We start from the raw sequence: 55,954 nt of genomic DNA, 5'->3' as shown, positions 1-55,954 counted from the left end.
GTTGCCCGGCTGCCCGGGGTCGGCCGAGTCGCCGCCGGCCACGTCCTCGTCGGTGTAGCGGCCGGGGCTGTACCGGATGTCCTCCGGCTGCACGCCGTTGACCACCACCCACTGCAGGTCGAGCCCGGGGATGTACATCCGGCTGTCGGCCGAGCCGGGCAGCGGCTCGGAGTCCGGGCCGGCCTCCCAGGTCTCCTCCAGGCCCTGGGAGAGCTGCTCCTGCTCGCGGTCGGTCTCGATCTGCTTGCCGTAGACCTGGTAGGCGGCGAAGAAGAGCATCACCACACCGGCGGTGAACAGCAGCTCGCCGACGGTGCGCAGGACGCCGCGCGCGATGTCCCCGCCGGTGAGCCTGCGGCGCGCGCGTCGATCCGATCCTCTGGTGCGCCGGTGCGCCCCGCGCTCACTGGTGGAAACCATATGGACCTACCCGTCGTCGCCGTCGCCTGCGAGCGTATCCTGCCGCACGGGGCGCCGTGCGCACAAAGCCCGTACAGCAGGGCATTGCCGACGTTCGGGGGCCGCTCCGCGCCCTCCCCTCGCCCGCCCCGTGTCGATCTTGGACTTATCGACCGGTCGAGGAGCGCTCGCCGGCGCGGCTCCGCGGAGCGGGACCGGTCGATAAGTCCAAGATCAACGCAGAGGTAGGAGCGGCGGAGGAGGGCTACGAGCGGGTCAGGAGGTCATCTCCTCGTAGATCTTCTTGCACTCGGGGCAGACCGGGAACTTCTTCGGGTCCCGGTTGGGCACCCAGACCTTCCCGCAGAGCGCGATCACCGGGGCACCGGTGACGGCGCTCTCGGTGATCTTGTCCTTCTGCACGTAGTGCGCGAACCGCTCGCGGTCCCCGTCGTCGTGCGAGATGTCCGGACGGGTCTCGCTCTCCGGCACGACCTTGTTCAGCACGTCCATGGCCATCGCTCGCTCACACCTCCTCGGATCCGGCCTCCTACGGTACCGGTCAGTTCAGCGAGGGGTCGTCGGGAAGCGTGGAGACCAGCGCGAGATCGCCGCCCTGCCTGCGCAGCACCCGCGCCCACAGGGTCTCCGGGGAGTCCGAGAAGACGTCCTCCACGCTGGCCGGGAGGACGTACCAGGCGCCCTCCTCGATCTCCGCGCCGAGCTGGCCCCGGCCCCAGCCGGAGTAGCCGGCGAACACCCGCAGCCGGCCCAGCCCGCCGCCGATCACCTCGGGCGGGGCGTCCAGGTCGATGACGCCCACCCGGACGGCCTCGGTGTCGGCCTCGCCCTCCAGCGGCCGCCAGCCCAGCGGCTCCTCCTCGTCCCCGGGGACCCCCAGGGCCAGCCCGGAGCCCTCGCCGACCGGCCCGCCGGCGAACATCACCGCCGGGGAGCTGGCGAAGGCGCTCCACCCCTCCAGGACCTCCTCGACCAGGTGGTCGGAGGGGCGGTTGACGACCACGCCCAGCGTCCCCTCGGCGTCGTCGTCGATGACCAGGACGACGGTCCGCCGGAAGTTCGGGTCCTCCAGCGCGGGGGTGGCCACCAGCAGGCTCCCGGTCAGGTTCGGCGTGCTCATGTCCTGCTGTCTACCCCGCCCGGGCGGCCGCGACCACCGGCTCCGGCGCACGATCGCGCACCGGAGCCGGACGGTCGCGGCGCGGTCACTCGGCGGCGCCGCCGGCGCGGACCGCGACCTCGCGCACCGCCGAGGCGACGGCCTTGGACAGGCCGGTGTGGAACACGCTCGGGATGATGTAGTGCGGGCCGAGCTCGTCGTCGGTGACGGCCCCGGCGATGGCCTCCGCGGCGGCGACCATCATGTCGGAGTCGACGTGGTGGCTCTGCGCGTCCAGCAGGCCGCGGAAGAACCCGGGGAAGACCAGCACGTTGTTGATCTGGTTCGGGTAGTCGCTGCGGCCGGTGGCCACCACCGAGGCGTGCAGGTGCGCCACGTCCGGGTCGACCTCGGGGTCCGGGTTGGCCAGCGCGAAGATGATCGAGTCGTCGTTCATCTCGGCGATGTCCTCGCCGCCCAGCACGTTCGGCGCGGAGACGCCGATGAACACGTCCGCCCCGGCGACGGCGCCGCGCAGGTCCCCGGTGTAGCCGTCCGGGTTGGTGTTGGCGGCGATCCAGGCCAGGTTGGGGTCGAGGCCGTCGCGGCCCTCGTGCACCGCGCCCTCGACGTCGCAGACCACCACGTGCTTGGCGCCGGCGTGCATCAGCAGCTTGAGGATGGCGGTGCCGGCCGCGCCCGCGCCGGACATCGCGATCCGCACCTCGCTGAGGTTCTTGCCGACCACGCGCAGCGCGTTCTTCAGCGCGGCGAGCACGACGATGGCGGTGCCGTGCTGGTCGTCGTGGAAGACCGGGATGTCCAGCAGCTCGCGCAGCCGGGCCTCCACCTCGAAGCAGCGCGGGGCGGAGATGTCCTCCAGGTTGATGCCGCCGAAGCCGGGGGCGATCACCTGGACGGTGCGGACGATCTCGTCGACGTCCTGGGTGTCCAGGGCGATCGGCCAGGCGTCGATGTCGGCGAACCGTTTGAACAGCGCGGCCTTGCCCTCCATGACCGGCATGGAGGCCTCCGGGCCGATGTTGCCCAGGCCCAGCACGGCCGAGCCGTCGGTGACCACCGCGACGCTGTTCCGCTTGATGGTGAGTCGGCGGGCGTCGTCCTTGTTGGCCGCGATGGCCTGGGAGACCCGGGCGACGCCGGGGGTGTAGGCCATGGACAGCTCGTCCCGGTTGCGGAGCGGGACCTTGGACTGCATTTCGATCTTGCCGCCGAGGTGCATCAGGAAGGTGCGGTCGCTGACCTTGTGCACCACGACGCCTTCGATGGCCCCCAGGGCGTCGACGATGGCCTGGGCATGGTCGGTGTCGCGGGCGGCGCACGTCACGTCGATGCGGATCCGCTCATGCCCGGCCTGCGCCACGTCCAGGGCCGTGATGACGCCCCCCACGTGCTCGACCGCGTTGGTGAGGCTGCCGACGGCACTGCCGTGCCCGTCGAGTTCCAGGCGGACGGTTATCGAGTAGGAGACGCTGGGAAGGGTGGCCACGTAAAGCTCCTCTATGTCACATGTCCGACGCGAACCGGCGCGCTCTGGCTCAGGTCGCGCGCCGCCGGCACCGCGGGCGGCCTGGCTGGGGCCGCGTTTCCCGGGCGTCGTGTCCCGCCCGGGGCGCCGTCGAGAGGTCCGGCGCGCCGGTGCCGTGCGCACCCTTCATGGTGCCACCGCCGCTGGTCGAGGTGGGCACCGGGCCGGTGAGGCGCTTCACACTCCGGTGCGGCCCGCGGCCAGTTCGCGGGCGAGCCGCTCCGCGATGTCCGCGCAGCTGCCCAGCCGGACGGCGGTGGAGTCGAGGACCAGGTGGTAGAGCGAGGGGTCGGCCGGGTCGGTGCGGTAGTAGCGGCGGACGTAGGCGCTCCGGGCCCGGTCGTTCTGCTCCAGGTCGCGCATGGTCGGCGGGTGCCAGGGGTCCTCCCGGTCCCCGGCGTCCGGGTCGGGCAGGGCCTCGCCGCCGTCGCCGGGGGGCTCCGGCAGCCCCTGGGCGCGGGCCAGCTCGGGCAGGGCCGCGGCCTGCTCCAGCCGGCGCGCCTTGGGCCCGTCCAGCCGGACGTGCAGCACCCCGGGGGCGCCGGCCAGCACCACGGCGCCGGCCCGGCCCAGCACCACGCCGCCCTCTTCGGCGATCCTGGCCAGCACCTGCTCGGTGCGGTCGACGAAGTCCCGGTCGTAGTAGATGCGGCCCTCGGCGTCGGCGGCGCCGAGGTAGCTCATGTCCACGCTGCCCAGGGTGACGGTGGGCAGCCGGGCCGCACTGGCCAGCATCCGCTCCAGGCCGCTGGGGGCGCGGTCGTCGCGGCGCAGCGCCTCCTCCAGGGAGCAGCCGATCCGCTCGGCGACCGCGCCGGGCACCGCCCGGTCCAGGAAGGGGACGCCGAGGCGGGCGGCGAGCGCGCGCCCCACCACGCCGCCGCCCGCACCGTAGGTCGCCGAGACCGTCACCGCACAGCCCATAGCGCCACCATCCGGTCCGATTCCCGCGGGCCGCCCCGCTCAACCGGTTCCTACCCGGGCGCGGGCCGGCCGGAACGGCGGCTCAGAACAGCGCGGAGGTGAGCGAGCGGCGGGCCTTGGAGACCACCGGGTCGCCCGCGGGCAGCACCTCGAAGAGCGAGACCAGGTGCTTGCGGACCCGCTCGCGCTCGTCGTCCCGGGTGACCCGGACCAGGTTGATCAGCCGGCTGAAGGCGTCCTCGAACTTGCCGCCGTAGGTGTCGATGTCGGCGACGGCGATGTGCGCGTCGACGTCGGCCGGGTCGTCGGCGGCGGCCTTGCGCACCGCGGCGGCGTCGACGTCGCGGAGCCGGCCGACCAGGCGCACCCAGGCCAGCTTCTGCCGGGCGTTCTCGTTCTTCGGGTCCTTCTCCAGGGCCTTGGCGTAGACGGCCTCGGCGGCCTCGAAGTCGTCCCGGTCCAGGGCCTCCTGGGCCTCGGCGTCGACCGGGTCCTCCGGGCCCTGCTCCTGCTCCGGGGCGCCGGCGCCCTCCGGGCCCAGCCCGGTGAACTCCGGCGGGAGGACCTGCTGCTTGCGCAGTTCCTCGAAGATCTGGGAGAGCCAGTCGCGCAGCTGGTCCTCGGTGGCCGGGCCGACCGGGCCGGGGACGACCTGGCCGCCGATCACCAGGGCCAGCGTGGGCACCGCCTGGACCCGCAGCGCCTGGGCGATCTGCGGGTTGGCCTGCACGTCCACCTTGGCGACGCGCCACTGACCGCCGGCGCCCACGGCGAGGCGGTCGATGGCCGCCTCCACCTGGGCGGACTGCTCAGAACTGGTCTGCAGGACGGCGAGCACCACAGGCGCGCTGAGCGACGCCTCCAGTACCTCCTGCTGGAAATTGCTCTCGTCGACGTCGATCGCGTAGGGGTTGGCGGTGCCGGAGTTCCGCTCGGCCTCGCGCTTGGCCTCGCGTTCCATCGCGGCTTTCCGGGCTCCCAGGTCGATCGCGCCCTGCATGGAGTAGTCCGATGGCTGCATGCCTCCATCCTGCCGCATGCAGGGCGCGGGCCGGTCAGAACCGCGGGTCCTCCACGTAGGTGCCGAACTCCTCGCCCATGGCGGAGCAGATCTCGCCGAGGGTGGCCTCGGCCCGGGCGGCGTCCAGCAGCACCGGGACCAGGTTGGGGCGGGCCGGGTCGCGGACCGCCTCCAGCAGCCGGGCCAGCGCGGCGTCCACCGCGCCCTGGTCGCGGGCGGCGCGGCGGCGCTTGAGCGCGGCGGTCTGCTCCCGCTCGATCTCGTGCCCGATGCGGAGGATGTCCAGGTCGCCGGAGACGGTGTTGGTGGCGGTGTTCACACCGACGATCCGCTTGCCACCCCGCTCCAGCGCCTGCTGGTAGCGGAAGGCGGACTCGGCGATCCGCGCGCTGAACCAGCCGCTGCGGATCCCGGCGAGGACGCCGGAGGCCATCGGGCCGATCTCGTGCCCGGCGTCCTCGCCGCCGCCCATCCGCAGGATCCGCTCGAAGATCCGCTCGGCCTCGGCCTCCATCCGGTCGGTGAGCGCCTCGACGTAGTAGGAGCCGCCGAGCGGGTCGGCGACGGAGGCGACCCCGGTCTCCTCCATCAGCACCTGCTGGGTGCGCAGGGCGATCTCGGCGGCCTGCTCGGTGGGGAGGGCGTGCGTCTCGTCCAGGGCGTTGGTGTGCAGCGAGTTGGTGCCGCCGAGCACCGCGGAGAGCGCCTCGACCGCGGTGCGGACCACGTTGTTGTAGGGCTGCTGGGCGGTGAGCGAGACGCCGGCGGTCTGGGTGTGGAAGCGCAGCCACTGCGCCTTGGCGGTGGCGGCGCCGTACCGGTCGCGCATCCAGCGGGCCCAGATCCGGCGGGCGGCGCGGAACTTGGCGATCTCCTCGAAGAAGTCGATGTGGGCGTCGAAGAAGAAGGACAGGCCGGGGGCGAAGGCGTCGACGTCCAGGCCGCGGGAGAGGCCGAGCTCGACGTAGCCGAACCCGTCGGCCAGGGTGAAGGCGAGTTCCTCGGCGGCGGTGGCCCCGGCCTCGCGGATGTGGTAGCCGGAGACCGAGAGGGGTTTGAACGCCGGGACGTTCTCCGCGCAGTACTCCATCAGGTCGCCGATGAGGCGCAGGTGCGGCTCGGGCGGGTAGAGCCACTCCTTCTGCGCGATGTACTCCTTGAAGATGTCGGTCTGCAGGGTGCCGTTGAGCGCGGCGGTGTCCGCGCCCTGCCGCTCGGCGGCGGCCAGGTACATGCAGAACACCGGGACGGCGGGGCCGCTGATCGTCATCGAGGTGGTGACCTCGCCCAGCGGGATGCCGTCGAAGAGCACGTCCATGTCGGCGGCGGAGTCGACGGCGACGCCGCAGTGGCCCACCTCGCCCAGGGCGAAGGGCGCGTCGGAGTCGTGCCCCATCAGGGTGGGCATGTCGAAGGCGACCGAGAGGCCGCCGCCCCCGGAGGCCAGGATCATCTTGTACCGCTCGTTGGTCTGGCGGGCGCTGCCGAACCCGGCGAACTGGCGGATGGTCCAGGTGCGGCCGCGGTAGCCGGTGGGGTGCAGCCCGCGGGTGTAGGGGTACTCCCCCGGCCAGCCGATCCGCTCGAACCCGGGGACCTCTGCGCCCGGGGGCGGCCCGTAGACCGGGTCGACGTCCTGGCCGGAGAGGGTGGTGAAGTCGGCGTCGCGGGTGCGCGCCGCGTCGTAGCGCCGCTGCCAGCGGGCGCGGCCCGCCTCGATCTCATCGCCGGTGGCCATGGATCCGACAGTAGGCGGCCGCGCCGGTTTCCGACAGGGGGCGCCCCGGGCGGGCTCAGTCCCCGCCGGGGCCGGGGTCGGGGAAGTCGCCGAACCCCACCCGGAGCTTGATGAAGGAGCGGTGCATCCGCTCCAGCTCCTCGGCGGTGTAGCCGTCCATGGCGAAGTCCATGGCGAGCAGGTCGCGGGTGGCGTGCTCGACCACCTCCCGGCCGGCCTCGGTGATCTCGGCGAGGGTGCCGCGGCCGTCGCTGGGGTTGGGCATCCGCCGGACCAGCCCCTGGCGCTCCAGCCGGTCGATGGTGTTGGTGACGCTGGTGGGGTGGACCATCAGCCGCTCGCCGATCTTGCCCAGCGGCAGCGCCCCGGAGGCGCTGAAGGTGAGCAGGACCAGCGCCTCGTACCGGGCGAAGGTGAGCTCGTAGGGCTTGAGCGCGCCGTCCAGCCGGCCGATGAGGATCTGCTGCGCCCGCATGATCGAGGTGACCGCGGCCATGGCGGGCGAGGCGCCCCAGCGCCGCTCCCAGTTCTCGTGCGCCCGCTCGATCGGGTCGAACGGCAGGTTCAGCGGATTTCCCACGTCGCCACTTTAGCGATCCGAGGAGCGGCGGTGGTCCGACCTGATTTTTCCGGGGAACGGGTCTTGCCCTTCCGCGAAATTAATAGTTAAGTTTCCTAAAAGATGCTCACCCAACGTGAGGACATCCCCCATGTCCGTGACGCGAAGACGCCCCCGCCTCCGCCTCCGTGACCGGATCGCCGCGCTCGCCGCGGCCCTGATCGCCGCCCCGCTCGTGCTCACCGCCTCCCCCGCGGCCGCCGCCCCCGGCGACGTCACCGTCGTCTACACCGAGGGGTCGGGCTGGGAGACCGGCTACAGCGGCCAGTTCACCATCGACAACGCCGGCTCCGCCGAACTGTCCGACTGGACCATCGAGGTGACCCTGCCCAAGGGCGCCGAGATCGCCAGCCTCTGGAACGCCACCATGAAGCGCTCCGGGGACACCTACACCCTGACCCCGCCGTCCTGGGGCGCCCCCGTCCCGGCCGGCGGCACCTACCAGATCGGCTTCAACGGCACCCGCGCCTCCGCCGGCACCAAGACCGAACCGGTCTCCTGCACCGTCAACGGCGCCCCCTGCGCCGGCGGCCAGGCCGACACCGAGGCCCCCACCGCCCCCACCGGGCTGGCCTCGACCGGCACCACCTCCAGCACCGTCGCGCTCTCCTGGAAGGCCTCCACCGACGACACCGGGGTGGCCGGCTACGAGGTGGTCAGCGGCGGGCAGCCGGTGCGCACCGTGATCGGCACCGGGACCGAGACCACCGTCTCCGGGCTGAAGGCCGACACCGAGTACACCTTCACCGTCCGCGCCTTCGACGCCGCGGGCAACCGCTCGGCGGAGTCCGGCTCCGTCACCGCCCGCACCGCCAAGTCCGAGGACCCCGGTCCCGGGCAGCCCGGCGGGCACCGGGTCGGCTACTTCACCCAGTGGGGCATCTACGACCGCGGCTACCTGGTGAAGAACATGGACACCAGCGGCACCGCGGCGCGGCTCACCCACATCAACTACGCCTTCGCCAACATCAACTCCAACGGCCAGTGCTTCCAGGCCAACCAGGCCGGCCAGGGCGACGCCTGGGCCGACTACGGCCGCTCGTTCCGCGCCGACGAGAGCGTGGACGGCGTCGGCGACACCTGGGACCAGGGGCTGCGCGGCAACTTCAACCAGCTGCTCGAACTCAAGGAGAAGCACCCGCAGCTGAAGGTGCACCTGTCCATCGGCGGCTGGACCTGGTCCAAGCACATCTCGGACGCGGCCGCCACCCCGGAGTCGCGCGCCCGGATGGCCTCCTCCTGCATCGACATGTTCCTCCGCGGCAACCTGCCGCCGTTCGACGGCGCGGGCGGCCCCGGCTCCGCCTACGGCGTCTTCGACGGCATCGACCTGGACTGGGAGTGGCCGGCCTCCGAGGGGCACCCGGACAACGTCTACCGCCCCGAGGACAAGCAGAACTTCACCGCGCTGGTGAAGGAGTTCCGCACCCAGCTGGACGCACTGGAGCAGGAGACCGGCCGGACCTACGGGCTGACCTCGTTCATGCCCGCCGACCCGGCCAAGGTGGAGGCCGGCTTCGAGGTCGCGAAGATCATGCCGGACTTCGACTTCGTCACCGTGCAGGGCTACGACTACCACGGGGCCTGGGAGAACACCACCGGGCACCAGTCCAACCTGGTGGTCTCGGCCGCCGACCCCAACCCGCCGGAGCGGCTGTTCAGCGGCGAGGTCGCGATCGACGCCTGGACCTCGCGCGGGGCGAAGCCCGGCGACCTGGTGCTGGGCGTGCCGTTCTACGGCCGCGGCTGGACCGGGGTGCAGCCCGGCCCCGGCGGCGACGGGATGTTCCAGAGCGCGACCGGGGCCGCCCCCGGCCGCTACGAGGCCGGCATCCAGGACTGGAAGCTGCTCAAGGCCCTGCCCGCCCAGGGCTACACGCTCCACCGCGACGAGGCGACCGGGGCGGCCTGGCTCTACGACGGGACCACCCTGTGGACCTACGACGACGCGACCGAGATGCAGCGCAAGGCGCGCTGGATCAACTCGCAGAACCTCGGCGGCGCGATGGTGTGGTCGCTGGACGGCGATGACGCCGACGGCACCCTGATGCGCGCGCTGGACGGCACGCTCGGCTCCTGATCCCCCCGGGGAGCCGAGCGGCGAGGGCGGCGGTTGTGCACCGCGGAATCCCGGTGCACGGCCGTTGCCCTCCACCCTTTCTATTAGTTAAGTTTCCTGAAAATTTCGGGCAGGCCAACCTACCCCCTGGAGAGATGCCCCCCATGTCGATCCCCCGAACAGCGGCCCGGGCCGCGGCGGTGGCGGCCGCGCTGCTCCTGCCTGCGGCCCTCCTCGCCCCGCCGGCCGCGGCCGAGGACGCCCCGGACGGCGGCCCGGTCACCGCCGCGCACACCGAGACCTCCCGCTGGCCCACCGGCTACCAGGCGGAGATCACCGTCACCAACCCGACCGGCGCCCCGCTCGACGACTGGTCCGTCTCCTTCGAACTGCCCGAGGGCGCGAAGGTGCACCAGATGTGGGACGCCTCCCTGGAGCGGGACGGCTCCGGCTACACCGCCGCCCCGCCGGAGTGGGGCGCGGAGATCCCCGCCGGGGGCAGCTACACCTTCGGCTACAACGGGGCGTTCTCCGGCGGCGACACCGACCCGGTCTCCTGCACGGTCAACGGCGAGCCCTGCGACGGCGGCGACGGGGGCGGCGAGCGCCCCTACCGCCAGGTCGGCTACTTCACCCAGTGGGGCGCCGACGACAAGGACTACCTGGTCAAGTCGTTGGACACCACCGGCCAGGCCGAGCGGCTCACCCACATCAACTACGCCTTCGCCAACCTGGACGAGGACGGCCGCTGCTTCGCCAGCGATACCGAGGGCGAGGGCGAGGCGCTCTCCGACTACGGCAGGGCCTACACCGCCGAGGAGAGCGTCAGCGGCACCGCCGACGACGCGGACCAGCCGCTCCGCGGCAGCTTCAACCAGCTCCGCCAGCTCAAGGAGAAGTACCCCGACCTCAAGGTCTCCATCGCCATCGGCGGCTGGGCCTGGTCGGACCACTTCTCCAACGCCGCGCTGCCGGAGAACCGCGAGGCCGCCGTCGCCTCCTGCATCGACATGTTCATCGAGGGGAACCTGCCCGAGCTGAACGGCGCCGGCGGCGAGGGCGCCGCCGAGGGCGTCTTCGACGGCATCGACCTGGACTGGGAGTGGCCCGGCAGCGAGGGCGAGCCCGGCAACGTGGTCCGCCCCGAGGACAAGGAGAACTTCACCGCGCTGGCCGCGGAGTTCCGCACCCAGCTCGACGAGCTCGGCGAGGAGACCGGCGAGGACTACCTCCTCACCTCGTTCATGCCCGCCTCCATCGCCGCGCTGGACACCGGCTACGAGGTGCCCGAGCTGATGGAGTCGTTCGACTTCATCAACGTGCAGGGCTACGACTTCACCGGCTCCTGGTCGAGCAGCACCGGGCACCAGTCCAACGTCCGGGTGCCCGAGGGCGACCCGTCCTCCACTCCGCGCAGCTACGAGACGATCGTCCAGGCCTACCTGGACCGCGGGGCCGAGCCCGAGGACATCGTGATGGGCGTGCCGTTCTACGGCCGCGGCTGGCAGGGCGTCGAGCCCGGCCCGGACGGCGACGGCCTGTGGCAGGAGTCCGCCGGCGCCGCCCCCGGCCCGCGCGACCCCGGCTACAACGACTACAACGTGCTCGCCGGATTCGCCGAGGACGGCGGGTTCGAGCTGTACCGCGACGACCACGCCGGCACCGCCTGGCTCTACGACGGCGACCAGTGGTGGACCTTCGACGACGCCACCGCCATCGCGCAGAAGACCGCCTGGGCCCGCGAGACCGGGCTGAGCGGCGCCATGGTCTGGTCGCTGGACGGCGACGACGCCGACGGCACCCTGTTCCGCGCGCTGCACGGCGAGCTCAACGGGTCCTGACCGGAGAACCACCCTGAAAAGGGGCGCCGCCGACGGGAGACGGCGGCGCCCCGCCTCCGCCGGGGCGGGCCCCCGGCGCTGCGGCCCCGGTGTTGCTCGCCGCCGGGGCCGCAGGGGCGTCCGGCACCGCGGATATGCTGGCCCCCATGCCCGCGACCAGCACGATCCCCGTCCGCATCGCCTCCTTCGCCGAGCTCGGCACCGCCGAGCTGTACGCGCTGCTCCGGCTCCGCACCGACGTGTTCGTGGTCGAGCAGGAGTGCGCCTACCCCGAGCTGGACGGCCGGGACACCGAACCCGGCACGCTGCACGCCTGGGCGGCCGACCCCGGCGACCCCGGCACCCCGCTGGCCTGCCTGCGGGTGCTGGCCGAACCGGACGGCTCGGCCCGGATCGGCAGGGTGGCCACCGCCTCTTCGGCGCGCGGGCGGGGCCTGGCCCGGCTGCTGCTGGCCGCCGCGCTGGAGCGGCTCGCCGGCCGCGAGGTCCGGCTGGACGCCCAGGCCTACGCCACCGGCCTCTACCGCTCGTTCGGCTTCGAGCCGTGCGGCCCGGAGTTCACCGAGGACGGCATCGCCCACGTGCCCATGCGCAGGAGGGCGTCGGCCGCGGAGTAGGGGTCGCCGCCGGCCGCGACCTCGGCGGCCGCCCGGTCCAGCCCGGCGTGGCCGTGCACGTCGACCACGTGCTCGCGGAGCGCGGCCAGCACGATCGCCTCGACCTCGCCGCGGGCCCGGGCCCGGCGGCGCCGCTCCAGCTCGCCGGAGCCGCGCAGGTGCTCGGCGTGCCGGTCGATCCGCTCCAGCAGCTCGGCGGTCCCCTCGCCGGCCGAGGCCACGGTGCGCACGATCGGCGGCCGCCACTCCCCCGGCCCGCGCCCCGCCTGGGCGACCATCTGGCGCAGGTCGCGCACGACCGCCTGGGCGCCCTCCCGGTCCGCCTTGTTCACCGCGAACACGTCGGCGATCTCCAGCACGCCGGCCTTGGCCGCCTGGATCCCGTCGCCCATGCCCGGGGCGCACAGCACCACGGTGGTGTCGGCGTGCGCGGCGATCTCCACCTCCGCCTGGCCGACGCCGACCGTCTCCACCAGCACGGTGTCGAAGCCCGCGGCGTCCAGCACCCGCAGCGCGTGCGGGGCGGCCCAGGAGAGCCCGCCCAGGTGGCCCCGGCTGGCCATGGAGCGGATGAACACCCCCGGGTCGGTGGCGTGCTCCTGCATCCGCACCCGGTCGCCCAGCAGCGCGCCGCCGGTGAACGGGGACGAGGGGTCGACCGCGAGCACCGCGACGCTCTCCCCGCGCCCGCGCACCGCGGCGACGAGCGCCGCGGTGGTGGTCGACTTGCCGACCCCGGGCGGGCCGGTGAGGCCGACGATCCGGGCCCGGCCGGCGGCCGGGGCGAGCCCGGCGGTGATCGCGCGCAGCACCCGCGCGCCCTCGTCCCCCCGGGCGCCCTCCTCCACCAGGGAGACGGCGCGCGCGACCGCGCGCCGCTCGCCCCGCAGCACCCGCTCGACGATCCCGGCCGGATCCTGTGCGCCCCTCACCCGCGGCCCCTCAACCGAACGTCCCGGCCCGGCCGTCGATCTGCTCCCGGAGGATGTCGGCGTGGCCGGCGTGCCGGGCCGTCTCCTCCACCATGTGCAGCAGGATCCAGCGCAGCGTCACCCGGCCCAGCTCGGGGTGGGGCACCGCGTCGTCCAGCGCGAAGCGGTCCGCCGCCCGCCGGGACTCGGCGCAGACCTCCCGGTACTCGGCGGTGAGCGAGGCGACGGTGTCGTGCCCGCCCAGCCGGAAGGTGGAGTCCGGGTCGGACGGGTCCAGGCCGAGGTCCTCGGGCGGGCGGCCGCAGAGGATGTGCTGGAACCAGTTGAGCTCGACCCGGGCCGCGTGCCGCAGCAGCCCGGCCGGCGTGGTCGCGGAGGGCACCAGGGCGCGCCGGGCGTCGGCCTCGGACAGCCCTTCCACCTTCCGCGCCAGCACCTGGCGCTGCAGGTCCAGGAAGGCCTCCAGGGTCTCCCGCTCGCCGCCCGAGGGCGCCAGCGCGATCAGCCGCCGGGCCGGCTCGGGGAGCCGCTCCTCGTCCACCGCCATGCCCGGACCCTAACCCGGGCCCGGGCCGCTCGGCTAGGAAGCGGGGACCTCCAGCAGCAGGGCGTCGCCCTGCCCGCCGCCGCCGCACAGCGCGGCCGCACCGAGGCCGCCGCCGCGCCGGCGGAGCTCGTGCACCAGGTGCACGGCGAGCCGGGCGCCGGAGGCGCCGATCGGGTGGCCGAGCGCGATCGCGCCGCCGTCGGCGTTGACGATCTCCTCGGAGACGCCGAGGTCGCGCACGGACTGCACGGCGACCGCGGCGAACGCCTCGTTGATCTCGATCAGGTCCAGGTCGGAGACGTCCCGGCCGGCCTTGCCCAGGGCGTGCCTGATGGCGTTGGAGGGCTGGGAGTGCAGCGAGTTGTCCGGGCCGGCGACGTTGCCGTGCGCGCCGATCTCGGCGAGCACCTCGCAGCCGAGCTCCTCGGCCTTGGCCCTGCTCATCACCACCACGGCGGCGGCGCCGTCGGAGATCTGCGAGGAGGAGCCGGCCGTGATGGTGCCGCCGTCGGCGAAGGCCGGGCGGAGCCGGGCCAGGCCCTCCTCGGTGGTGTCCGGGCGCACGCCCTCGTCCGCGGCGAACACCTTCGGGTCGCCCTTGCGCTGCGGGATCTCCACCGGGACGATCTCGGCGTCGAACCGGCCGTCCTTGGCGGCGCGGGCGGCGCGCTGGTGCGAGCGGGCCGCGAAGGCGTCCTGCTCGGCCCGGCCGATGCCGAGCCGGGCGTTGTGCCGCTCGGTGGAGGCGCCCATCGACTCCTGGTCGAAGGCGTCGGTGAGGCCGTCGTGCTCGGTGGCGTCGAGCACCTCCACCGCGCCGTACTTGTAGCCCTTGCGCGCCTTGGGCAGCAGGTGCGGGGCGTTGGTCATGGACTCCATGCCGCCGGCGACCACGACGTCGAACTCGCCGGCCGCGATGAGCTGGTCGGCCAGGGCGATGGCGTCCAGGCCGGACAGGCAGACCTTGTTGACGGTCAGCGAGGGGACGCTCATCGGGATGCCGGCCTTGACCGCGGCCTGGCGGGACGGGATCTGCCCCTGGCCGGCCTGGAGCACCTGCCCCATCACCACGTAGTCCACCTGGTCGCCGGTGATCCCGGCGCGCTCCAGGGCGGCCTTGATCGCGACGGCGCCCAGGTCCGCCGCTCCGTGCCCGGCCAGTGAGCCGAGCAGCCTGCCGATCGGGGTACGCACCCCGCTGACGATGACGGATCCGGGCATATCGGGCCTCCCAGTGTCATTTATCGCACCCGGTCTGCAACGATACAGATGCCCGAACGTCCGTCTCACGGGAGGATCCGGCACCGTGTTCACCCGAATCGACCACATCGGAATCGCCTGCCGCGACCTGGACGCCGCGGTGGAGTTCTACCGCGGCGCCTACGGGTTCGAGGTGGCCCACGAGGAGGTCAACGAGGAGCAGGGGGTGCGCGAGGCCATGCTGCGGGTCAGCGGCACCGACGACGGCGGCGCCTCCTACCTGCAGCTGCTGGAGCCGATCCGGGACGACTCGCCGGTGGCGAAGTTCCTGGAGCGCAACGGCGAGGGGGTGCACCACGTCGCGTTCGGCACGCCGGACGTCGCGGGCGCGTCGGCGGCCGTCGCCGGACGGGGCGTCCGGGTGCTGGACGCCGAGCCGCGGGCCGGCTCGATGGGGTCCAGGATCGCCTTCCTGCACCCGAAGGACTGCGGCGGCGTGCTGACCGAGCTGGTCCAGGCGGCCGGGGAGGAGCGGCACGGGTGAAGCCGTGATGCAACCGTCACCCGGCGAGTCGGGCGAAGACACATCCATGCGGGCGTTCGAGTTGATAAAGTCTGCTAGCCGCCAGGAGTACGGCGTTTCCCCCGATGTCCACCGCCGCGGTCGGCCGGGACTCCGCGACCAATGGAGCCAACTCCACTACGCCTAGAGCCGCCGCAGAGTACTCTCCAGCAGGAGGCCCGACCGCGCCGGCCGCAGCCGATCCGTCCAAGCCGTCTCGCCACCCGTTCAGGATTCCGCCACATGTCGTCCGATATTGAAGCCCAGCTCTCCAACTTCTTCGAGGAAGACACCCAGACCACCGAGTTCGACGTGGTCCTGCGCGGTTACGACCGGCAGCAGGTCGACCAGTTCATCAGCCAGAAGCAGAGCGACCTCCAGCAGGCCCGCGACGTGGCCGAGCGCTCCCGGCAGGAGCTCTCCAAGGTCAAGCAGCAGCTGCAGGAGCAGGAGCGCCCCACCTACTCCGGTCTGGGCGCCCGCATCGAGCAGCTGCTCCGCCTCGCCGAGGAGCAGGCCACCGAACTCGTCCAGGGCGCCCGCGCCGAGGCGAACGACATCAAGGCCGCCGCCAAGATCGAGGCCGCCGACATGCGCGCGGCCGCCGAGAACGAGGCGACCGAGATGCGCACCACCGCCCAGCGCGAGGCGGACGAGATGCGCACCTCGGCGGAGAACGAGGCGGAGGAGATCCGCACCACCGCGCGGCGCGAGGCGGACGAGCTCACCGCCACGACCGAGCGCGAGGTCCAGAAGAAGATCTCCACGGTCGAGCACGAGATGGCGGAGCGCCAGGCCACGCACGAGGCCGAGATCTCCAAGATCCGGATGACCACCGAGCGCGAGTGCACGCAGGCCCGCGCCGCGATGAAGCGCGAGCGCGACGAGACCCTGCAGGCCGCCAAGCGCCAGGCCGAGGAACTCCGCGCCCAGGCGCAGCGGGCCCTGGAGGAGAGCGAGGCCCGCCGCGCCCAGGAGGAGGCCGAGTTCGAGATCCAGCTGGCGAGCCGGCGCGAGGAGGCCGAGCGGCAGGACGCCGAGCGGCTGGCCGCCGCGCAGGCCGCCACCCAGAAGCTGGTCTCCGAGGCCGAGGAGCGCGCCGCCAGCGCCGAGCAGCGGGCCACCAAGGCCAGCGCCCAGGCCGAGCAGACCCGGCGCGACGCCGAGCAGCACGCCAAGCAGGTCGTGGCCAACGCCAAGAAGCAGGCCGAGCAGACCGGCTCGGAGGCGAAGGCCAAGGCCGACCACCTGGTCGGCGACGCCAAGTCCGAGGCGGACCGGATCCTGACCGCCGCCCGCCAGCAGGTCGACGAGCTGACCAAGCAGCGCGACAGCATCCAGTCGCACCTGCAGCAGCTCCGCCAGCTGCTCGGCGGCGGCGACTCGATGCCCGCCGCCCCGCCGGCCGCGGCCGCTCCGCCCGCCGCGGAGAAGCCCGCCATCGAGTCGACCGGCGCCGCGAAGCAGAAGCCGAAGCAGGGCGGCTCCGGCGAGGACGAGGACTGGTGGCAGGAGTAGTCCGCCGCCGCTGACTCACGGCGGCACCGCCGCGGTTCACGGCAGCACCGCAGGCCCGGCCCGGGGAGACCCGGCCGGGCCTGCGCCGTCTCAGGCCCCGGTGTCGCGGGTGTACTCGCCGTCCCACTCGGTGGGCAGCGGGTGGGAGCGCGGGGCGACCCGCTGCACGACGGCGTCGAGCACGGTGCGCACGTAGGGCTCGCCGACCCACAGGTGCTTGGCGCCGTCGACGCCGACCACCTCGGCCTGCGGGACCCGGGCGAACCGCTTGCGGGCCTCCTCCGGGCGGAGGTAGTCGTCGAACTCGGGCACCAGCGCGGTCAGCGGGCGGCCGAACTCCGCCCAGCCGTCCAGGTCGGCGTCGGTGGCCCGGTGCAGCGGCGGGGAGAGCAGGATCGCGCCGGCCACCTCGGGGTCGCGGCCCCACTTGAGCGCCAGCTCGGTCCCGAACGACCAGCCCAGCAGCCAGAGCCGGGGCAGCCCCTCGAACTCGGCGAACTCGATCGCGGCGGCGACGTCGTAGCGCTCGTCCTCGCCGTCGCCGAAGGAGCCCTGGCTGGTGCCGTGCCGCGAGGTGGTGCCCCGGGTGTTGAACCGGAGCACGGCCACGTCGGCCAGGGCGGGCAGCCGGAACGAGGCCTTGCGCAGCACGTGGCTGTCCATCATGCCCTCGGCGGTGGGCAGCGGGTGCAGGCAGACCAGGGTCGCGACCGGGTCTCCGGAGGGCGGCAGGGCCAGCTCGCCGACGAGCTCCAGGCCGTCGGCGGTGTGCAGGGTGATGGGCCGGCGCTGGGCCGGGAGCACCGTGGTGGCGCGGATCTCCATGGTTCCTCGTCGTTCGCAGGCGGAGTTCAGAACAGGTTCGCCCGGCGGCGCCAGCAGGAGGAGTGCCAGTGCCGGCGGTCCTCGCCGTCGCCGTAGGGGCGCCAGGCGACCAGGTGCGGCATGCCCGGCCGGATCTCCTGGGAGCAGCCGGGGCACCGGTAGGTCTTGGTCGCGGCCGCGCCGCTGATGCTGCGGGTCACCCACTCCCCGTCGGGGCCGGTCTCCCGGCGCTGCCCTCCGGTGACGCGCAGCATGAGCGCGTCGGGGTCGGTGTCGTTCTGCTGGCTGCGGCCCCCCTTGCGGCGGGGGGCGTTTCGGCGCGGGCTCACCTGTCCAGGGTATTGACCGTGCCGAGCGGACGTGCGGGCGAGGGGGCCGGACCGCCCCGGGACCTGCGCACGCCCCGCGCTCCGGCCTCCGCGCCCGCCCCGGGGCCGGCCGGGCGGTTCACGGGTCCCGCGGGGCGCACCGCCCGAGCAGTTCGCCGATGAGGACCGCGGTGGCGTTCAGCCCGCGGGAGGGGACCCGGGGCAGCAGGGAGGCGTCGGCGACCCGCAGGCCGGGGACGCCCGCCACCCTCCCCCACTGGTCGGCCGCGCCCCCCATGGCGCAGCCGCCGCTCAGGTGCACCGCGGTGGAGGCGCGCTCGGCGATCCAGCGGTCCAGGGCCGCGGCGCCGGACGGCGGCGGCTCGGCCGGCTCCAGGCCCGCGGCGGCCATCAGCTCGACGCAGTGCAGCACGCCGGCCCGGAGCAGGGCGCGGTCGTGCGCGTCGGCGAGGTGCCGGTGCTCGGCCCGCGGCGGGTCGGCCGGGTCGGCGGAGACCGGGACCAGCGCGCCCCGGCTGCGCGGGCGGAGCAGGGTGACGCCCCACCCGGTCTGGTCCGGCGGCCCGGCCCCGGGGCCGATCAGCTCGGCGAACGGCGCGGTGTAGGGCATGATCTCCAGGCCGGGCAGGTGCAGCGCGGCCTGCACCACCTCGGTGCCGGGCGGCCGCGGCGGCGCCCCGCGGGCGCCCAGCACCACCATCGCGTGGTCCTGCGTCCCCGCGCCGACCGCCGGGGCCTCCGCCCGCACCGGGACGCCGAGCGCGCGCAGCACCGCGGGCGGGCCGATGCCGGAGAGCATGAGCAGCTGAGGGGTGCGCAGCGCGCCGGCGCAGAGCACCACGGTGCGCGCCCGGATCACCTCCGGCGCCCCGCCCCCGGGCCGGGCCAGCACGCCCGCGGCCCGGCCGGCCCGGTCCAGCTCCACCCGGAGCACCGGGGTCCGGCCGCGCACCTCCAGGCCGGGCCGGCCGGCCGCGGGCGCCAGGTGGGTCAGGGCGGTGGAGTGGCGCACCCCGCCGACGACGTTGAGCGGCACCCGGCCGACGCCGGGCGGGCCGCCCGCGTTCTTGTCCGGCTCCTCCGGGTGCCCGGCGGAGCGGCAGGCGTCGATGAACGCCTCGGTGGCGGGGAGCAGCGGGTCGGCACGGCGGACCGGGACCGGGCCGCCGCGGCCGTGCCCGGGTCCGGTGAAGTCGCGGTCGTCCTCCAGGGCGGCCAGCACCGGCAGCACCGACCGGTAGGACCAGGCGTCCCGGCCGCCGGCGGCGAACGCCGCGAAGTCCTCCGGGCGGGCGCGGAGGAACACCCCGCCGTTGAGCGCGCCGGAGCCGCCGCCGACCCGGCCGCGGACCACGGTCCGCTCGGCGCCGCCCGCCGACCGGGCCGGGTGGGCGTCGGCGTAGCGGCCGCCCGGGCGGGCGGCCGCCATCCGGGTGCCGTCCCGCAGCACCTCCGGGACCGCGCCGCCGCCGAAGACCGGCCCGGCCTCCAGCAGCAGGACGCGGCGCCCGGGGGCCTCGGCGGCCCGCACCGCGTAGGCCGCCCCCGACGATCCGGCGCCGACGACGGCCACGTCGTACTCCTGCGGTCCCGCGTGTGCCGCGGCTCCGCTCAGCGCAGCGTCTCCGCGCCGTCCCGCACCAGCTTGGCCACCAGTGGGGAGGGCGCGTAGGGGGCGAGGCCGGCGTCGGCGATGCCGCGCAGCGCACCGGCGACCGCGCCGGCGCCGCGCTCGTCGAGCATCTCGATCGGGCCCTTGGGGTAGCCGCAGCCGAACCGCATCGCGGTGTCCACGTCGTCCGCGGTGGCGTAGCCCTCGCCGACCATCCGCAGCGCGTCGTCGATGTGCGGGGCGAGCAGCAGGTCGGCCAGGCCGAAGCCGTACTCGCCGGAGCGGACCGCCAGGGCGACGGGGCCGTCCGGGAGCTCCTCGGCGGCCTGGGCGGCGCCGTCGTAGGCGTAGAAGCCGCGGCCGGTCTTGCGGCCCAGCCGCCCGGCGGCGACCATCCGGCGGAGCAGCGGCGCCGCGGCGTAGCGCGGCGTGCGGAACTCCTCCCAGAGCACGTCCATGACGGCCAGGCAGACGTCCAGGCCGACCAGGTCGGCCAGGGTCAGCGGGCCCATCGGCAGCCCGGCCGCCTCGGCCGGCGCGGCGTCGATCTCCTCCCGGGAGGCGACCTTGTGCTCGTAGGCGGCGACGGCGTCGTTGAGGTAGGGCACCAGCAGGGCGTTGGCCACGAATCCCGCGCGGTCCCCGACCGCGACCGGGGTCTTGCCGACCCGCTTGGCGACCTCGGCGGCGACCGCGACGGTCTCCGCGGAGGTGCTCACCGTGCCGACCACCTCGGCCAGCTTCATCACCGGGGCCGGGTTGAAGAAGTGCAGCCCCACCACCAGGGACGGCCGCCCGGTGAGCGCGGCGATCTCGGTGACCGACAGCGAGGAGGTGTTGGTGGCCAGGATCGTGCCGGGCGGGCAGATCCGGTCCAGGTCGCCGAAGACGTCCCGCTTGATGTCGATCCGCTCGGGCACCGCCTCGACCACGAAGTCGGCGTCGCCGAGCCGCTCCCGGTCGGTGGTGAACGTGATCCTGCCGAGGATGGCGTCGTGCTCCTCGGGGGTGATCCGCCCCTTGTCCCTGGCACGCCCGAGGGACTTGCCGATGTGGGCGCGGCCGCGTTCCAGCGCCGCTCCGTCGATCTCGACTCCGGTCACGTCGAACCCGGCCCTGGCGAACACCTCGACGATGCCCGCGCCCATCGTGCCGAGTCCGACCACGCCGAACTTCTTGAATTCCTGCACCATGGCGCCAACCCTAATCCGTTGCCGATTCCGCCCCCGCGCCGCCTCCGTCACCGGCAACATGTCTGCATGCGCATCGGAGCCTTCCTCCCCGCCGCGGGGTTCCCCGGGCAGGACCACACGCAGACCCTGGAGGCGGCGGTCGCCGCCGCCCGAGCCGCCGAGGAGGCCGGGTTCGACTCGGTCTGGTTCGCCGAGCACCATTTCATGAGCTACGGGGTGTGCCCGTCGGCGATCACCCTGGCCGCGTTCGTGCTGGGCCGGACCGAGCGGATCGCGGTGGGCACCGCGGTGAGCGTGCTGAGCACCGCGCACCCGGTGGCGCTGGCCGAGCAGGCGGCGCTGCTGGACCAGGTGTCGGCGGGCCGGTTCCGGCTCGGGGTGGGGCGCGGGCTGCCCCTGGTCGACCTGGAGGTGTTCGGCACCCTGGACCGCTACGAGCGGGGGCACGCGGACGCGCTGGACCTGCTGCTGGCCGCGGTGCGCGGCGGCCGGGTGCGCGCCGACGGGCCGGTGTTCGGGTTCCGCGAGGTGGAGATGGTGCCCGGCCCGCGCACCCTGCCCCGCCCGGACGTGCTGCTGGCCGCGACCTCGGATGCGTCGCTGGGCCTGGCGGCCGAGCGCGGCCTGCCGGTGCTGCTCGGCATGCACCAGCGCCCGGAGGAGCAGGCCGCGGCGCTGGAGCGGTACGCGGAGCTGCGCGGGCAGGCCGGCGGCGGCCCGGTCTCCGGGCACGTGGCGGCCTCGGTGGCGCAGGTGGCCGACACCCGGGAGGAGGCCCGAAAGACGCTGCTGGAGTCGCTGCCGCGCTGGCTGGCCCCGGGGCTGGCGGGCTACCGGCGGCTCGGCGGGCGGGAGGGGCCGCGGCGCGACCCGAACGCCTACGCGGCGTTCCTGTGCGACGCGCACGCGGTCGGCTCCCCGGAGGACTGCGTGCGCCGGCTGCGCGAGCAGGGCGCGGCGACCGGCGCGGAGGAGCTGATCCTGCTGGTGGAGGGGGCCGGTGCCGCGGAGGCGGTGCGGCGCAACATCGCCCGGCTGGGCGCCGAGGTCCTGCCCGCCGTCCGCGCCGCCCGCCCCGGGGGCGCGGGGTGACCGCCCTGCGGGCCGCAGGGCCTCGAATGAGGGTGGTGGCGGGAGACGGGCGGGCGGGACAGCGGCCCGCAGGGCCTCGAATGAGGGTGGTGGCGGGAGACGGGCGGGCGGGGCGGCCGGCGCCCCGCCCGTCCGGTCAGCAGTCGACCAGTTCCGGGGACTGGTTGAGCAGCTGGGCGCGGGGCGAGGTGAACCGCTCGTAGGCGGCCTCGGCGTCCGGCCGGAACAGCGCGACGCGGTGGCAGTTCTGGAAGGCCAGCCGCATGCCGAAGTGGCGCTCGACCGCGCCGCGCATCGCGTCGCTGGCGACCAGGCGGAGCAGCTGGCCGCGCTCCTTCTCTCCGGGGGGCGCGGTCTCGTTGGCCTCGAAGTCGGCGCCGCTGCCGCCGGCCCGGTCGGCCAGTCCGCTGACCACTTCCCAGGCGTAGGGGAGCGATTCGCGGATGCAGGCGATGAAGTCCTCGTCCGAGACCGGGCCCTGCTCGGCCTTGTCCAGCAGCTCCGGTGAAACCGTCAGCGACATTGCGTCCTCATCTCTTCGTCGGCGGACCGCGCTAGCGACGTTAGATCCCGCGCGCGGTCACGTCATGGGACCCCGGGGTCACAGATTGCTGCCCCCGGCGCCATACGAAAATAGTTTTCATTGTCGTTTCGCGCCACCGGAACCGGGAAATCCGGGCCTGCGGCGCCGCTAGGATCGGGCACCGTGAGACTCGTGATCGCCCGGTGCAGCGTCGACTACGTCGGCCGGCTCACCGCCCACCTGCCCATGGCCCCCAGGCTGCTGCTGTTCAAGGCGGACGGCTCGGTCTCCGTGCACGCCGACGACCGCGCGTTCAAGCCGCTGAACTGGATGAACCCGCCGTGCACGGTGCGCGAGTCCACCGATGAGGACGGCACCGACATCTGGACCGTCACGCACGGCAAGTCCGGCGAGAAGCTGGTGCTGCGGATCGAGGAGATCACCCACGACAGCTCGCACGAGCTGGGCGTCGACCCCGGCCTGCAGAAGGACGGCGTCGAGGCGCACCTGCAGGAGCTGCTCGCCGAGCACATCACCACCCTGGGCGAGGGCTACACGCTGATCCGCCGCGAGTACCCGACCGCGATCGGCCCGGTGGACATCCTGTGCCGGGACGGCGAGGGCGGCACCGTCGCGGTGGAGCTCAAGCGCCGCGGCGACATCGACGGCGTGGAGCAGCTCACCCGCTACCTCGAACTGCTCAACCGGGACCCGGCGCTCAAGCCGGTGCGCGGCGTCTTCGCCGCCCAGGAGATCAAACCCCAGGCGCGGGTGCTGGCGACCGACCGCGGCATCGGCTGCGTCACGCTCGACTACGACGCGCTGCGCGGCATCGAACCGGACACCCCGAGACTCTTCTGAGGTGCGCGCGCGGATCCGCTCCCTGGTCGACGCCGCCTGGTTCAAGCGGCTGATCATAGTCCTGATCCTGGTCAACGGGGTCACCCTCGGCCTGGAGACCTGGCCGGAGGTGCTCGCCGAGCACGGCCCCGCCCTGCGCGCCCTGGACCGGGCGCTGCTGTGGACCTTCGTGGCCGAGATCGCGCTGCGGCTCTACGCCTACCGGCGCGGCTTCTTCCGCGACCCGTGGAACCTGTTCGACCTCGTGGTGATCGGCATCGCGCTGCTCCCCGCCACCGGCCCCTTCGCGGTGCTGCGGGTGTTCCGGGTACTGCGGGTGCTCCGCCTGCTGTCGGCCGTCCCGTCGCTGCGGATGGTGGTGACCGGCCTGTTCCGCGCCCTGCCGGGGATGGCCTCGATCTCGCTGCTGCTGGCGCTGCTGCTCTACGTCGCGGGAGTGGTGGCGACCAAGCTCTTCCAGCACGACAGCCCGCAGCACTTCGGCGACCTGTGGACCTCGCTGTTCACCCTGTTCCAGATCATGACCGGGGACAGCTGGAGCACGATCGCCCGGGACGTGATGGAGCACCAGCCCTACGCCTGGACGTTCTTCATCGTCTACATCCTGATCTCGACCTTCATCGCCCTCAACCTGTTCATCGCGGTCGCGGTCGAGGCGCTGGAGCACGGTTCCGACCGCACCCGCGAGCAGGGGGCCGAGGACCGGGGGGACCAGGAGGGCCGGAAGGATCCGGGAGGCGGCGCCCCGTCCGCCGTGGTGCCGGCGCCCGCCCGGCCGGTGGACGACGAGGTCCTCGCCGAGCTGCGCGCGCTCCGCGGCGAGGTCGCCGAGCTCCGCAGGGCCCTGCCGCGCTGACCCCTCCGGCGGTCTCGACGCCGCGGCCCCGTCAGAGCGCTCTGACGGGGCCGCGGCGTCGAGATCATCGGAGAGGGGCGGCGGCACCCGCCGGCCGCCCCTCCCGCCGGCGTCCTAGATGACGCCCTGGGCCAGCATCGCCTCGGCGACCTGCTCGAAGCCGGCGATGTTGGCGCCGGCCACGTAGTTGCCGGGCCGGTCGTACAGCTCGGCGGTGGCGTGGCAGGAGTCGTGGATGTGCCGCATCACCGCGGTCAGCCGCTCCTCGGTGTAGCCGAACGACCAGGAGTCCCGGGAGGCGTTCTGCTGCATCTCCAGGGCGCTGGTGGCGACCCCGCCCGCGTTGGCCGCCTTGCCCGGGCCGAACGCGACCCCGGCCTCCTGGAAGACCCGCACGCCCTCCGGGGTGGTCGGCATGTTGGCGCCCTCGGCGACCGCCTGCACCCCGTTGCCGACCAGGGTGCGGGCGTCGGCCGCGGTGAGCTCGTTCTGGGTGGCGCAGGGCAGCGCCACGTCGCACGGCACCTCCCAGACCCGGCCGCCGGGGATGTAGCGGGCGTCCGCGCCGCGCCGCTCGGCGTAGTCCGAGACCCGGCCCCGCTCCACCTCCTTGACCTGCTTGAGCAGGTCGAGGTCGATGCCCTTCTCGTCCACCACGTAGCCGCCCGAGTCGGAGGCGGTGACCACGGTCGCGCCGAGCTGCCGCGCCTTCTCGATCGCGTAGATCGCGACGTTGCCCGAGCCGGAGACCGCGACCCGCATGCCCTCCAGGCTCCGGTCGCGCATCCGCAGCATCTCCGCGGTGAACAGCACGCAGCCGTAGCCGGTGGCCTCGGTGCGCACCCGCGACCCGCCCCAGGACAGGCCCTTGCCGGTGAGCACGCCCGACTCGTAGCGGTTGGTGATCCGCTTGTACTGGCCGAACAGGTAGCCGATCTCCCGGCCGCCGACGCCGATGTCGCCCGCCGGGACGTCGGTGTACTCGCCGAGGTGCCGGTAGAGCTCGGTCATGAAGGACTGGCAGAACCGCATGATCTCGGCGTCCGAGCGGCCCTTGGGGTCGAAGTCGCTGCCGCCCTTGCCGCCCCCGATGGGCATGCCGGTGAGCGCGTTCTTGAAGATCTGCTCGAAGCCGAGGAACTTCACGATGCCCAGGTTGACCGAGGGGTGGAAGCGCAGGCCGCCCTTGTACGGGCCCAGCGCGCTGTTGAACTCGACCCGGAACCCGCGGTTGACGTGCACCTCGCCGGCGTCGTCGGTCCACGGCACCCGGAAGATGACCTGGCGCTCCGGCTCGGCGATCCGCTCGATCAGCTTGGCCTCGACGAACTCCGGGCGCTTGGCCAGCACCGGGCCGAGCGTCTCCAGGACCTCGCGCACCGCCTGGTGGAACTCCTCCTCACCCGGGTTGCGCCGGAGGATCTCCTGGTAGAGGGGTTCGACCTTGGCGTCGAGGATTGGCGACATGCGTGCCTCCGCATTTCTTCACTGAGTGGCTGTGGGGGGCGCCCAGTGAACCCGGCGACGCTGACGGACCGCACGCTTCCCCCAGTCGATGGTAGGAGCCCCTCCCCGCGCCCCCTCCCCCCGGGGTCCTCCGGGTGCCGCGCCCCGGCCTCCGTGTCCTCGCGTGTCCTCCGTCCGGAGGACGGCGGGTCGGGCCGGTGCGCCGACGCGGCGGGCCGCGCCCGGGGCGGAGACTCGGGCCATGAGCGCAGACGAGGTGATCGGGGCCGAGGGGCTCCGCAAGTCCTACCGGGGCGTCCCCGCGGTGGGCGGGATCGACCTGCACGTGGCCCGCGGCGAGGTGTTCGCCCTGCTCGGCCCGAACGGGGCGGGCAAGAGCACCACCGTGGAGATCCTGGAGGGGTTCCGGGACCGGGACGCCGGGTCGGTCCGGGTGCTCGGCGCCGACCCGGCGCGGGCCGGGCGCGGCTGGCGGGCCCGGATCGGCATCGTGTGGCAGGACCAGGTGGAGGCGTCGCCCCTGAGCGCCGTCGCGCTGCTCCGCCACTTCGCCGGGTACTTCCCCGACCCGATGGACCCCGAAGAGGTCCTGGAGCTGGTCGGGCTCTCCGGGGACGCGGACCGCAGCGCCCGGGCCATGTCCGGCGGGCAGCGCCGGCGGCTGGACGTGGCGCTGGGCGTCATCGGCCGCCCCGAACTGCTCTTCCTTGACGAGCCGACGACCGGTTTCGACCCGGCGGCCCGGCGGCGGTTCTGGGAGACGGTGCGCGGCCTGGCCGGGCGGGGCACCACCGTCCTGCTCACCACGCACTACCTGGACGAGGCCGAGGCGCTGGCGGACCGGGTCTCGGTCATCGCCGGCGGCCGGATCGCCGCCTCCGGGGACCCCGCCACCCTGGGCGGCCGCCGGACCTCGGAGGCCACCGTGAGCTGGACCGACGGCGCCGAGCGCCGGTCGGTGCGGACCGGCTCCCCGGCCCGGGCCGTCGCCGGACTCGCCGACCGGTTCGGCGGCGAGGTGCCCGGCCTCACCGTGCACCGCCCCACGCTGGAAGAGGTCTACCTCTCCCTGATCGGCGAGTCCGCCGGCGCCGGAGCGCCCGCCGCCCCCGCGGAGGCGCCGGCGTGACCGCCTCCCCGTCCCCCTCCCCCGAGCCGGGGGGCGCCCGCCGTCCGGCCCGCCCCGGCACCGGGGCCTCCCGTTCCGTCCCGTCCCTCCGTGAGGAGTCCGCATGAGCATGACCGCGACGCCGGTGCCGCGCGCCGCCGGCCGCCCCGGCCGGCCGCCCGGGGCGCTGCGCCTGGGCCTGTCCCGGGGGTGGCTGGAGATCCGCGAGTTCGGCAGGGAGTGGGAGCAGCTGCTCTTCACCTTCTCCCTGCCCGCACTGCTGCTGGTGCTGCTCAGCGCCGCCTTCGGCGGCGGGGCGGGCGGGCAGGCGGTGGCCGCCTACTACACCGCCTCGCTGACCGCGACCGGCCTGATGTCGGTCAGCTTCCAGAACCTCGGCGTGGCCATCGCCACCGAGCGGGGCGACGGGACGCTGCGCCGGCTGCGCGGGCTGCCCGTGCCGCGCGCCTCCTACTTCCTCGGCAAGGTGCTGCTGGTCCTGGTGCTGGCCGCCGGCCAGGTGGCGCTGCTGCTCGGCATCGGCTCGCTGGTCTACGGCGTCCAGCCGCCGCCCGCGGGGAAGTGGTTCGACCTGGCCTGGATCATGCTGCTCGGCACCGCCGCGTGCACCCTGCTGGGCATCGCGGCGAGCAGCGCCGCCCGGTCGGCCCGGTCGGCCCAGGGCGCGGTGGTCCTGCCGTTCCTGGTGCTGCAGTTCGCCTCCGGGGTCTTCATCCCGGTGCAGCAGCTGCCGGACTGGCTGCTCGGCGCCGGCTCGCTCTTCCCGCTCAAGTGGATGGCTCAGGGCATGCGCTCGGTCTTCCTGCCCGAGGAGGCGGCGGCCCTGGAGGCCGCGGGCTCCTGGCAGCTCGGCACCGTGGCGCTCGTGCTCGCCGCCTGGTGCGTGGTGGGATCGGTGCTGTGCATGACGACGTTCCGGTGGAAGACGGCGAAGGACGGCTGAGCGCCATGGCCGGGGAGGAGGAGCCGACGCGGACGGGGGCGCCGCGGACCGGGCACGCCTGGTCCTCGGTGCCCCGGTGGGACGCCTACGTGGTGGCGGTGCTGGGCCTGATGGCCGGGCTGGCGCTGCTGGCCGGCGAGGGGTGGCGGGCCTGGGCCGCGGCCGGGCTGCTGGCCGCGCTGGCCGCCGGCTACCTGGCCGGCGGGCGCCGGGCGCTGATGGCGGCGGAGGGGGCCGGCCCCCGCGCCGCGCGGCTCTGGACGGCCGCCTACACCGCGCTGTTCGTGCCGGCCGCGGTGCTGGTGCCGCCGGCCTCCTCGGCGCTGTTCGCGCTGGCCCCGCTGGCCTACATGACCGTCCCGCCCCGGTGGGCGGGCACCGCGGTCGGCACGATGCTCTTCGCCCCGGTGCTGATCGGCCAGGCCCTCGACCCCGCGCCGGCGCCCGAACCGGCCGCGCTGCTGCTGGTGAACACCGCGATCCTGCTGTTCTCCATGTGGTTCGGCGGCTGGATCAACCGGATCATCGGGCAGAGCGCCGAGCGGGCCGCGCTCATCGAGGAGCTGGAGGCCGGCCGGGAGCAGATCGCCGCGCTGTCCGCCCGCACCGGAGCCCAGGCCGAGCGGGAGCGGATGGCCCGGGAGATCCACGACACCCTGGCCCAGGGCTTCACCAGCGTCGTGGCGCTGGCCCAGGCGGTGGAGTCGGAGCTGGACGGCGACCCGGAGGCGGCCCGCCGGCACCTGGCGCTGCTGCTGGAGACCGGGCGGGAGAACCTGGCCGAGGCGCGGGCCCTGGTGGCGGGCGCGCCGGCGGCGGGCAGCGCGGCCGCCGGTGCGCTGGAGGAGGCGCTGCGCCGGGCCACCGATCGGCTGGCCGCCGAGACCGGGGCCGATGCGGTCTTCGAGGTGCGCGGCGCGGCGCCGGCCCTGCTCTCCGCCGGCGCCCAGGTGGACCTGCTCCGCGCGGTGCAGGAGTCGCTGGCCAACGTGCGGCGGCACGCCGGCGCCGGCGCGGTCCGGGTGGTGCTGGAGTACGGTGCGGATACGGTGGGCGTCGCCGTGCGGGACGACGGCCGCGGCTTCGCGCCGGAGCGGGCCCCCGCCCCGGGCGGGGGCTCCGGCCACGGCCTGCCGGGCCTGCGCCGCCGGGCCGAGGCCGCCGGCGGCCGGTGCACCGTGCAGGCCTCCCCCGGGGCGGGCGCCGCCGTGGTGTTCCGCCTCCCCCTCGACCGCACCGGTACCGACCGCCCGAACGGAGCCCCGGCATGATCCGCGTGGTACTCGCCGACGACCACCCCGTGGTGCGGGAGGGGATCCGCGGCATGCTCGCCGCGGAGGGCGGCATCGAGGTGGTCGGCGAGGCCGGCTCCGGGGACGAGGCGGTGGCGGTGGCCCGCGCGCAGGCCCCGGACGTCGTCCTGATGGACCTGCGGATGCCCGGCTGCGACGGGGTGCGGGCCACCGAGCGGGTGCTGGCGGAGGTGCCCGGCTGCCGGGTGCTCATCCTGACCACCTACGACACCGACGCCGACATCCTGCGCGCGGTGGAGGCGGGCGCCACCGGCTACCTGCTCAAGGACGCCCCGCGGGCGGACCTGGCCGCCGGGGTGCGCGCCGCGGCCCGGGGCGAGACGGCGCTCTCCCCCGCGGTCGCCACCCGGCTGGTGTCCGGGATGCGCGGCCGCGCGGACGCGCCCTCGCTCTCCGCCCGGGAGACCGAGGTGCTCCGGCTGGCCTCGGAGGGGCTGACCAACGCCGAGATCGGCGAGCGCCTGTTCATCGGCGCCACCACGGTCAAGACGCACCTGATGCGCGCCTTCGGCAAGCTCGGCGTCTCGGACCGGACCGCCGCGGTCACCCGCGCGGTGCGGCAGGGCCTGCTGCCGCCGCTCTGACTGGAAAGACTCTGACCGGAAAGTCGACACATGAACGGCTTTTTCGGGAGAAAATCTACATCACAGCACACTTTTCGCGCGGTTGGTAACCCCTTTGGCTAGATGTGGCAATTGCGGGTGCGTTTCCTTGCTCCGCCGCCACAGGGGTGACAGGCTGCCACCTACCTCGCACTGCTCGCGTCCGCCCCGCCCTGTGCGCGGTGGCCGGCGCCCTTCAGGAGGACGATTCGTGCGCAGAAACCCCGACACATCCCCCCGCCGGACCTCCCCCGTCCGGCGACGCCTGCTCGCCGGAGGAACCGGCCTCGCCGCGGCCCTGGCGCTGGGCATCGGCCCGGCCGCGCCCGCCTCGGCGGACTCCGCCGGGCTGGACGAGCTGGTCACCGTCGACGCGGTCCGCGGCCACCTGGAGAACTTCCAGACCATCGCGGACTACAACGGCGGCAACCGGGCCACCAACACGCCCGGCTACGACGTGGCCGCGAACTACGTCATCGACCAGCTGAAGCAGGCCGGGTACAAGCCGAAGAAGCAGAGCTACGACTTCGAGCTCTGGCGGGAGAGGACCGACCCGGTGTTCTCCCGGACCGCCCCGGACCCGCGGGACTACGTCGCCGAAGAGGACTTCCTCACCATGACGTACTCGCCCGGCGGCGAGGTGGAGGCCGGCGTGGTGCCGGTGGACACCGACGGCACCGACAGCGGGTGCACCGCCGACGACTTCGCCGGCTTCCCCGCGGGCGAGATCGCGCTGATCAAGCGCGGCAGCTGCGCGTTCGCCGAGAAGGTGCAGAACGCCGCGGACGCCGGCGCCGCCGCCGCGATCGTCTACAACAGCGGCGCCTCCGACGCCCCGGAGGACCAGGACGTGTTCGCCGGCACCCTGGAGACCGAGGGCGCCATCCCCGCGGTGGGCACCAGCCACCCGGTCGGCGCCGAGCTGGCCGCCGCCGAGGGGGCCGAGGCGCACCTGAAGATCGACGCCGCGGTCGAGGAGAAGACCTCCTACAACATCATCGCCGACGCCCAGGGCGGGGCCAAGGACAACGTGGTCGTGGTCGGCGCCCACCTGGACGGCGTCCCCGAGGGCGCGGGCATCAACGACAACGCCAGCGGCTCCGGCGCGCTGCTGGAGACCGCGATCCAGTTCGCCGAGCTGGACGCCAAGCCGAAGAACAAGGTCCGGTTCGCCTGGTGGGGCACCGAGGAAGAGGGCCTGATCGGCTCGACCGAGTACGTGGCCGGGCTGAACCAGAAGCAGCTGGACCGCATCGGGCTCTACCTCAACTTCGACATGATCGGCTCGCCCAACTTCGGCCGGTTCATCTACGACGGCCGCGGTGAGCTGCCCGGCTCCGGCAACCCGCCGGCCGGCTCGGCCGCGATCCAGAAGCTGTTCGAGGACTACTACGAGCGGCAGGGCCTGGTCACCGAGCCGACCGAGTTCAGCGGGCGCTCCGACTACGCCGCCTTCATGGAGGCCGGCATCCCGTCCGGCGGCCTGTTCAGCGGCGGCGACGGGGTCAAGACCGAGCAGCAGGCCGAGTGGTACGGCGGCACCGCCGGGGAGGACTACGACCCGAACTACCACACCGCCGCCGACGACATCGACAACATCAACTGGACCTCGGTGGAGCAGCTCTCCGCCGGCATGGCCTACGCGGTGGAGTCCTACTCGGTGTCCACCCTCCCGGTGAACGGGCGGGTGCGCACGCTGAGCGCGAACGAGTCGCTCTCCTTCGACCAGCGGGGCGAGGAGTGGGTGCGCTGAGGCGCCCCTGAACGGCACGGCCGCGACCGCGCGGCGGAGCCCCTGGGCGGTGACCGCCCAGGGGCTCCGGCGTGTCCGCGGCATGGACGCGGACGGTGGTTCGGGCCCCGCTCCGGGCCCGGGCGGGCGGTGAGGGCCCCCAGCCCCGCTCCGCCCGCCCGGGTCTCCCCGGCCGCCCGTCCCGGCACCTCCCCTCCGTGCCGGTAGGGCCGTCCGGGTGGCCCCCGGCTCGCACCCGGACGTCAGGGCCGCCATGCCGATAAGGTCGACTCGCCCCGCGCTTCGCGTTGCGTGTGTCACACCGTACCAGGATCGACCAGCGAAGATAACCCGTTGTCCTGCAACGGTCACGCATCGTCCGTTTCGTGCTCGCAGGCCGCGCCCGGACCGCCGCAAGGACGCCGTCTAGGGTGGCCGCATGACGAAAAAGGACACCGACAAGCCGGTCGTGCTGTCGAAGATCTACACCCGGGGCGGAGACGGCGGGCGGACCCGGCTCAGCGACATGAGCAAGGCCGCCAAGACCGACCCCCGGATCGCGGCCTACGCCGACGCCGAGGAGGCCAACGCCGCCATCGGCGTCGCCCTGGCCCTCGGCGAGGTGCCCGAGGACGTCCGCACGGTGCTGGCCCGGGTCCAGAACGAGCTGTTCGACCTCGGGGCGGACCTGTCCACCCCGCTCGCCCCGGAGGGCGAGGAGCCGGAGTTCCCGCCGCTCCGGGTGGAGCAGGACTACATCGACCGGCTGGAGGCCGACTGCGACGCGTTCAACGCCGGCCTGCCGGTGCTGCGCAGCTTCATCCTGCCCGGCGGCACCCCGGCGGTCGCGCTGATGCACCAGGCCCGGGTGGTGGCCCGGCGGGCCGAGCGCTCCGCCTGGGCCGCGATCGAGGAGCACGGCACCGGCGCCGGCGGCGGGATCAACGTCCGCACCGCGAAGTACCTGAACCGCCTCTCCGACCTGCTCTTCGTGCTCTGCCGGTACCTGGGCGCCGACGGCGGCGAGGTGCTCTGGAAGCCGGGCGGCGACCGCTGAGCGAACGGACGCGGTGATCTCGGCGCTGCGGCCCGGTCAGAGCGCTCTGACCGGGCCGCAGCGCCGAGATCGACGGGGAAGGGGGCTACTCGGAGAGCTCCCGCTCCACCGCCTCGACCTTGCTGGTGAGGCCGTCGGTGACGCCCTCCCGGATGTCGGCCTTGAGGGTGAGGGAGACCCGGGACGCGCCCTCGCCCGCCGCCTGCACGGCGCGCTTGACCACGTCCATCACCTCGTCCCACTCGCCCTCGACACTGGTGAACATGGCGTCGGTGCGGTTGGGCAGGCCGCTCTCCCGGACCACCTTGACCGCACGGGCCACCGCCGGAGCCACCGACTCGCCGGTGCCCAGCGGACTCACAGAGAATGCGACGATCATGGGGCCGACCCTAGCGCCCGGAGGGGGCCCGGGTCACTTCTCCCACGGCGTCCCCGGCGGCATCGACTCCAGCCAGGACAGGAAGCCGGTCAGCGCGCTCTCGCCCATCGCGAGCTCGTACGCGGGCTCGTCCGGGTCGGAGCCGTCCTCGGCGGCCCAGCCCACCCCGATCACGGCCAGATCCGCGGTGAGCTCGGTCAGGTCCTCGGGGCCGGGGTCGCGCCGCCCCACAACGACGAGACCGCGGCGCGGCAGCGTCGCTGCCGGCCGCGGCCAGAGGGAGAAGACGCGGTACCAGTGCAACCGCTCGCTCCCGTAGCGTCCGAGCCCGATCCTCCAGGGGGCCGGGCGCGCCCCTCCGCAGGGGCGCAGATGGCACTCGACGGCGCCGCCGCCGCGCTCCAGCAGGAACCGGCGGAGCGCCACCGCGCCGATCCCCAGCAGGGCCGCCGCGAGCAGGATGAAGAAGGACCACTCGGCGACTCTGAGCAGCGTCTGCCCGGACAGTTCTTCCCCCTCTGCGTACGGCCCCGGCGGGGCGCCGAGCGCCTCAGGCGGTGGTGGTCTCCCCCACCGCGGTGAGGCGGCTGCGCGCGCGCAGCGCGCGGGCCTGGGCCTCGGTGTCCTCCGGGGTCACCTTGGACTCGGCGTCGACCAGCGCCTTCTTGGCCCGCTCGACGTCGATGTCCTCGGCCAGCTCGGCGATCTCGGCCAGGATGGAGACCCGGTTGTCGTCGGCGACCGAGATGAAGCCGCCGTGCGCCGCGGCGCGGACCTCGCCGCTCTCGCGGCCGCCCACCACCCGGACCACCGAGCCCGGCGAGAGCAGGGCCAGCACCGGGGTGTGGCCCGGCTGGATGCCGATCTCGCCGTCGACGGTCTTGGCGATGACCATGTCGCCCTCGCCCGCCCACAGCTCGCGCTCAGGGGAGACGATCTCGACGAAAAGCTTCTTCGACACTGCCACAAACTCCTCTGGTAGAGGGCGGTTTCACGGGAGGCGGGCGCCCGGTGCCCCGGGTGCCCGCCTCCCGCCAACGCCTAGCCCTGCAGCGTCTTCGCCTTCTCGACGGCCATCTCGATGTTGCCGACGTCCAGGAAGGCCTGCTCGGGCAGGTGGTCGTACTCGCCGTCGCACAGGCCCTTGAAGGACTCGATGGTCTCCTCCAGCGGCACGAACACGCCCGGGTTGCTGGTGAACTTCTCCGCGACGAACATGTTCTGGGAGAGGAACCGCTCCAGGCGCCGCGCCCGCTGCACGATGATCTTGTCCTCTTCGGACAGCTCGTCGATGCCGAGGATGGCGATCTGGTCCTGCAGGTCGTTGTTGCGCTGCAGGATCTCCTTCACGCGCTGCGCCACGTCGTAGTGCTCCTGGCCCACGTACTGCGGGTCGAGGATGCGCGAGGTGGAGGCCAGCGGGTCCACCGCCGGGTAGATGCCCTTCTGCGAGATCGGGCGGGAGAGCTCGGTCGTCGCGTCCAGGTGGGCGAAGGTGGTCGCCGGAGCCGGGTCGGTGTAGTCGTCCGCCGGCACGTAGATCGCCTGCATCGAGGTGATCGAGTGGCCGCGGGTGGAGGTGATCCGCTCCTGCAGCTGGCCCATCTCGTCCGCCAGGTTGGGCTGGTAGCCCACCGCGGACGGCATGCGGCCGAGCAGGGTGGAGACCTCCTGGCCCGCCTGGGTGAAGCGGAAGATGTTGTCGATGAACAGCAGCACGTCCTGCTTCTGCACATCGCGGAAGTACTCCGCCATGGTCAGCGCGGACAGGGCCACCCGCAGACGGGTGCCCGGGGGCTCGTCCATCTGGCCGAAGACCAGCGCGGTGTCCTGGAGGACCTCCATCTCGTCCATCTCGAGGAAGAGGTCGGTGCCCTCACGGGTCCGCTCGCCCACGCCCGCGAAGACGGACACGCCGCCGAAGTTGCGGGCGATACGGGTGATCATCTCCTGGATCAGCACGGTCTTGCCGACGCCGGCGCCGCCGAACAGGCCGATCTTGCCGCCCCGCACGTACGGGGTGAGCAGGTCGATGACCTTGATGCCGGTGACCATCATCTCGGTCTTCGACTCGAGCTGGTCGAACGGCGGAGCCTGGCGGTGGATCGGCCAGCGCTCGGTGACGTTCAGCTCGGAGGTCTTCACGTCCAGGGACTCGCCCAGGGTGTTGAAGACGTGGCCCTTGACGACGTCGCCGACCGGGACGCTGATCGGCTCGCCGGTGTCGCGCACCTCGGCGCCGCGGACCATGCCGTCCTGCGGGGCGAGGCTGACGGTGCGGACCAGGTTGTCACCGAGGTGCTGGGCGACCTCGAGGGTGACGGTCTTGGACTCGCCGCCGACGACGACGTCGGTCTTGAGGGCGTTGTAGATGTCCGGCAGGGAGCCGACGGGGAACTCCACGTCGACGACCGGGCCCTTGACCGCGGCGATGCGACCGGTGGCCGTGCCCGGCTCCGCGGTCCCTTCAACAGTCGTGGTCACTTCTCTCACTCACTCCCCGCTGCACCAGCCAGAGCGTCGGCGCCGCCGACGATCTCGCTGATCTCGTTCGTGATCTCCGCCTGGCGCGCCTGGTTGGCCTGGCGGGTCAAGGTCTTGACAAGCTCCTCGGCGTTGTCGGTCGCCGCCTTCATGGCGTTGCGGCGCGAGGCCCACTGGGAGGCCGCCGACTCGAGGAGGGCGAAATAGATCCGGTTCGTCACGTACTGCGGAAGCAGCTGGTCCAGCGCCTCCTCCGCGGAGGGCTCGAACTCGTACAGCGGGAGGGCGCCCCCCTGCTGCTTCGCGAGTTCCGCGGGCTCCACCGGCTCGACCTCCAGCGGGAGGGCCCGGCGCGAGGCCGCCGACTGCGTCAGCATGGACACGAACTCGGTCGACACGATGTGGATCTCGTCCACGCCGCCCTCGGAGGCGTCCTGGGTGAACCGCTCCATGAGCGCGGCGCCGATCTCCTTGGCGTGCATGTAGGAGGGGCGCTCGGTGAGGCCCTCCCACTCCGCCTCGAGCTGCCGTCCGCGGAACCGGTAGTAGGCCACGCCCTTGCGGCCCACCATGTAGGTGACGACCTCCTTGCCCTGCTCCTGAAGCAGGGCGGTGAGGGACTCCGCCTCCTTGACCGCGTTCATCGTGTAGGCGCCGGCCAGGCCCTTGTCGCTGGTGATCACCAGGACGGCGGCCCGGGTCGGCTTCTCGGACTCGGTGAGCAGCGGGTGGTCGGTGACCCGGCCCGCGACCGCCGAGACGGCGCGGGTGATCTCCCGCGCGTACGGCCCGGCCGCCTCGACCGCCCGCTGCGCCTTGGTGATGCGGGTGGTGGCGATGAGCTCCATCGCGCGGGTGATCTTCGCCATCGACTTGGTCGAGCGGATCCTCCGCCGATAGACGCGAAGCTGTGCTCCCATGGGCTACTTCCCGGCGCTCTTGGCGACCTTGATGGTCTCCTGGCCGACCTTCTCGGCGTCCAGCGCCTCGGCCTCCTCCTCGGACCCGAGGATGCTGCCGGAGCTGGTCTGGAAGGTCTCCTTGAAGGAGGTCACGGCCTCCTTCAGGGCGGCCTCGGTCTCGGACTCGAACTTGCCGGACTCCCGGATGTTGTCCAGGATCCCGGAGTGCTCGCGGCCCAGGAAGTCCAGGAAGTCGCGCTCGAACCGGCGGACGTCCTCGACCGGCACGTCGTCCAGCTGGCCGGAGGTGCCCGCCCAGATCGAGACGATCTCCTCCTCGACCGGGAACGGGGCGTACTGGCCCTGCTTGAGCAGCTCCATCAGGCGCTGACCGCGCTCCAGCTGCTGCTTGGAGACGGCGTCCAGGTCGGAACCGAAGGCGGCGAAGGCCTCCAGCTCGCGGTACTGGGCCAGGCCCAGCCGGAGCGAACCGGTGACGTTCTTCATCGCCTTGGTCTGCGCGGCGCCGCCGACTCGGGAGACCGAGACACCGACGTTGATCGCCGGGCGCTGGCCCTGGTTGAACAGGTCCGACTCGAGGAAGACCTGGCCGTCGGTGATGGAGATGACGTTGGTCGGGATGTAGGCCGACACGTCGTTGGCCTTGGTCTCGATGATCGGCAGGCCGGTCATCGAGCCCGCGCCCATCTCGTCGGAGAGCTTGGCGCAGCGCTCCAGCAGCCGGGAGTGCAGGTAGAACACGTCGCCCGGGTAGGCCTCGCGGCCCGGCGGGCGGCGCAGCAGCAGGGACACGGCGCGGTAGGCCTCGGCCTGCTTGGTCAGGTCGTCGAAGACGATCAGGACGTGCTTGCCCTCGTACATCCAGTGCTGGCCGATGGCCGAGCCGGTGTAGGGGGCGATGTACTTGAAGCCCGCCGGGTCGGACGCCGGGGCGGCGACGATGGTGGTGTACTCCATCGCGCCGGCCTCTTCGAGGGCGCCCTTCACGCCGGCGATGGTGGAGCCCTTCTGGCCGACCGCGACGTAGATGCAGCGCACCTGCTTGCTCGGGTCGCCGGACTCCCAGTTGGACTTCTGGTTGATGATGGTGTCGATGCAGACCGCGGTCTTGCCGGTCTGCCGGTCACCGATGATCAGCTGGCGCTGGCCGCGACCGACGGGGGTCATCGAGTCGATGGCCTTGATGCCGGTCTGCATCGGCTCGCCGACCGGCTGGCGCTGCATCACGGTGGGCGCCTGGAGCTCCAGCTCGCGGCGCTCGGTGGTCTCGATCTCGCCCTGGCCGTCGATCGGGCGGCCCAGCGGGTCCACCACGCGGCCCAGGTAGGAGTCGCCCACCGGGACGGAGAGGACCTGGCCGGTGCGGCGCACCGTCTGGCCCTCCTCGATCCCGGTGAAGTCGCCCAGGACGATCGCGCCGATCTCGCCGATCTCCAGGTTCAGGGCCAGGCCCAGGGTGCCGTCTTCGAATTCGAGCAGCTCGTTCGCCATCGCCGAGGGAAGGCCGCCGATACGGGCGGTCCCGTCACCGGCGCTGGTGACGGTTCCGACCTCTTCACGCGCGGCGGCGTCGGGCTCGTACGACTGGACGAAACGCTGCAGCGCGTTCCGGATTTCCTCCGGCCGGATCGTCAGCTCCGCCATCTCAGGTATGTCCTTGCTCTCGTATGGCGCCGCTGTACCCGGCGCCGTGCGTATTGCGTTGCGTGATTCGTCGTGTCAGCCGGCCAGGCGGCGGCGGACCTCCGCGAGCCGCCCGGCGACGCTGCCGTCGATGACCTCGTCGCCTACGCGGATGGAGAGGCCGCCCACGAGCTCGGGGACGACTTCGATGTTGAGGTGGATGGGCCGGCCGTAGGACCTGGTGAGGACCTGGCGCAGGCGCTCCTGCTGGGCGTCGCTCAGCGCCGCCGCCGTCCGGACCACAGCGATGAAGTGCTGCGCCCGGTCGGCGACCAGCTGCTGGTAGTGCTCCAGCCCCTGCTCCAGGGTACGTCCCCGGGGACGCACGGCCGCCTCGGTGATCAGGGCCAGCGAGGGGGCGCTGACCTTGCCCGACAGCAGCTCGTCCAGAAGCGTGCGCTTGTGCGCCCCGTCGACCCCGTCCAGGGTCAGCGCGGCGCGCAGCTCCGGCTGCGCCTCGATGATCCGCTCGAACCGGAAGAGCTCGTCCTCCAGTCCGTCCAGGCCGCCGGCCTGGGCCGAGGCGACGGTCGCGTAGACCGCCAGCCGCTCGACCGCGTCCAGCAGGTCCCGCGGGCGGGACCACTTGGCCTGGACGATGTCGCCGACCACGAGGACCGTGGACGGCGACACCTTCGACTCCAGGAGCTCGCCGATCAGCTGCGACTTCGCCTCGGCCGGGTTGGCCTGGTCGGCCAGCCAGCGGCGGAGCGAGCTCTCGGCCCCGAGCAGGGACACGACCTCGAAGAGCTCGTGTCCCAGTGCCGCGGCGTCGGCCGAGGGCAGGATCGCGTCGAGGCGCTGGGTGACCTCGGCCAGGGAGGTGCGGCTGATCCCACGCATCAGCGCACCTCGGCCTGGCTCGAGGTCGTGCTCTCGCCCTGCTCCAGCTCGTCCAGGAACCGGTCGATCACCCGGCTCTGCAGAGCGCCGTCGGCGAGGGACTCACCGACGATCCGCTCGGCCAGATCGGTGGAGAGGGTTCCGATCTCGGCCCGCAGCTGGGCGATGGCCTGCTGCCGGTCGGCCTCGATCTGAGCGTGCGCCGCATCGACGATGCGTCGGGCCTCGACCTGGGCCTCGTCCCGAGCCTCGGCGATGATCGCGGCGCGCTGCTCCTTGGCCTTCTCGAGCTCGGCGGCGTACTGGCGGTGCGCCTCGTCGAGCTTCTCGCGGTACTGCTGACGGATCTCCTCCGCCTCCGCCTCGGCCTTCTTCGCACGCTCGATGCCACCTTCGATCTGGTTGGCACGCTCGTCCAGAGCCGAGCTCAACTTGGGCCACATCTTGTAGACGACGGCCAAGATGATGAGGAAGGCGATGGAGCCGAAGACGAACTCATCCACGTGGATACGGAGGATGTTCTCTTCTGCAGCCAATCCGATCACGGCTGGCATCTCCTTCGTTGTCGCGTACGGTTAGAAGATCAGCCGGCCTGGATGAACGCGAGAACGAAGCCGAGAATGGCCAGCGCCTCGACGACCGCGAAGCCGAAGATCATCTGGCCCTGCAGGATGCCGCGGGCCTCGGGCTGGCGGGCGATGGCCTGCACGCCCATGCCGAAGATGAGGCCGACGCCGATGCCGGGGCCGATGGCGGCGAGACCGTAACCGATGGTCGCGAGGCTACCGGTGATTTCCATTGTTTTTCCTCTTTAACTCAGACACGCCGACGGGCTCTGTGCCGCCGAACTGACGTTGATTACCGGACTGGGGTCGTAAAGCGCGCGCACCGTTCTAGTGCGCACCCTCCATGGCCTCACCGAGGTAAATGGAGGACAGTAGGACGAACACATAGGCCTGGACGGCCATGATGAAGAGTTCGAAGGCGGTGAAGACAAGGAACCCGATCAGCGCGACCGCGGAGAAGCCCGTGGAGAGCAGCCCCAGGCCGATGTTGGGGGCGCCGAACAGGTTGAACATGTACCAGCCGCCCGCGGCGAAGACCGCCAGCAGCAGGTGGCCGGCGAACATGGTCGCGAAGAGTCGGATCATGTGCGTGGCCGGGCGGATGACGAAGTTCGACAGCGCCTCGATCGGCACCACGACCGGGAGGATCCACGCCGGGACGCCGCCCGGGACCAGCCGCGCCTTGAAGTGCGCGCCCGCGCCGTGGCGCCTGATGCCCACCGCGTTCCAGAGGATGAAGACGAAGATCGCCAGGACCGCCGGGTACGCCAGGTTGGAGGTGACCGGCAGCTGCAGCCCGGGGATGATCCCCATCACGTTCATGCTGAAGATGAACAGGAACAGGGCGACCATCAGCGGGAGGAACTTGTCGCCCTCCTTGCCCATGGTGTTCCGGGTGATCTGGTCCCGGATGAAGCCCACCAGCAGCTCGGCCAGGCTCTGGCCTCGGGAGGGGACGACCTTCGCGTTGCGGGTGGTGAAGTACCAGAAGCCCGCGGCGACCAGCAGGGCGACCACCAGCACCAGGGCGTACTTGGTGATCCCCGAGGTCATCGGGAGGCCGAAGTCCACCCACGGGGTCGGGAAGAAGAGGCTGGTGCCAGGGGCCTCGAAGCCGCACCCGAAGTCGTTGAAGAGATGGCAGCCCTCTTCACCGGCGGCGCTGTACATGACGTCAGCACTCACGGCGAACCCTTTCGTCGTGACGCAACTCAATCCTCGATTTATAGGGCCCTGCCGCGCCGCTCTCGGGGAGCCGCCGGCTACCGGGCTGGACGTTCAGGACCGGACGTACTGGGTGATGATCAGGTAGAGCGACCCGATCAGGCCCAGCAGGAGACCGATGGGCAGGAACAGCGTCTCGAATCCGAGCGCCAGATCCGCCAACCAGCCGACGAAACCCCAGAAGGCCAGGCCCCCCAGTAGATACGAGAGGACCGTCATCGCATTGGCGCGCGGGGCCTCTTCGGCGCCCTTCGCGTCCGCACGCTCGCTCATCTCGTCGCTCCGGAAGATAGCAGTTGGTGATAATCGTTTGCACATCCCCCCTGGGGAGGGGGGTCACCGCTGTTCCCCGGGCGACGCGGCGGTCTGCTCCCCTTCGCGTTCGGGCTCCGCGGCGGGCTGCGGATCGGGTTCCACGTAGAACTGCTTGACCCGCTTGCTCGCCACGGCCTGCCCGCCGAGCCAGGCGACGATGCAGGCCAGCGCGGAGAACGCGAAGGCGGTGTGGTCGAACGCGGTCGACCCCCCGAAGACCAGGAGGACCACCACGAGAATGCCGATCTTGGTCGTGTAGACCAGGAACGCCACCGGCAGCATCAGCTGCGGGCTGCGCTCACCCGTCCACGCGATCACATAGGCGGACACCGCGAAGCTGCCCAGCACGAGCAGCGCTGCGAACACTCCCCCGAGCAGCCCGTGCAGCCCCGCGAAGGCGAAGCCGACGGCCATCGCGACGAGGCCGGTCAGGGCGGTGGGAATCGCGGCGCCGCGGAGGATCCGGGCGTCGTGTTCCTGCATGGCTGAGCTCCGGTCGGTGTTCAGTGGGGTGCTTGCTCGTGAAAGCTATCACAAGGATTTCGGCCCCCGATCCGGGAGTCCTTTACGCACAGCTTACCTGTGTTCAGGATGTCCGGATCCGGGTGCTACTCCAGGGTATGGGGTGTTCTGCGTGCACCGACACCACCCCCCGGAGAAGTCCGGAATCGCCCCCTGCGGAGCACAGAAGTTCACACTCCGCTCAGCCGCCGGTCCCCCCTTCGGCCTGCTCGGATCCGGTGGCGCGGAGCTCTGCGGCCCGGCGCCGGAGCGCCCGCCGGCGCAGCCGCGGAAGCGTGATGAGTCCCACTGCGCAGGCGGCCACCAGCACGGTCACGGTCAGCACCATCAGCGGCGAGTCCAGCACCGAGAGCGACACCGAGGCGAACGCGATGATCGCCGCCCAGAGGTACATCAGCAGCACCGCGCGCTTGTGCGAGTGCCCCAGCTCCAGCAGCCGGTGGTGCAGGTGCTTCTTGTCCGGGGCGAACGGCGACTTGCCGGCCAGGGTGCGGCGGACCACCGCGAGCACCAGGTCGGCCAGCGGCAGCGCGAGCACCAGCAGCGGGAGCAGCACCGGGAGGAACGCGGCCAGGGAGTGGAACCCGCTCATCCCGCCGGCGGCCGCGGCCTCGCGGTCCGGCAGGAACAGCCCGGTGACCGAGATGGTGATGGAGGCCAGCAGCAGGCCGAGCAGCATGGAGCCGGTGTCGCCCATGAACACCCGGGCCGGGTTGAAGTTGTGCAGCAGGAAGCCGATGCAGACCCCGACCAGGATGATCGCGATCATCGCCGGGTAGGACTGCCGCTCGAACCCGCGGTCCACCGCGGCCACGTAGTAGTAGGCGAAGAACGCCATCGCGGAGATCGCCACGATGCCGGCGGCCAGCCCGTCCAGCCCGTCGGCGAAGTTCACCGCGTTGATGGTGACCAGGATGAGCAGCACCGACAGCACCGCGCCCAGCCACGGGCCGAGCGAGAGCTGCATCCCGGGCAGCGGCAGCCAGAGCAGCTGCACGCCCTGGGCGACCAGGATGCCCGCGGCCGCGGTCTGCCCGGCCAGCTTGGGCACCGGGCCCATCCCCCACCGGTCGTCGATGATGCCGATGACGGTGATCAGCCCGCCGGCCAGGAGCAGCCCGGACCAGATCTTCGCGGTGTCGGTGCGGAAGACCTCCTGCAGGTGCGGGAGCTGCGCGGAGATCAGCATCGCGGCGGCGAAGCCGCCGTAGATGGCGATGCCGCCCATCCGCGGGATCGGCTCGGTGTGCACGTCCCGGTCCCGGACCGGGGGCACCGCGCCGACGGCGATCGCCGCTCTCCGGACGAAGGGGGTCAGCAGATAGGTGACCGCCACGGCGATGACGAAGGTGAGCGCGTACTCACGCACGGCGTGACCGGTGGCCTTTCACGGACGTCGCGCGCGGGCTCGCGGGCCGCCGCGCGCATCGGCGGGGATCTTCGGGTCCCCCGAAACTAGCACTCCCCCGGACTCCCGGCACCCTACTCGCTCCGCCGCGCCGAGGGCTCCCCGGTCTCCCCGCCGGGGCCGCTCTCCGGCCCCTCCGCCGCCGCGTCGCCCCGCTCGGGGGCCTCCGCGGACACGGCCGGGGCGTCCGTCCCGGCGTCCTTCCCGGAGTCCGTTCCGGCGCTGTCCGCCGCGCCCTGCGCGCCGTCCCCGGCCTCCGCGGCGGCGCCCTGCTCGGGCCCGCCCTCCGCGTTCTCCGGCTCGGCCTCGGGCTCCGGGTCGGGGCGGCGGCGCGGCTTGGCCTCGCCGATGACGGTGCCGCAGACCGCGCGGAGCCGCTCGATCGGGATGGCGCCGGAGCGCAGCACCCGGGGCACCGCGTAGGTGAGGTCGACGATGGTGGAGGGGACGCCGCCCTCGCACAGGCCGCCGTCCAGGTAGACCGAGACCGAGTCGCCGAGCTGCTCCGCGGCCTCCTCGGCCCGGGTCGCGGCCGGCCGCCCGGAGAGGTTGGCGCTGCTCACCGCCATCGGGCCGGTCTCCTTGAGCAGCTCGATGGCGACCGGGTGCATCGGCATCCGGACCGCCACCGTGCCCTGGGTGTCGCCCAGGTCCCAGGAGAGGCTCGGGGTGGCCCGGCAGACGATGGTGAGCGGCCCGGGCCAGAACTCGTCGATCAGGTCCTGGCCGTGCCCGCCCAGGTCCTCGATGAGCGCGTGCGCGGCGCGCACCGACCCGACCAGCACCGGCGGGGGCATGTCCCGGCCGCGGCCCTTGGCCTTCAGCAGGGAGGCCACCGCGGCGGGGCTGAACGCGTCCGCGCCGATCCCGTAGACCGTGTCGGTGGGCAGGACCACCAGCTCGCCCTTGCGCACGGTGGACGCCGCGTCGGCGATCCCGTCCCTGCGCGCCTCGTCGTCGGCGCAGTCGTAGCTGCGGCTCACGGATGTCACCCCGTTCTCGAAGGCGGCCGCCGGGCCGCCGTGTCGCTCCGCCGTGTCAGTCGTCGGCGCGGCGCATCACCACGAACCTGTCCCTGCGGGCCAGGTCCTTGCGGTTGCGCACGTCGCGCCAGCCCAGCTCTTCGGGGAAGAGCCGGGGGATGTCGATGCCCTGGCCGTCGCCGTGCTCGATGGCCATCGCCCCGCCGGGCCGCAGCAGCCGGCGGCCCACCCCTTCCAGGGCGCGGATCATGTCCAGGCCGTCCTTGCCGGACCACAGCGCCGACGCCGGGTCGTGGTCGCGGACCTCGGGCGGGATGACCGGGGCGTCCTCGGTGGGCACGTAGGGAGGGTTGCTGATCAGCAGGTCGACCCGGCCGTCCAGCTCCGGGAGCGCGGTGCGCATGTCGCCGCGGTGCGCGGTGACCCGGTCGCCGTGGCCGGTGGCCTCGATGTTGCGCCGGGCCCAGGCCAGCGCCTCCTCCTCCAGCTCCACCGCGTGCACGCGGGAGCGCGGCACCTCCTGGGCGATGGAGATCGCGATGGCGCCGGAGCCGGTGCCGAGGTCCACCACCAGGGGGTCGGCGACGTCCATGGCGCGCAGCGTCTCGATCGCCCAGTCGACCATGATCTCGGTCTCCGGGCGCGGCACGAAGACGCCGGGGCCGACCTGGAGTTCGAGGTAGCGGAAGTAGGCGCGGCCGGTGATGTGCTGCAGCGGCTCCCGGGCGGCGCGGCGCGCCACGCACTCCCAGTACAGCGCGTCGAAGTCGGAGTCGGCGACCTGGTGCAGCTCTCCTCGACGAACGCCGTGCGCGAACGCCGCCAGCTCCTCGGCGTCGGTGCGGGGCGAGTCCACGCCCGCCTCGGCCAACCGAAGCGTGGCCCGCGCGACTTCGTCGAGCAGGAAGTTCATGACTGGGCCTGCTCCAGCCTTTCCTTGGTGTCGGCGTCGATGAGGGCCTGCAGCACGCCGCTCAGGTCGCCGTCGAGGACCTGGTCGAGATTGTAGGCCTTGTAGCCGACTCGGTGGTCGGAGATGCGGTTCTCCGGGAAATTGTAGGTGCGCACCCGCTCGGACCGGTCGACCGTGCGGACCTGGCTCTTCCGCTCGGCCTGCGCCTCGGCGTCCGCGGTGGCCTGGGCCTCGGCCAGGATCCGGGCGCGCAGGATCCGCATCGCCTGCTCCTTGTTCTGGAGCTGGCTCTTCTCGTTCTGGCAGGAGACCACGATGCCGGTGGGCATGTGGGTGATGCGCACCGCGGAGTCGGTGGTGTTCACGCTCTGCCCGCCGGGGCCGGAGGAGCGGTACACGTCGATCCGCAGGTCGTTGTCGTTGATCTCGACGTCGATCTCCTCGGCCTCGGGCACCACCAGCACGCCGGCGGCCGAGGTGTGGATCCGGCCCTGGGACTCGGTGACCGGGACGCGCTGCACCCGGTGCACGCCGCCCTCGAACTTGAGGTTGGGCCAGACGCCCTCGCCCGGCTCGGGCGTCCCCTTGTTCTTGAAGGCGATCGTGATGTCCTTGTACCCGCCCAGGTCGGAGGCGGTGGAGTCGATGACCTCGGTCTTCCAGCCGCGGCGCTCGGCGTAGCGCAGGTACATCCGGACCAGGTCGCCCGCGAACAGCGCGGACTCCTCGCCGCCCTCGCCGGCCTTGACCTCCATGATGAGGTTCTTGTCGTCGGCCGGGTCGCGCGGGACGAGCAGGACCCGCAGCCGCTCGGTGAGCCGCTCGGCCTCGTCGGCCAGCCGGTCGGCCTCCTCGGCGAAGGAGGCGTCCTCGGCGGCCAGTTCGCGGGCCGCCTCGATGTCGCTCTCCACCTGGTTGAGCTCGCGGTAGGCGGCGATGATCGGGGTGAGCTGTGAGTAGCGCTTGCCCAGGCTCCTGGCGCGCGCCTGGTCGGCGTGCACCTCGGGGTCGGCGAGCTGCTGTTCCAGCTCGTAGTACTCGCCCAGGAGGTCGTCCAGCTTCACGTTTCGTCAGTCCCCGTCGAGGTGGTGTCCAATCGGATGCGCGGATGCACTGCGGCGCCGTGCCGCGCGCCGCCGGAGAGGCGCGCGGCCGGCGCCGCTGCGGCGGGCGCTACTTGCGCTTGCCGAAACGCTTCTCGAAGCGGGCCACCCGGCCGCCGGTGTCCATGATCTTCTGCTTGCCCGTGTAGAACGGGTGGCAGGCGGAGCAGATGTCCGTGCGGATCGAGCCGTCGGCCTTGGTGCTGCGGGTGACGAAGCTGTTCCCGCAGGTGCAGGTCACCTGGGTGACGACGTACTCGGGGTGGATGTCGGCCTTCACGTGTTCTCCTCTTGACAAGTGCGGTCGCCGGACGCACGCCGCTGGGAAGGAACGCTGGGCACGGGTCGCCCCCTCGACGCGCGGAGGGGCGGGTGAGCGGCGTGCGCGAACCGGTACCGCGGTGGTCGTCGGACCGGGCGCGCCCCTGCCACAGGGCAGGAGGTTCCTTCCCCTACCAGTCTGCCAGACCTGCGAACAAGAACCGACCGCCGGTTCTTCCCCGACCGGCTACTTTCCGCCGTCCTGGCCCCGGCCGGTGCCGGCGACGTCCTCGCCCGGGTAGTCGCCGGTGCTCGGTGAGGGCTCGGGCTCGGCGGGCGCCTCCTCCGGGCACATCGCCAGTTCGATCATGGCCCAGGCGGGCGGGTCCGGGTCCTTGGCGGAGCGGGCCTGGAACAGGGTGAAGTCGCGGTCGTCGCCGTGCACCGTCCAGGTGCGCGACCCCGGGATGTTGCCCGGGTGCATCCACACCTGCTCGCCGCAGGTCAGGGTGTAGGAGCGCGGGCCGAGCGCGTAGCCGTAGCCGTTCTCCTGCTCGGCCTGGACGGTGAGCATCTGCTCCAGCATCTCCTCGTCGAGCAGTTCGCCGTCGAGCAGCGCCCGCCAGAACCGGTTGAGGTCGCCGACGGTGGAGACCACCTGCGCGGTGCCGTACCACCGGGTGGGGTTGAACTCGGTGATGTCCACCATGGAGCCGTGCGAGCGGGTGTAGGCGCGCAGCACCGGCTCGGGCATCTCCGAGTCGAACGGGATGGAGGTGTCCTCCAGGCCGAGCGGCTCGATCACCCGCTCCTGCACCGCCTCGGCGTAGGGGCGCCCGGTGACCCGCTCGATGGCCATCGCGACCAGCACGTAGTTGGTGTTGGAGTACTCGACGTCGGTGGCGGGCGGGAAGACCGGCCGGTGCCGCTGGGAGACCTCCACCAGCTCCTCGGGGGTCCAGCTCCGCTCCGGGTCGGCCACCACGCTGGGCATGTCCTTGTTGTAGCTGTACAGCCCGCTGGTGTGGCTGAGCAGCATGCGCAGGGTGATCTGCTGACCGCCCTCCACCACCCCGGGGAGCATGTCCTCCAGGGTGTCGCTCAGCTCCAGGCTGCCGTCCTGCACCAGGAGGAGCGCGGTGGCGGCCACGAAGGGCTTGGACAGGCTGGCGATGCGGAAGTGCGCGTCGGGGTCGACCGGGGTGCCGCGCTCCCGGTCGGCGACGCCGGCCACCCCGTTCCAGACGTCCGAGCCGCCCTCGTTCCGCTCCACCAGTTCGGCGACGGCCCCGCTGGAGCCCTGCACGACCACCTCGTTGAGGGCGCGCTGGAGCTCGATCCGGCGCTCCGCGCCGATGTCCGGCGGGTCGGGGGGCGGGGCGGGGCGCGCATCGGTCGACTCGGTGGCGTCCCCCTCACCGCCCCAGGGGACGTTGACGGCGACGATCGCGGCGGCGGCCACGAGCGCCGCCGCACCCCCGGTCGCGGCCCACCTCTTGAAGTCCATACCAGCCGAATGGAAGCACGGAACCCCGGTTTTGGCGAACCGAAGCGCGGGTAAGAGTCCCTGCCTTCACGGGCCTGCCGCGCGTTCCGCCCCGGTTCGCGGGGTCCGCTCAGGAACCGCCCCCGGCCTGGGCCCGGACCGCCTCGGCCGCGTCCCGCCGGCGCGCCGCCCAGGCCGCCGCGGTGAGCACCAGCAGCAGCGCGGCGAGCACCGCGGCGCCCGGAGTGAGACCCACGCCATACACCGCCAGGTGCGCCAGGGCCCCGGCGGCGGTCAGGTAGTACAGCAGCGGGATCGCGCTCTGCCGGATCAGGTCGCCCTCCCGGCCGAGCAGCCCGACCACCGCGGAGGCGGCCACCACGTTGTGCACCGTGATCATGTTGCCCGCGGCGCCGCCCACCGCCTGGGCGGCGACCACGGTCTCCGGCGCGGCGCCGATCTGCTCCGCGGTGGAGAACTGGAACAGCGAGAACATGAGGTTGGAGACGGTGTTGCTGCCGGCGACGAAGGCGCCGAGCGCGCCGATCCACGGCGCGAACAGCGGCCACGCCCCGCCGGCCAGGGCCGCGGCCTCCCCGGCCAGGGTGAGCGGCATGGACTCCGGGCCCCCGGCGGAGAACTCCGGGCCGCTGTTGATGAAGACCCGCACCAGCGGGACCGCGAAGAGCAGCGCGACGGCGGCGCCGGCCAGCTGGCCGCCGGCGGTCCGCCAGGAGGCGGCGATCCGCTTCCGGTCCATCCGGTGCAGGCCGTAGGTGAGCAGGCAGACCAGGATGAAGACGCCGCCCGGCGAGTACAGCGGCTGCACCGCCTCGCCGATGGAGGTGCCGAACAGCCCCTCGGCGCCGATCCGCACGGCCTCCAGGCGCTCCTTGAGCGGCCCGATGAGCCGGGTGGCGACCAGCAGCCCGGCCGCGATGAGATAGGGGCTCCAGGCGCGCAGCAGGCCGATCCGGGGCGCCTCTCCGGCGCCGTCCTCCCCGTCCCCGGGGGCGAGCCGCCCGCTCCACCGCGCCTCCCAGCGCTCGCGCGGCGGGAAGTCCCAGGCGGTCCTGGGCACCAGGAACCCGGCGCGGGCGGCGGCGAGCACGATCAGCAGGCCGGTGAGGCCGCCGAGCAGCGAGGTGAACTCCACCCCGAGGAAGGCGTTGTAGAGCACCGAGGGGACCACCATGGCCAGCGCGGAGAAGAGCGCGAACGGCCAGATCGCCAGCCCGTCGGAGAACCTGCGCCGGCCGCCGTAGAAGCCGGTCAGCAGGGCGCACAGGAAGACCGGGACCAGTGTGCCGACCGCCGCGTGCAGCAGCACCGTCTGCAGCCCGATCGCGTCGATCATCCCGGCGAAGCCGCCCGCGGTCTCCGCGGCGCGCGCCTCGGCCTCCGGGGTGCCGGTGAGCCCGCCGGCCACGCCGACCAGGATCGGGGTGCCGACCGCGCCGAAGCTGACCGGGGTGGACTGGATCACCAGCCCCACCATGACCGCGGCCATCGCCGGGAAGCCCAGGGCGAGCAGGAGCGGGGCGACCACGGCGGCCGGGGTGCCGAACCCGGAGGCGCCCTCGATGAAGCCGCCGAACAGCCAGCCGATGATGACCGCCTGCACCCGGCGGTCCGGGCTGATCCCGGTGAAGGTGGCCCGGATGGTGCGGATGGCGCCGCTCTGGGTGAGCGTGGCGAGCAGCAGCAGCGCGCCGAAGATGATGTAGAGCAGGCCGGCGGCGAGGATCAGGCCCTGCACGGTGGAGGCGGCCACCGCGGCCCACTCCACCCGCCATACCCCGACGGCGAGCGCGACGACCACCGCGTACCCGGCGGGCATGGCGTACTTGGCCGGTATCCGGAGGCCGACCAGGAGGACGCCGACCACGGCGATCGGGGCCAGTGCGAGCAGGGCGAGCAGGGCCGTTCCGTCCATCCGCGGCGCTCCCGGGGGGGGTGGAGTACACGGTATACAGGCGCCCGAGGATGGTAAGCCGGTGCCGCCGGAAACGTAAAGGGGCGGCCCCCGCAGGAGCCGCCCCGGAGCGCACGCGCCCCCGCCGGTCAGGTGGTCTTCTGCACCTGGAGCAGGAACTCGGTGTTGCTCTTGGTGTCCTTCATCTTCTCCAGCAGCAGCTCCAGCGCCTGCTGGGTGTCCAGGGCGTGCAGCACCCGGCGGAGCTTCCAGATGATGGCGAGCTCCTCGCTGGACATGAGGATCTCCTCCTTGCGGGTGGAGGAGGCGTCCACGTCCACCGCGGGGAAGATGCGCTTGTCCGCGAGCTGCCGGTTGAGCTTGAGCTCCATGTTGCCGGTGCCCTTGAACTCCTCGAAGATCACCTCGTCCATCCGCGAGCCGGTCTCCACCAGCGCGGTGGCCAGGATGGTCAGCGAGCCGCCGTTCTCGATGTTGCGCGCCGCGCCGAAGAACCGCTTCGGCGGGTAGAGCGCGGTCGAGTCGACACCGCCGGACAGGATCCGGCCGCTGGCCGGGGCGGCCAGGTTGTAGGCGCGGCCCAGGCGGGTGATCGAGTCCAGCAGGACCACCACGTCCATGCCCATCTCCACCAGGCGCTTGGCGCGCTCGATGGAGAGCTCGGCGACGGTGGTGTGGTCCTCGGCCGGCCGGTCGAAGGTCGAGTGGATGACCTCGCCCTTGACCGTGCGCTGCATGTCGGTGACCTCTTCGGGCCGCTCGTCGACGAGGACGACCATGAGGTGGCACTCGGGGTTGTTCTCGGTGATCGCGTTGGCGATCGCCTGCAGCACCATGGTCTTGCCCGCCTTGGGCGGGGAGACGATCAGGCCGCGCTGGCCCTTGCCGATCGGGGCGACCAGGTCGATGATCCGCGTGGTCAGCACGTTCGGCTCGGTCTCCAGGCGGAGGCGGTCCTGCGGGTAGAGCGGGACCAGCTTGGAGAACTCGGCGCGGTTGCGGGCCTGCTCGGGCGCCATCCCGTTGATGGTGTCCAGCCGGACCAGGGCGTTGAACTTCTCCCGGCGCTCGCCCTCGCGGGGCTGGCGCACGGCGCCGGTGATCGCGTCGCCCTTGCGCAGCCCGTGCTTGCGCACCTGGGCCAGCGAGACGTAGACGTCGTTGGCGCCGGGGAGGTAGCCGGTGGTGCGGACGAAGGCGTAGTTGTCCAGGATGTCGAGGATCCCGGCGACCGGCAGCAGGACGTCGTCCTCGCTGATCACCGGCTCGTTGTCCTGGCGGTCGCGGCCGCCGCGGCGGTCCCGGCGGTCGCGCCTGCGGCCGCGGCGGCGGCCGCCGCCGGAGTCGTCGTCGCCGCCCCGGCCGCCGCCCTGCTGCTGGGGACCGGAGTCCTGCTGCTGCGGCTGGGCGTCGCCCTCGTCCCGGTTGCGGTTGCGGCGGTTGCGCTGGCGGTCGCGGCCGGACCGGCCGGACTGCTGCTGTGCGTCGGAGCCGCTCTTCTGGGAGGTGTTGGAAGTCTTGGTCACGCTGCTCGCGGAGGTAGAGGTTTCGGTCGCGTCCGTGCCCGGCTCGCCGCCGGCCTCCTCGCCGCGCTTGCGGGAGGTGCGCCGGCCGCGCTTGTCGGTGCGCTCGGCCTGCTCGTCGGCCTCGCCCTTGTCCGCCTTGGCGGCGGCGGGCTCGGTGGCGGGCTCTTCGACCTTATCGGCCGCGGTCCGCTTTCCGGCGGACTTCGCGCTCTTGGCCGGCTGCGGCGCGGCCACCGGACCGCCCTGCTTGGCCTCGATCGCGGCGATGACGTCGCTCTTGCGCATGCGCCCCGTACCGGTGATGCCCAGGCTGGAGGCGAGCCGCTGCAGCTCGGTCAGCTTCAGGGCGGACAGCCCGGTGGCGCCGGACTGGGCCCGGCCGCGGGCCGGTGAGGTCTTGGCCGGTGCAGCGGCGTCGCCGGATCCCGCACCGGGCGCGGTGGGGGTGTCGTTCTTGCTGACCGCCGCGTCCGTGTGGAGTTCGGTGGTGTCGCTCACTAAGGGTCCTTCCCAAGGAGCGGGCTCGTGCCGTTTGTCTTCTAGGTGAACGGACGGCCCGGTGGTGCGAACCGGCCTGGGCCGGGTCGGGCATGCCCCACCTGGATGTCGGGAACCGTCGGATGGCGCCCTTACCCAATCGCGGCGGGCTCTGGGTACAGCCAGACGTCGGGGCGTTGAGCTCGGTGGTGCTTCCCGTGGACCGTCCTGTCGCTCTCGCCGGGCGGGAAACCTGCCTCGGTGGGATGGGCAGAGCCACGGATGCGACGTGAGCTCGACACAGCGGCCACCTCGGACCCCGCTGGTGCGGCGTTGCCGACGAGCGGTGTCGGTGCGGAGGACCCTGTGGCGGATGAGCACACGCCCCGCAACGGGGCATCTGGTGCTACGACCAGCCTAACATCACCGGAGCCCACAGCTATTCCTCGACTCAGGTCTATGAACGGGGAGAAGTGATCCGTACCCCGGCCGGATCGATTTTTAAGGGGCGTATGTGCCATCCAGTACCCGTTCGGGCTCGAATCGAATCAGCGATGCCCGCACTGATTTGCCCGGCATCGCCCGCATCCGAGGGGTTTTCGGGCTCGACGCCGAACACCAATACGGTCGGCCCCGCCCCCGAGACCACGGCCGGAAGGCGTTCCTGGTCACGCAGCTCGGAGACGAGTCGCGCGCTCTCCGGCATCGCCGGGCTCCGGTAATGCTCGTGCAGCCGGTCCTCGGTGGCCTCCAGCAGCAGCTCCGGATGGCCGGAAACGGCCGCGGCGAGCAGCGCGGCGCGCCCCGCGTTGAACGCCGCGTCGGCGTGCGGCACCTCCGCGGGGAGCAGCCCCCGGGCCGCATCGGTGGAGAGCCGCTCCTCGGGGATGCACGCGATCGGCCGCAACCGGCCAGACGGGGCGATCGGCAGCGCGCGCCAGCGCTCCCCCTCCCGCCAGGAGACGGTGAAGCCGCCGAACACGCACGGGGCCACGTTGTCCGGGTGGCCCTCGACGTCCGCGGCGACCTGGAAGACGCGCTCCCGGTCCGGGCCGCCGTCGGCGCCGCGCCAGCCCAGCAGGGCGGCCGCGGCCGCCACCCCGGCGGTGATCGCCGAGGCCGAGGAGCCCAGGCCGCGCCCGTGCGGCACCGCGTTGCGGCAGCGCAGCGCGACGCCGGGCGGCTCCTCCCCGGCCGACTCGTAGGCGGCCCGGAAGGCGACGGCCACCAGGTGGGAGGCGTCCAGCGGGACCTCTCCGGCCCCCTCGCCGGCCACCTCCACGGTGGTCCGGCCGTCCGGGCGGATCTCGGCTTCGACCTCGTCGTACAGGGCCAGCGCCAGGCCCAGGGCGTCGAAGCCCGGGCCGAGGTTGGCGCTGGTGGCGGGGGTGCGGACGTGCACCGCCGCGGGGCGCGTCTGGGGCATGCGCGGTCTCCGCTCGGACTCGGGGCGCGGTTCTCGGTACTGCTCACCGGTGGTCTCGACGCCGCGGCGGGGCAGGGCGCCCTGGCGGGGCCGCCGCGTCGGGACCACCGGGCGGGGAGGGCCTCCCCGGCGTTCTAGGCCAGGCCGAGGGCGGAGGCCGCGGCGTGCGCGTCCACCGGCACGGTGGTCGCCGCCGAGGCGCCGGCCAGGGCCCAGTCCGGGTCCTTGAGGCCGTTGCCGGTGACGGTGCACACCACCCGGCTGCCGCGCTCGATCGCGCCGGCCTCCACCGCCTGGAGCAGGCCGGCGACGCTGGCCGCCGACGCGAGCTCCACGAAGACGCCCTCCTCGGCGGCGAGCATCCGGTAGGCGGAGAGGATCTGCCGGTCGGTGACCGAGTCGATGGCGCCGCCGGAGGCGTCCCGGGCGTCCTCGGCCAGCTTCCAGGAGGCGGGGTTGCCGATCCGGATCGCGGTGGCGATGGTGCGCGGCTGGCGCACCGGGGCCCCGTCCACGATCGGCGCGGCGCCGCTGGCCTGGAAGCCGAACATGCGCGGGGTGCGGGTGGCGGGCCCGTCCGCGGCGTACTCCTTGTAGCCCATCCAGTAGGCGCTGATGTTGCCGGCGTTGCCGACCGGCAGGCAGTGCACGTCGGGGGCGTCGCCGAGCGCGTCGACCACCTCGAAGGAGGCGGTCTTCTGGCCCTGCAGCCGGTACGGGTTGACCGAGTTGACCAGCGCCACCGGGTAGTCCACCGAGAGCTTGCGGGCCAGCTCCAGGCAGTCGTCGAAGTTGCCGTCGACCTGGAGCAGCTTGGCGCCGTGCACCAGGGCCTGGGCGAGCTTGCCCATCGCGATCTTGCCCTGCGGGACCAGGACCGCGCAGGTCATCCCGGCGCGCACCGCGTAGGCCGCGGCGCTGGCGCTGGTGTTGCCGGTGGAGGCGCAGATGACCGCCTTGGCGCCGTCCTCGGCGGCCTTGGTGATGGCCATCGTCATGCCGCGGTCCTTGAACGAACCGGTGGGGTTGAGCCCTTCGACCTTGAGGAAGACCTCGCACCCGGTCAGCTCGGAGACCCGGGTGGCCGGTACCAGCGGCGTGCCCCCCTCGAGAAGGGTGACGACCGGGGTGTTCGCCGTGACGGGAAGCCGGTCGCGGTACTCCTCGACGACCCCTCGCCACGCCCGTGCCATGCTCACGACAGGACCTTTCGCGCTGGTGGACGGCCCGGCGCCGGGCCTGCCCGCGGTGCGGGGCGCCCGACGCGCCGGTGCAGACGTGCTGCAGATGTGCTGCGGAGGGCGGGGACCGGTCCCGGGCGGCGCCTGCGCACGCCCGCGTTCCCTCGCCGACCTCGATTCTAGGCCCCGGAGGCGGAGTCGGGTTAATCGGGCCCACCCGTCTCACCTGCCGAGACCCGGGGTTCACCGGCCCTCCCCCGGCCGGTCCCGGCGCGGCGGCGCCGGGACCGGCCGGGGCGGGTCAGTCGGCGCTGTTGCCCAACGCCTCGACCCGCATCACGCTGGCGACGCTGCGCACCGTGTCCAGCGCGCGCAGCCGGCGCACGGTGGCGTCCAGCGCGGAGTCCGGGGCCGGGTGGCTGACCAGCACCAGCTGGGCGTCGTCGCCGTGCCCCTCCTGGCGCACGTTCTTGATCGAGACGTGGTTCTCCGCGAACACCTCGGCGACCCGGGCCAGCACGCCCGGCCGGTCGGCGACGTCCAGGGCCAGGTGGTAGCGGGTGACCGTGTCGCCCATCGGGTGCACCGGCAGGCCGGTGTCGTGGCCGCCCTCGGCGACCGAGGTGCCGGAGAGCCGGTTGCGCGCCACCGCGACCAGGTCGCCCAGGACCGCGCTGGCGGTGGGCGCCCCGCCGGCCCCGGCGCCGTAGAACATCAGCCGGCCGGCCGACTCCGCCTCGACGAAGACCGCGTTGTAGGCGCCGCCGACGGTGGCCAGCGGGTGCTCCCGGGGGAGCATCGCCGGGTGCACCCGGACGCCGACCGAGGAGCCGTCTTCGGAGAGCTGGCAGATGGCCAGCGGCTTGACCACGCAGCCCATCGCCTCGGCGCTGGCGATGTCGCCGGCGGTGACCCCGGTGATGCCCTCGCGGTGCACGTCGGCGGCGGTCACCCGGCGGGTGTGGAAGGCCAGCCGGGCCAGGATGGCGGCCTTGGCGGCGGCGTCGAAGCCCTCCACGTCCGCGGTGGGGTCGGCCTCGGCGTAGCCGAGCGCCTGCGCCTCCTCCAGGGACTCGGTGAACCCGGCGCCCTGGGTGTGCATCCGGTCCAGGATGAAGTTGGTGGTGCCGTTGACGATGCCCATGACCCGTTTGACCCGGTCGCCGGCGAGCGAGTCGCGCAGCGGGCGGAGCAGCGGGATGGCGCCGGCCACCGCGGCCTCGTAGTAGACGTCCACCCCGGCCTCGCGGGCGGCGTCGTGGATGGCCGCGCCGTCCTCGGCGAGCAGCGCCTTGTTCGCGGTCACCACCGACTTGCCGTTCTTGATCGCGGCCAGGATCAGCGACCGGGCCGGCTCGATGCCGCCGATGACCTCGACCACCAGGTCGATGTCGGGCCGGGTGACCAGCGCCATGGCGTCGGTGGTGAACAGCTCGGGGTCGATCCCCGTGCCGCGGGCCCGGCCGAGCCTGCGCACCGCGATCCCGCCGACCTCGACGGGCGTGCCGATGCGCGCGGCCAGCTCGCCGGCCTGCTCCTGGAGCAGGCGTACGACCTCAGCACCCACAACGCCGCATCCGAGCAGCGCCACCTTCATCGCCATAGGGGGGTGACTCCCACTTCTCTCACGGTTCCTGCGTTCTGTCGTCGGCCCTCGGCCCCGGATCAGCCCTCGTCGAGGCGGAGGAGGTCCTCTTCGGTCTCCCTGCGCACGATGGTGCGCGAGGCCCCGTCGCGCACCGCGGTGATCGCCGGGCGCGGGAGGTGGTTGTAGTTGCTGGCCATCGAGTAGCAGTAGGCCCCGGTGGCGGCCACCGCGACCAGGTCGCCCGGGCGCAGGTCGCCGGGGAGGTAGAGGTCGTTGACGATGATGTCGCCGCTCTCGCAGTGCTTGCCGACCAGGCGGGAGAGCATCGGCTCGGCACCGCTCACCCGGGAGGCGGGCACGCAGGTGTACTCGGCGCCGTACAGCGCGGTGCGGATGTTGTCGCTCATCCCGCCGTCCACGCTGACGTAGGTCCGGATGCCCTCGACGTCCTTGACCGTGCCGACCCGGTACAGGGTGACCCCGGCGGGGCCGGCGATGGCGCGGCCCGGCTCGACCGCGATCCGCGGCACCGGCAGGCCGCCGGCCC

General features: G+C 73.1%; 55 protein-coding genes (2 of these 55 running past the window's edge). 14 read left to right on the top strand and 41 right to left on the bottom strand.

Annotation, left to right across the window (positions count from 1 at the left end):
• The 8 genes from D459_RS0113870 to D459_RS0113835 form a co-directional block, all read right to left on the bottom strand.
• Window positions 1-420, bottom strand: partial view of a class E sortase gene (locus D459_RS0113870; RefSeq protein WP_017593615.1) — the 5' portion only. 360 nt of this gene lie to the left of the window's left edge; 420 of the gene's 780 nt are visible here — the first part of the coding sequence; it begins with the start codon at window positions 418-420; the stop codon falls past the left edge of the window.
• Between the two features lie 255 nt (window positions 421-675).
• Entirely contained in the window at window positions 676-918 is a 243-nt protein-coding gene (locus tag D459_RS0113865) for a DUF3039 domain-containing protein (protein WP_017593614.1), read from the bottom strand.
• 43 nt (window positions 919-961) lie between these two features.
• The gene (locus D459_RS0113860; RefSeq protein WP_017593613.1) at window positions 962-1,540 is read right to left on the bottom strand and encodes a YqgE/AlgH family protein; all 579 of its coding nucleotides are present in this window, start codon (window positions 1,538-1,540) and stop codon (window positions 962-964) included.
• Window positions 1,541-1,625: 85 nt separating this feature from the next.
• On the bottom strand, window positions 1,626-3,029 hold the full coding sequence (locus D459_RS0113855) for an NAD-dependent malic enzyme (protein ID WP_017593612.1): 1,404 nt from the start codon (window positions 3,027-3,029) through the stop codon (window positions 1,626-1,628).
• Between the two features lie 216 nt (window positions 3,030-3,245).
• Window positions 3,246-3,992, bottom strand: a complete 747-nt coding sequence (locus D459_RS0113850) for a cytidylate kinase-like family protein (RefSeq protein ID WP_017593611.1) — start codon at window positions 3,990-3,992, stop codon at window positions 3,246-3,248.
• A gap of 82 nt (window positions 3,993-4,074) precedes the next feature.
• Window positions 4,075-5,013, bottom strand: coding sequence for a tetratricopeptide repeat protein (locus D459_RS0113845; RefSeq protein ID WP_020380173.1), 939 nt, complete (start codon window positions 5,011-5,013; stop codon window positions 4,075-4,077).
• Between the two features lie 34 nt (window positions 5,014-5,047).
• A complete protein-coding gene (locus D459_RS0113840) occupies window positions 5,048-6,751 on the bottom strand; it encodes an acyl-CoA mutase large subunit family protein (protein WP_017593609.1) in 1,704 nt (567 codons plus the stop codon).
• Between the two features lie 55 nt (window positions 6,752-6,806).
• Window positions 6,807-7,331 (bottom strand): MarR family winged helix-turn-helix transcriptional regulator, encoded by a 525-nt coding sequence (locus D459_RS0113835; RefSeq protein ID WP_017593608.1) that lies wholly within the window; start codon window positions 7,329-7,331, stop codon window positions 6,807-6,809.
• Between the two features lie 130 nt (window positions 7,332-7,461).
• Between D459_RS0113835 and D459_RS0113830 the strand changes: the two genes are divergently transcribed.
• The 3 genes from D459_RS0113830 to D459_RS0113820 all read left to right on the top strand — a co-directional run bounded on the left by D459_RS0113830 (window position 7,462) and on the right by D459_RS0113820 (window position 11,887).
• Window positions 7,462-9,450, top strand: coding sequence for a glycosyl hydrolase family 18 protein (locus D459_RS0113830; protein ID WP_017593607.1), 1,989 nt, complete (start codon window positions 7,462-7,464; stop codon window positions 9,448-9,450).
• Between the two features lie 143 nt (window positions 9,451-9,593).
• Window positions 9,594-11,270, top strand: coding sequence for a glycosyl hydrolase family 18 protein (locus tag D459_RS0113825; RefSeq protein WP_017593606.1), 1,677 nt, complete (start codon window positions 9,594-9,596; stop codon window positions 11,268-11,270).
• Window positions 11,271-11,416: 146 nt separating this feature from the next.
• Window positions 11,417-11,887 carry a GNAT family N-acetyltransferase gene (locus D459_RS0113820; RefSeq protein ID WP_026120370.1) on the top strand — a complete coding sequence of 157 codons (471 nt, stop codon included), beginning with the start codon at window positions 11,417-11,419 and terminating at the stop codon, window positions 11,885-11,887.
• Here D459_RS0113820 and meaB read toward each other — a convergent pair.
• The 3 genes from meaB to D459_RS0113805 are packed head-to-tail and all read right to left on the bottom strand — an operon-like array spanning window position 11,791 to window position 14,587.
• Window positions 11,791-12,819 (bottom strand): methylmalonyl Co-A mutase-associated GTPase MeaB, encoded by a 1,029-nt coding sequence (gene meaB, locus D459_RS31575; protein ID WP_017593604.1) that lies wholly within the window; start codon window positions 12,817-12,819, stop codon window positions 11,791-11,793. The genes D459_RS0113820 and meaB overlap by 97 nt on opposite strands.
• 10 nt (window positions 12,820-12,829) lie before the next feature.
• Window positions 12,830-13,366, bottom strand: coding sequence for a DinB family protein (locus D459_RS0113810; RefSeq protein WP_017593603.1), 537 nt, complete (start codon window positions 13,364-13,366; stop codon window positions 12,830-12,832).
• A gap of 33 nt (window positions 13,367-13,399) precedes the next feature.
• Window positions 13,400-14,587, bottom strand: a complete 1,188-nt coding sequence (locus tag D459_RS0113805) for an acetyl-CoA C-acetyltransferase (protein ID WP_017593602.1) — start codon at window positions 14,585-14,587, stop codon at window positions 13,400-13,402.
• Between the two features lie 85 nt (window positions 14,588-14,672).
• Between D459_RS0113805 and mce the strand changes: the two genes are divergently transcribed.
• Window positions 14,673-15,110, top strand: a complete 438-nt coding sequence (gene mce, locus D459_RS0113800; RefSeq protein ID WP_017593601.1) for a methylmalonyl-CoA epimerase — start codon at window positions 14,673-14,675, stop codon at window positions 15,108-15,110.
• 261 nt (window positions 15,111-15,371) lie between these two features.
• Window positions 15,372-16,646, top strand: a complete 1,275-nt coding sequence (locus D459_RS0113795; RefSeq protein WP_017593600.1) for a DivIVA domain-containing protein — start codon at window positions 15,372-15,374, stop codon at window positions 16,644-16,646.
• A 90-nt stretch (window positions 16,647-16,736) separates the two neighbouring features.
• On the opposite strand, the gene D459_RS0113790 is transcribed toward D459_RS0113795, so the two are convergent.
• The 4 genes from D459_RS0113790 to D459_RS0113775 form a co-directional block, all read right to left on the bottom strand.
• A complete protein-coding gene (locus tag D459_RS0113790) occupies window positions 16,737-17,471 on the bottom strand; it encodes an alpha/beta hydrolase (RefSeq protein WP_017593599.1) in 735 nt (244 codons plus the stop codon).
• 26 nt (window positions 17,472-17,497) lie between these two features.
• Entirely contained in the window at window positions 17,498-17,800 is a 303-nt protein-coding gene (locus D459_RS0113785; RefSeq protein WP_017593598.1) for a hypothetical protein, read from the bottom strand.
• A gap of 118 nt (window positions 17,801-17,918) precedes the next feature.
• Window positions 17,919-19,373: a mycofactocin dehydrogenase MftG gene (gene mftG / locus D459_RS0113780; protein WP_017593597.1), complete on the bottom strand. Its 1,455-nt coding sequence runs from the start codon at window positions 19,371-19,373 to the stop codon at window positions 17,919-17,921.
• 38 nt (window positions 19,374-19,411) lie between these two features.
• On the bottom strand, window positions 19,412-20,605 hold the full coding sequence (locus tag D459_RS0113775; RefSeq protein WP_017593596.1) for a 3-hydroxyacyl-CoA dehydrogenase: 1,194 nt from the start codon (window positions 20,603-20,605) through the stop codon (window positions 19,412-19,414).
• A 66-nt stretch (window positions 20,606-20,671) separates the two neighbouring features.
• Here D459_RS0113775 and D459_RS0113770 point away from each other — a divergent pair, with 66 nt between their 5' ends.
• Complete coding sequence (locus tag D459_RS0113770) at window positions 20,672-21,697, top strand: LLM class flavin-dependent oxidoreductase (RefSeq protein WP_017593595.1); 1,026 nt, start codon at window positions 20,672-20,674, stop codon at window positions 21,695-21,697.
• Between the two features lie 136 nt (window positions 21,698-21,833).
• Here D459_RS0113770 and D459_RS0113765 read toward each other — a convergent pair whose 3' ends face one another.
• On the bottom strand, window positions 21,834-22,220 hold the full coding sequence (locus tag D459_RS0113765; protein WP_017593594.1) for an SCO5389 family protein: 387 nt from the start codon (window positions 22,218-22,220) through the stop codon (window positions 21,834-21,836).
• 183 nt (window positions 22,221-22,403) lie between these two features.
• On the opposite strand from D459_RS0113765, the gene nucS reads away from it, so the two are divergent.
• Both nucS and D459_RS0113755 read left to right on the top strand, forming a co-directional pair.
• The gene (gene nucS / locus D459_RS0113760) at window positions 22,404-23,081 is read left to right on the top strand and encodes an endonuclease NucS (RefSeq protein ID WP_026120368.1); all 678 of its coding nucleotides are present in this window, start codon (window positions 22,404-22,406) and stop codon (window positions 23,079-23,081) included.
• A gap of 1 nt (window position 23,082) precedes the next feature.
• Window positions 23,083-23,937 (top strand): ion transporter, encoded by an 855-nt coding sequence (locus D459_RS0113755; RefSeq protein WP_017593592.1) that lies wholly within the window; start codon window positions 23,083-23,085, stop codon window positions 23,935-23,937.
• Window positions 23,938-24,051: 114 nt separating this feature from the next.
• Here the strand turns inward: D459_RS0113755 and gdhA are convergent, their stop codons facing one another.
• On the bottom strand, window positions 24,052-25,404 hold the full coding sequence (gene gdhA / locus D459_RS0113750; RefSeq protein WP_017593591.1) for an NADP-specific glutamate dehydrogenase: 1,353 nt from the start codon (window positions 25,402-25,404) through the stop codon (window positions 24,052-24,054).
• Window positions 25,405-25,645: 241 nt separating this feature from the next.
• On the opposite strand from gdhA, the gene D459_RS0113745 reads away from it, so the two are divergent.
• From D459_RS0113745 to D459_RS0113720, 6 genes are all read left to right on the top strand, one after another.
• The gene (locus D459_RS0113745; protein WP_017593590.1) at window positions 25,646-26,533 is read left to right on the top strand and encodes an ABC transporter ATP-binding protein; all 888 of its coding nucleotides are present in this window, start codon (window positions 25,646-25,648) and stop codon (window positions 26,531-26,533) included.
• Between the two features lie 103 nt (window positions 26,534-26,636).
• Entirely contained in the window at window positions 26,637-27,476 is an 840-nt protein-coding gene (locus D459_RS0113740) for an ABC transporter permease (RefSeq protein ID WP_017593589.1), read from the top strand.
• Window positions 27,434-28,747, top strand: coding sequence for a sensor histidine kinase (locus D459_RS0113735; protein WP_241485026.1), 1,314 nt, complete (start codon window positions 27,434-27,436; stop codon window positions 28,745-28,747). The genes D459_RS0113740 and D459_RS0113735 overlap by 43 nt, the downstream gene beginning before the upstream one ends.
• Window positions 28,744-29,373, top strand: a complete 630-nt coding sequence (locus D459_RS0113730; RefSeq protein WP_017593587.1) for a response regulator transcription factor — start codon at window positions 28,744-28,746, stop codon at window positions 29,371-29,373. The genes D459_RS0113735 and D459_RS0113730 overlap by 4 nt, the downstream gene beginning before the upstream one ends.
• A 229-nt stretch (window positions 29,374-29,602) precedes the next feature.
• Window positions 29,603-31,144, top strand: a complete 1,542-nt coding sequence (locus D459_RS0113725) for a M20/M25/M40 family metallo-hydrolase (RefSeq protein ID WP_017593586.1) — start codon at window positions 29,603-29,605, stop codon at window positions 31,142-31,144.
• A gap of 418 nt (window positions 31,145-31,562) precedes the next feature.
• Complete coding sequence (locus D459_RS0113720) at window positions 31,563-32,180, top strand: cob(I)yrinic acid a,c-diamide adenosyltransferase (RefSeq protein ID WP_017593585.1); 618 nt, start codon at window positions 31,563-31,565, stop codon at window positions 32,178-32,180.
• A gap of 85 nt (window positions 32,181-32,265) precedes the next feature.
• Here D459_RS0113720 and D459_RS0113715 read toward each other — a convergent pair whose 3' ends face one another.
• From D459_RS0113715 to lysA, 24 genes are all read right to left on the bottom strand, one after another.
• A complete protein-coding gene (locus D459_RS0113715) occupies window positions 32,266-32,559 on the bottom strand; it encodes an MTH1187 family thiamine-binding protein (RefSeq protein ID WP_017593584.1) in 294 nt (97 codons plus the stop codon).
• A gap of 33 nt (window positions 32,560-32,592) precedes the next feature.
• Window positions 32,593-33,066 (bottom strand): DUF2550 domain-containing protein, encoded by a 474-nt coding sequence (locus D459_RS0113710; RefSeq protein WP_040709979.1) that lies wholly within the window; start codon window positions 33,064-33,066, stop codon window positions 32,593-32,595.
• 43 nt (window positions 33,067-33,109) lie between these two features.
• Entirely contained in the window at window positions 33,110-33,520 is a 411-nt protein-coding gene (locus tag D459_RS0113705) for a F0F1 ATP synthase subunit epsilon (protein WP_017593582.1), read from the bottom strand.
• Between the two features lie 80 nt (window positions 33,521-33,600).
• Window positions 33,601-35,043 carry a F0F1 ATP synthase subunit beta gene (atpD, locus tag D459_RS0113700; RefSeq protein WP_017593581.1) on the bottom strand — a complete coding sequence of 481 codons (1,443 nt, stop codon included), beginning with the start codon at window positions 35,041-35,043 and terminating at the stop codon, window positions 33,601-33,603.
• A 5-nt stretch (window positions 35,044-35,048) separates the two neighbouring features.
• On the bottom strand, window positions 35,049-35,963 hold the full coding sequence (locus D459_RS0113695; protein WP_026120365.1) for a F0F1 ATP synthase subunit gamma: 915 nt from the start codon (window positions 35,961-35,963) through the stop codon (window positions 35,049-35,051).
• A gap of 3 nt (window positions 35,964-35,966) precedes the next feature.
• Window positions 35,967-37,610, bottom strand: coding sequence for a F0F1 ATP synthase subunit alpha (gene atpA / locus D459_RS0113690; protein ID WP_017593579.1), 1,644 nt, complete (start codon window positions 37,608-37,610; stop codon window positions 35,967-35,969).
• Window positions 37,611-37,685: 75 nt separating this feature from the next.
• Complete coding sequence (locus D459_RS0113685) at window positions 37,686-38,492, bottom strand: F0F1 ATP synthase subunit delta (RefSeq protein ID WP_017593578.1); 807 nt, start codon at window positions 38,490-38,492, stop codon at window positions 37,686-37,688.
• The gene (gene atpF / locus D459_RS0113680) at window positions 38,492-39,037 is read right to left on the bottom strand and encodes a F0F1 ATP synthase subunit B (RefSeq protein ID WP_017593577.1); all 546 of its coding nucleotides are present in this window, start codon (window positions 39,035-39,037) and stop codon (window positions 38,492-38,494) included. The genes D459_RS0113685 and atpF overlap by 1 nt, the downstream gene beginning before the upstream one ends.
• A 38-nt stretch (window positions 39,038-39,075) precedes the next feature.
• Complete coding sequence (atpE, locus tag D459_RS0113675) at window positions 39,076-39,291, bottom strand: ATP synthase F0 subunit C (RefSeq protein WP_017593576.1); 216 nt, start codon at window positions 39,289-39,291, stop codon at window positions 39,076-39,078.
• A gap of 94 nt (window positions 39,292-39,385) precedes the next feature.
• Window positions 39,386-40,228: a F0F1 ATP synthase subunit A gene (gene atpB / locus D459_RS0113670; protein ID WP_017593575.1), complete on the bottom strand. Its 843-nt coding sequence runs from the start codon at window positions 40,226-40,228 to the stop codon at window positions 39,386-39,388.
• A 108-nt stretch (window positions 40,229-40,336) separates the two neighbouring features.
• On the bottom strand, window positions 40,337-40,555 hold the full coding sequence (locus D459_RS0113665; protein WP_017593574.1) for a hypothetical protein: 219 nt from the start codon (window positions 40,553-40,555) through the stop codon (window positions 40,337-40,339).
• Window positions 40,556-40,618: 63 nt separating this feature from the next.
• Window positions 40,619-41,080, bottom strand: a complete 462-nt coding sequence (locus D459_RS0113660; protein WP_017593573.1) for a hypothetical protein — start codon at window positions 41,078-41,080, stop codon at window positions 40,619-40,621.
• Between the two features lie 220 nt (window positions 41,081-41,300).
• Window positions 41,301-42,488 (bottom strand): glycosyltransferase family 4 protein, encoded by a 1,188-nt coding sequence (locus tag D459_RS0113655; protein ID WP_017593572.1) that lies wholly within the window; start codon window positions 42,486-42,488, stop codon window positions 41,301-41,303.
• Window positions 42,489-42,601: 113 nt separating this feature from the next.
• Window positions 42,602-43,510 (bottom strand): L-threonylcarbamoyladenylate synthase, encoded by a 909-nt coding sequence (locus D459_RS0113650; protein ID WP_017593571.1) that lies wholly within the window; start codon window positions 43,508-43,510, stop codon window positions 42,602-42,604.
• A 55-nt stretch (window positions 43,511-43,565) separates the two neighbouring features.
• Window positions 43,566-44,423, bottom strand: coding sequence for a peptide chain release factor N(5)-glutamine methyltransferase (gene prmC / locus D459_RS0113645; protein ID WP_017593570.1), 858 nt, complete (start codon window positions 44,421-44,423; stop codon window positions 43,566-43,568).
• Entirely contained in the window at window positions 44,420-45,487 is a 1,068-nt protein-coding gene (prfA, locus tag D459_RS0113640; RefSeq protein ID WP_017593569.1) for a peptide chain release factor 1, read from the bottom strand. Before prfA ends, prmC begins: the two co-directional genes overlap by 4 nt.
• A gap of 109 nt (window positions 45,488-45,596) precedes the next feature.
• Window positions 45,597-45,806: a 50S ribosomal protein L31 gene (rpmE, locus tag D459_RS0113635; RefSeq protein WP_017593568.1), complete on the bottom strand. Its 210-nt coding sequence runs from the start codon at window positions 45,804-45,806 to the stop codon at window positions 45,597-45,599.
• Between the two features lie 228 nt (window positions 45,807-46,034).
• Entirely contained in the window at window positions 46,035-47,294 is a 1,260-nt protein-coding gene (locus tag D459_RS0113630) for a serine hydrolase domain-containing protein (RefSeq protein ID WP_017593567.1), read from the bottom strand.
• Between the two features lie 109 nt (window positions 47,295-47,403).
• Window positions 47,404-49,209, bottom strand: coding sequence for an L-lactate permease (locus D459_RS0113625; protein ID WP_017593566.1), 1,806 nt, complete (start codon window positions 49,207-49,209; stop codon window positions 47,404-47,406).
• Window positions 49,210-49,337: 128 nt separating this feature from the next.
• The gene (gene rho, locus D459_RS0113620; RefSeq protein WP_017593565.1) at window positions 49,338-51,233 is read right to left on the bottom strand and encodes a transcription termination factor Rho; all 1,896 of its coding nucleotides are present in this window, start codon (window positions 51,231-51,233) and stop codon (window positions 49,338-49,340) included.
• Between the two features lie 436 nt (window positions 51,234-51,669).
• Window positions 51,670-52,638, bottom strand: a complete 969-nt coding sequence (thrB, locus tag D459_RS0113615; protein ID WP_017593564.1) for a homoserine kinase — start codon at window positions 52,636-52,638, stop codon at window positions 51,670-51,672.
• Window positions 52,639-52,772: 134 nt separating this feature from the next.
• On the bottom strand, window positions 52,773-53,831 hold the full coding sequence (gene thrC / locus D459_RS0113610; RefSeq protein ID WP_026120364.1) for a threonine synthase: 1,059 nt from the start codon (window positions 53,829-53,831) through the stop codon (window positions 52,773-52,775).
• Window positions 53,832-54,120: 289 nt separating this feature from the next.
• Window positions 54,121-55,422, bottom strand: coding sequence for a homoserine dehydrogenase (locus D459_RS0113605; protein ID WP_017593562.1), 1,302 nt, complete (start codon window positions 55,420-55,422; stop codon window positions 54,121-54,123).
• A gap of 62 nt (window positions 55,423-55,484) precedes the next feature.
• A protein-coding gene (gene lysA / locus D459_RS0113600; protein ID WP_017593561.1) for a diaminopimelate decarboxylase crosses the window boundary here: on the bottom strand, window positions 55,485-55,954 show its end. 922 nt of this gene lie beyond the right edge of the window; the window shows 470 of its 1,392 coding nt (coding positions 923-1,392); the start codon falls outside the window, past its right edge; it ends in the stop codon at window positions 55,485-55,487.

This window comes from Nocardiopsis potens DSM 45234, assembly GCF_000341105.1.
Taxonomy (GTDB): Bacteria; Actinomycetota; Actinomycetes; order Streptosporangiales; family Streptosporangiaceae; genus Nocardiopsis_A; species Nocardiopsis_A potens.
Note: the sequence above shows the minus strand (reverse complement) of the source record. Positions and strands in the feature narration are given on the sequence as shown.

What these genes read in the sequence shown, in the direction of transcription:
- D459_RS0113825 (WP_017593606.1), top strand. Translation starts at nt 9,594, where the DNA reads ATGTCGATCCCCCGAACAGCGGCCCGGGCCGCGGCGGTGGCGGCCGCG.
- D459_RS0113845 (WP_020380173.1), bottom strand. Translation starts at nt 5,013, where the DNA reads ATGCAGCCATCGGACTACTCCATGCAGGGCGCGATCGACCTGGGAGCC.
- D459_RS0113630 (WP_017593567.1), bottom strand. Translation starts at nt 47,294, where the DNA reads ATGGACTTCAAGAGGTGGGCCGCGACCGGGGGTGCGGCGGCGCTCGTG.
- D459_RS0113740 (WP_017593589.1), top strand. Translation starts at nt 26,637, where the DNA reads ATGAGCATGACCGCGACGCCGGTGCCGCGCGCCGCCGGCCGCCCCGGC.
- D459_RS0113625 (WP_017593566.1), bottom strand. Translation starts at nt 49,209, where the DNA reads ATGGACGGAACGGCCCTGCTCGCCCTGCTCGCACTGGCCCCGATCGCC.
- D459_RS0113605 (WP_017593562.1), bottom strand. Translation starts at nt 55,422, where the DNA reads ATGGCGATGAAGGTGGCGCTGCTCGGATGCGGCGTTGTGGGTGCTGAG.
- D459_RS0113805 (WP_017593602.1), bottom strand. Translation starts at nt 14,587, where the DNA reads ATGCCCGGATCCGTCATCGTCAGCGGGGTGCGTACCCCGATCGGCAGG.
- thrC (WP_026120364.1), bottom strand. Translation starts at nt 53,831, where the DNA reads ATGGCACGGGCGTGGCGAGGGGTCGTCGAGGAGTACCGCGACCGGCTT.
- D459_RS0113860 (WP_017593613.1), bottom strand. Translation starts at nt 1,540, where the DNA reads ATGAGCACGCCGAACCTGACCGGGAGCCTGCTGGTGGCCACCCCCGCG.
- D459_RS0113775 (WP_017593596.1), bottom strand. Translation starts at nt 20,605, where the DNA reads ATGGTGCAGGAATTCAAGAAGTTCGGCGTGGTCGGACTCGGCACGATG.
- D459_RS0113820 (WP_026120370.1), top strand. Translation starts at nt 11,417, where the DNA reads ATGCCCGCGACCAGCACGATCCCCGTCCGCATCGCCTCCTTCGCCGAG.
- D459_RS0113795 (WP_017593600.1), top strand. Translation starts at nt 15,372, where the DNA reads ATGTCGTCCGATATTGAAGCCCAGCTCTCCAACTTCTTCGAGGAAGAC.
- D459_RS0113865 (WP_017593614.1), bottom strand. Translation starts at nt 918, where the DNA reads ATGGCCATGGACGTGCTGAACAAGGTCGTGCCGGAGAGCGAGACCCGT.
- prmC (WP_017593570.1), bottom strand. Translation starts at nt 44,423, where the DNA reads ATGAACTTCCTGCTCGACGAAGTCGCGCGGGCCACGCTTCGGTTGGCC.
- D459_RS0113765 (WP_017593594.1), bottom strand. Translation starts at nt 22,220, where the DNA reads ATGTCGCTGACGGTTTCACCGGAGCTGCTGGACAAGGCCGAGCAGGGC.
- D459_RS0113850 (WP_017593611.1), bottom strand. Translation starts at nt 3,992, where the DNA reads ATGGGCTGTGCGGTGACGGTCTCGGCGACCTACGGTGCGGGCGGCGGC.
- atpB (WP_017593575.1), bottom strand. Translation starts at nt 40,228, where the DNA reads ATGTACAGCGCCGCCGGTGAAGAGGGCTGCCATCTCTTCAACGACTTC.
- D459_RS0113770 (WP_017593595.1), top strand. Translation starts at nt 20,672, where the DNA reads ATGCGCATCGGAGCCTTCCTCCCCGCCGCGGGGTTCCCCGGGCAGGAC.
- D459_RS0113745 (WP_017593590.1), top strand. Translation starts at nt 25,646, where the DNA reads ATGAGCGCAGACGAGGTGATCGGGGCCGAGGGGCTCCGCAAGTCCTAC.
- D459_RS0113715 (WP_017593584.1), bottom strand. Translation starts at nt 32,559, where the DNA reads ATGATCGTCGCATTCTCTGTGAGTCCGCTGGGCACCGGCGAGTCGGTG.
- atpE (WP_017593576.1), bottom strand. Translation starts at nt 39,291, where the DNA reads ATGGAAATCACCGGTAGCCTCGCGACCATCGGTTACGGTCTCGCCGCC.
- D459_RS0113720 (WP_017593585.1), top strand. Translation starts at nt 31,563, where the DNA reads ATGACGAAAAAGGACACCGACAAGCCGGTCGTGCTGTCGAAGATCTAC.
- atpA (WP_017593579.1), bottom strand. Translation starts at nt 37,610, where the DNA reads ATGGCGGAGCTGACGATCCGGCCGGAGGAAATCCGGAACGCGCTGCAG.
- D459_RS0113840 (WP_017593609.1), bottom strand. Translation starts at nt 6,751, where the DNA reads ATGGCCACCGGCGATGAGATCGAGGCGGGCCGCGCCCGCTGGCAGCGG.
- D459_RS0113730 (WP_017593587.1), top strand. Translation starts at nt 28,744, where the DNA reads ATGATCCGCGTGGTACTCGCCGACGACCACCCCGTGGTGCGGGAGGGG.
- D459_RS0113665 (WP_017593574.1), bottom strand. Translation starts at nt 40,555, where the DNA reads ATGAGCGAGCGTGCGGACGCGAAGGGCGCCGAAGAGGCCCCGCGCGCC.
- thrB (WP_017593564.1), bottom strand. Translation starts at nt 52,638, where the DNA reads ATGCCCCAGACGCGCCCCGCGGCGGTGCACGTCCGCACCCCCGCCACC.
- D459_RS0113695 (WP_026120365.1), bottom strand. Translation starts at nt 35,963, where the DNA reads ATGGGAGCACAGCTTCGCGTCTATCGGCGGAGGATCCGCTCGACCAAG.
- D459_RS0113810 (WP_017593603.1), bottom strand. Translation starts at nt 13,366, where the DNA reads ATGGCGGTGGACGAGGAGCGGCTCCCCGAGCCGGCCCGGCGGCTGATC.
- D459_RS0113660 (WP_017593573.1), bottom strand. Translation starts at nt 41,080, where the DNA reads ATGCAGGAACACGACGCCCGGATCCTCCGCGGCGCCGCGATTCCCACC.
- D459_RS0113790 (WP_017593599.1), bottom strand. Translation starts at nt 17,471, where the DNA reads ATGGAGATCCGCGCCACCACGGTGCTCCCGGCCCAGCGCCGGCCCATC.
- gdhA (WP_017593591.1), bottom strand. Translation starts at nt 25,404, where the DNA reads ATGTCGCCAATCCTCGACGCCAAGGTCGAACCCCTCTACCAGGAGATC.
- D459_RS0113830 (WP_017593607.1), top strand. Translation starts at nt 7,462, where the DNA reads ATGTCCGTGACGCGAAGACGCCCCCGCCTCCGCCTCCGTGACCGGATC.
- D459_RS0113685 (WP_017593578.1), bottom strand. Translation starts at nt 38,492, where the DNA reads ATGCGTGGGATCAGCCGCACCTCCCTGGCCGAGGTCACCCAGCGCCTC.